Origin of the sequence: Leptospira johnsonii (genome assembly GCF_003112675.1) — a bacterium.
Taxonomy (GTDB): domain Bacteria; phylum Spirochaetota; class Leptospiria; order Leptospirales; family Leptospiraceae; genus Leptospira_B; species Leptospira_B johnsonii.
The window spans coordinates 288,358-345,203 of the sequence record NZ_BFAY01000007.1 but is presented as its reverse complement, the minus strand read 5'-3'; the positions used below and the strand labels follow the sequence as shown (position 1 = coordinate 345,203).

Annotated in this window: 59 protein-coding genes (2 of these 59 only partly in view); 28 read left to right on the top strand and 31 right to left on the bottom strand. The window is 41.5% G+C overall.

Translation table 11 applies throughout. The features are described 5' to 3' along the window. The 4 genes from LPTSP_RS07060 to LPTSP_RS07045 form a co-directional block, all read right to left on the bottom strand. A protein-coding gene (locus LPTSP_RS07060; protein ID WP_108928097.1) for a tetratricopeptide repeat protein crosses the window boundary here: on the bottom strand, positions 1-1,061 show its 5' portion. Its footprint begins 220 nt before the window's first position; the window shows 1,061 of its 1,281 coding nt (coding positions 1-1,061); it begins with the start codon at positions 1,059-1,061; its stop codon lies beyond the left edge, outside the window. 73 nt (positions 1,062-1,134) lie between these two features. Further along, entirely contained in the window at positions 1,135-2,094 is a 960-nt protein-coding gene (locus LPTSP_RS07055; RefSeq protein ID WP_108928096.1) for a tetratricopeptide repeat protein, read from the bottom strand. 105 nt (positions 2,095-2,199) lie between these two features. Further along, on the bottom strand, positions 2,200-2,904 hold the full coding sequence (mtnC, locus tag LPTSP_RS07050; RefSeq protein ID WP_108928095.1) for an acireductone synthase: 705 nt from the start codon (positions 2,902-2,904) through the stop codon (positions 2,200-2,202). Then, a complete protein-coding gene (locus LPTSP_RS07045; RefSeq protein WP_108928094.1) occupies positions 2,905-4,299 on the bottom strand; it encodes an MFS transporter in 1,395 nt (464 codons plus the stop codon). Positions 4,300-4,571: 272 nt separating this feature from the next. Here LPTSP_RS07045 and LPTSP_RS07040 point away from each other — a divergent pair, with 272 nt between their 5' ends. Then, positions 4,572-5,522, top strand: coding sequence for an alpha/beta hydrolase (locus LPTSP_RS07040; RefSeq protein WP_108928093.1), 951 nt, complete (start codon positions 4,572-4,574; stop codon positions 5,520-5,522). A 9-nt stretch (positions 5,523-5,531) separates the two neighbouring features. Here LPTSP_RS07040 and LPTSP_RS07035 read toward each other — a convergent pair whose 3' ends face one another. Next, positions 5,532-6,476, bottom strand: coding sequence for a hypothetical protein (locus LPTSP_RS07035; protein ID WP_108928202.1), 945 nt, complete (start codon positions 6,474-6,476; stop codon positions 5,532-5,534). 231 nt (positions 6,477-6,707) lie between these two features. Between LPTSP_RS07035 and LPTSP_RS07030 the strand changes: the two genes are divergently transcribed. Next, positions 6,708-7,793 carry an endonuclease/exonuclease/phosphatase family protein gene (locus tag LPTSP_RS07030; protein WP_108928092.1) on the top strand — a complete coding sequence of 362 codons (1,086 nt, stop codon included), beginning with the start codon at positions 6,708-6,710 and terminating at the stop codon, positions 7,791-7,793. 70 nt (positions 7,794-7,863) lie between these two features. After that, the gene (locus LPTSP_RS07025) at positions 7,864-8,322 is read left to right on the top strand and encodes a VOC family protein (RefSeq protein ID WP_108928091.1); all 459 of its coding nucleotides are present in this window, start codon (positions 7,864-7,866) and stop codon (positions 8,320-8,322) included. 48 nt (positions 8,323-8,370) lie between these two features. Here the strand turns inward: LPTSP_RS07025 and LPTSP_RS07020 are convergent, their stop codons facing one another. From LPTSP_RS07020 to LPTSP_RS06995, 6 genes are all read right to left on the bottom strand, one after another. Further along, complete coding sequence (locus tag LPTSP_RS07020; protein ID WP_108928090.1) at positions 8,371-9,843, bottom strand: adenylate/guanylate cyclase domain-containing protein; 1,473 nt, start codon at positions 9,841-9,843, stop codon at positions 8,371-8,373. Between the two features lie 28 nt (positions 9,844-9,871). Continuing rightward, positions 9,872-10,246 carry a DUF1987 domain-containing protein gene (locus LPTSP_RS07015; RefSeq protein WP_108928089.1) on the bottom strand — a complete coding sequence of 125 codons (375 nt, stop codon included), beginning with the start codon at positions 10,244-10,246 and terminating at the stop codon, positions 9,872-9,874. Between the two features lie 2 nt (positions 10,247-10,248). After that, positions 10,249-10,803 carry a SiaB family protein kinase gene (locus LPTSP_RS07010; protein WP_108928201.1) on the bottom strand — a complete coding sequence of 185 codons (555 nt, stop codon included), beginning with the start codon at positions 10,801-10,803 and terminating at the stop codon, positions 10,249-10,251. A 29-nt stretch (positions 10,804-10,832) separates the two neighbouring features. Then, positions 10,833-16,208 carry an AAA family ATPase gene (locus LPTSP_RS07005; protein WP_108928088.1) on the bottom strand — a complete coding sequence of 1,792 codons (5,376 nt, stop codon included), beginning with the start codon at positions 16,206-16,208 and terminating at the stop codon, positions 10,833-10,835. Between the two features lie 48 nt (positions 16,209-16,256). Then, on the bottom strand, positions 16,257-17,234 hold the full coding sequence (locus tag LPTSP_RS07000) for a ketoacyl-ACP synthase III (protein WP_108928087.1): 978 nt from the start codon (positions 17,232-17,234) through the stop codon (positions 16,257-16,259). Between the two features lie 72 nt (positions 17,235-17,306). After that, positions 17,307-19,118: a CoA-transferase gene (locus LPTSP_RS06995; RefSeq protein ID WP_108928086.1), complete on the bottom strand. Its 1,812-nt coding sequence runs from the start codon at positions 19,116-19,118 to the stop codon at positions 17,307-17,309. A gap of 329 nt (positions 19,119-19,447) precedes the next feature. On the opposite strand from LPTSP_RS06995, the gene LPTSP_RS06990 reads away from it, so the two are divergent. The 4 genes from LPTSP_RS06990 to LPTSP_RS06975 all read left to right on the top strand — a co-directional run bounded on the left by LPTSP_RS06990 (position 19,448) and on the right by LPTSP_RS06975 (position 22,384). After that, complete coding sequence (locus tag LPTSP_RS06990) at positions 19,448-19,885, top strand: acyl-CoA thioesterase (protein ID WP_108928200.1); 438 nt, start codon at positions 19,448-19,450, stop codon at positions 19,883-19,885. Positions 19,886-19,887: 2 nt separating this feature from the next. Further along, entirely contained in the window at positions 19,888-20,766 is an 879-nt protein-coding gene (locus LPTSP_RS06985; protein WP_108928085.1) for a four helix bundle protein, read from the top strand. Beyond that, a complete protein-coding gene (locus tag LPTSP_RS06980; protein ID WP_108928084.1) occupies positions 20,763-21,524 on the top strand; it encodes an SDR family NAD(P)-dependent oxidoreductase in 762 nt (253 codons plus the stop codon). Before LPTSP_RS06985 ends, LPTSP_RS06980 begins: the two co-directional genes overlap by 4 nt. Before the next feature lie 95 nt (positions 21,525-21,619). Next, positions 21,620-22,384, top strand: coding sequence for a PP2C family protein-serine/threonine phosphatase (locus LPTSP_RS06975; RefSeq protein WP_108928083.1), 765 nt, complete (start codon positions 21,620-21,622; stop codon positions 22,382-22,384). Positions 22,385-22,394: 10 nt separating this feature from the next. Here the strand turns inward: LPTSP_RS06975 and LPTSP_RS06970 are convergent, their stop codons facing one another. Beyond that, on the bottom strand, positions 22,395-22,934 hold the full coding sequence (locus LPTSP_RS06970) for a SiaB family protein kinase (protein WP_108928082.1): 540 nt from the start codon (positions 22,932-22,934) through the stop codon (positions 22,395-22,397). 7 nt (positions 22,935-22,941) lie between these two features. Beyond that, complete coding sequence (locus tag LPTSP_RS06965) at positions 22,942-24,228, bottom strand: beta-ketoacyl-[acyl-carrier-protein] synthase family protein (RefSeq protein ID WP_108928081.1); 1,287 nt, start codon at positions 24,226-24,228, stop codon at positions 22,942-22,944. A gap of 178 nt (positions 24,229-24,406) precedes the next feature. Between LPTSP_RS06965 and LPTSP_RS06960 the strand changes: the two genes are divergently transcribed. Beyond that, entirely contained in the window at positions 24,407-24,835 is a 429-nt protein-coding gene (locus LPTSP_RS06960) for an LA_2478/LA_2722/LA_4182 family protein (RefSeq protein ID WP_108928080.1), read from the top strand. A gap of 23 nt (positions 24,836-24,858) precedes the next feature. On the opposite strand, the gene LPTSP_RS06955 is transcribed toward LPTSP_RS06960, so the two are convergent. From LPTSP_RS06955 to LPTSP_RS06935, 5 genes are read right to left on the bottom strand one after another with little or no spacing between them, the layout of a single operon-like run. Then, the gene (locus tag LPTSP_RS06955) at positions 24,859-25,806 is read right to left on the bottom strand and encodes a lysylphosphatidylglycerol synthase transmembrane domain-containing protein (RefSeq protein WP_108928079.1); all 948 of its coding nucleotides are present in this window, start codon (positions 25,804-25,806) and stop codon (positions 24,859-24,861) included. Between the two features lie 19 nt (positions 25,807-25,825). Further along, positions 25,826-26,173: a histidine triad nucleotide-binding protein gene (locus tag LPTSP_RS06950; RefSeq protein WP_108928078.1), complete on the bottom strand. Its 348-nt coding sequence runs from the start codon at positions 26,171-26,173 to the stop codon at positions 25,826-25,828. Next, positions 26,170-27,075 carry an ROK family protein gene (locus tag LPTSP_RS06945; RefSeq protein WP_108928077.1) on the bottom strand — a complete coding sequence of 302 codons (906 nt, stop codon included), beginning with the start codon at positions 27,073-27,075 and terminating at the stop codon, positions 26,170-26,172. Before LPTSP_RS06945 ends, LPTSP_RS06950 begins: the two co-directional genes overlap by 4 nt. Beyond that, the gene (locus LPTSP_RS06940) at positions 27,072-27,737 is read right to left on the bottom strand and encodes an ABC transporter ATP-binding protein (protein WP_108928076.1); all 666 of its coding nucleotides are present in this window, start codon (positions 27,735-27,737) and stop codon (positions 27,072-27,074) included. Before LPTSP_RS06940 ends, LPTSP_RS06945 begins: the two co-directional genes overlap by 4 nt. After that, a complete protein-coding gene (locus LPTSP_RS06935; RefSeq protein WP_108928075.1) occupies positions 27,734-28,258 on the bottom strand; it encodes an ABC transporter permease in 525 nt (174 codons plus the stop codon). The genes LPTSP_RS06940 and LPTSP_RS06935 overlap by 4 nt, the downstream gene beginning before the upstream one ends. A gap of 70 nt (positions 28,259-28,328) precedes the next feature. On the opposite strand from LPTSP_RS06935, the gene LPTSP_RS06930 reads away from it, so the two are divergent. The 9 genes from LPTSP_RS06930 to pssA all read left to right on the top strand — a co-directional run bounded on the left by LPTSP_RS06930 (position 28,329) and on the right by pssA (position 37,396). After that, positions 28,329-29,888 carry a tetratricopeptide repeat protein gene (locus tag LPTSP_RS06930; protein WP_108928074.1) on the top strand — a complete coding sequence of 520 codons (1,560 nt, stop codon included), beginning with the start codon at positions 28,329-28,331 and terminating at the stop codon, positions 29,886-29,888. A 33-nt stretch (positions 29,889-29,921) separates the two neighbouring features. Further along, the gene (locus LPTSP_RS06925) at positions 29,922-30,515 is read left to right on the top strand and encodes a hypothetical protein (RefSeq protein ID WP_108928073.1); all 594 of its coding nucleotides are present in this window, start codon (positions 29,922-29,924) and stop codon (positions 30,513-30,515) included. Positions 30,516-30,589: 74 nt separating this feature from the next. After that, positions 30,590-32,053, top strand: a complete 1,464-nt coding sequence (locus tag LPTSP_RS06920; protein WP_108928072.1) for a TolC family protein — start codon at positions 30,590-30,592, stop codon at positions 32,051-32,053. A gap of 2 nt (positions 32,054-32,055) precedes the next feature. Beyond that, the gene (locus tag LPTSP_RS06915) at positions 32,056-33,237 is read left to right on the top strand and encodes an efflux RND transporter periplasmic adaptor subunit (protein ID WP_108928071.1); all 1,182 of its coding nucleotides are present in this window, start codon (positions 32,056-32,058) and stop codon (positions 33,235-33,237) included. 55 nt (positions 33,238-33,292) lie between these two features. Beyond that, on the top strand, positions 33,293-33,901 hold the full coding sequence (gene lexA, locus LPTSP_RS06910; RefSeq protein WP_108928199.1) for a transcriptional repressor LexA: 609 nt from the start codon (positions 33,293-33,295) through the stop codon (positions 33,899-33,901). 59 nt (positions 33,902-33,960) lie between these two features. After that, positions 33,961-34,263: an LA_1448 family UV-C exposure upregulated protein gene (locus LPTSP_RS06905; RefSeq protein ID WP_108928070.1), complete on the top strand. Its 303-nt coding sequence runs from the start codon at positions 33,961-33,963 to the stop codon at positions 34,261-34,263. Continuing rightward, on the top strand, positions 34,253-35,620 hold the full coding sequence (locus tag LPTSP_RS06900) for a S41 family peptidase (protein ID WP_108928069.1): 1,368 nt from the start codon (positions 34,253-34,255) through the stop codon (positions 35,618-35,620). Before LPTSP_RS06905 ends, LPTSP_RS06900 begins: the two co-directional genes overlap by 11 nt. A gap of 4 nt (positions 35,621-35,624) precedes the next feature. Then, the gene (gene tsaD / locus LPTSP_RS06895; RefSeq protein ID WP_108928068.1) at positions 35,625-36,641 is read left to right on the top strand and encodes a tRNA (adenosine(37)-N6)-threonylcarbamoyltransferase complex transferase subunit TsaD; all 1,017 of its coding nucleotides are present in this window, start codon (positions 35,625-35,627) and stop codon (positions 36,639-36,641) included. Then, complete coding sequence (gene pssA / locus LPTSP_RS06890; RefSeq protein WP_108928067.1) at positions 36,638-37,396, top strand: CDP-diacylglycerol--serine O-phosphatidyltransferase; 759 nt, start codon at positions 36,638-36,640, stop codon at positions 37,394-37,396. Before tsaD ends, pssA begins: the two co-directional genes overlap by 4 nt. Positions 37,397-37,483: 87 nt before the next feature. Here the strand turns inward: pssA and LPTSP_RS06885 are convergent, their stop codons facing one another. Both LPTSP_RS06885 and LPTSP_RS06880 read right to left on the bottom strand, forming a co-directional pair. Beyond that, a complete protein-coding gene (locus LPTSP_RS06885; protein ID WP_108928066.1) occupies positions 37,484-38,782 on the bottom strand; it encodes a hypothetical protein in 1,299 nt (432 codons plus the stop codon). Then, complete coding sequence (locus LPTSP_RS06880; RefSeq protein WP_108928065.1) at positions 38,783-39,649, bottom strand: hypothetical protein; 867 nt, start codon at positions 39,647-39,649, stop codon at positions 38,783-38,785. A gap of 287 nt (positions 39,650-39,936) precedes the next feature. Between LPTSP_RS06880 and LPTSP_RS06875 the strand changes: the two genes are divergently transcribed. Genes LPTSP_RS06875 through LPTSP_RS06855 form a run of 5 tightly spaced genes read left to right on the top strand, consistent with a single transcriptional unit; the run spans position 39,937 to position 44,197 of the window. Beyond that, the gene (locus LPTSP_RS06875; protein ID WP_086446075.1) at positions 39,937-40,161 is read left to right on the top strand and encodes an LIC12298 family protein; all 225 of its coding nucleotides are present in this window, start codon (positions 39,937-39,939) and stop codon (positions 40,159-40,161) included. A gap of 3 nt (positions 40,162-40,164) precedes the next feature. Beyond that, positions 40,165-40,836: a JAB domain-containing protein gene (locus LPTSP_RS06870; protein ID WP_108928064.1), complete on the top strand. Its 672-nt coding sequence runs from the start codon at positions 40,165-40,167 to the stop codon at positions 40,834-40,836. 38 nt (positions 40,837-40,874) lie between these two features. Next, the gene (locus LPTSP_RS06865) at positions 40,875-41,645 is read left to right on the top strand and encodes an ABC transporter permease (protein WP_108928063.1); all 771 of its coding nucleotides are present in this window, start codon (positions 40,875-40,877) and stop codon (positions 41,643-41,645) included. Then, positions 41,642-42,844, top strand: a complete 1,203-nt coding sequence (locus LPTSP_RS06860) for an ABC transporter ATP-binding protein (protein ID WP_108928062.1) — start codon at positions 41,642-41,644, stop codon at positions 42,842-42,844. The genes LPTSP_RS06865 and LPTSP_RS06860 overlap by 4 nt, the downstream gene beginning before the upstream one ends. A gap of 42 nt (positions 42,845-42,886) precedes the next feature. Next, positions 42,887-44,197: a UDP-glucose dehydrogenase family protein gene (locus tag LPTSP_RS06855; protein ID WP_108928061.1), complete on the top strand. Its 1,311-nt coding sequence runs from the start codon at positions 42,887-42,889 to the stop codon at positions 44,195-44,197. Between the two features lie 4 nt (positions 44,198-44,201). Here LPTSP_RS06855 and LPTSP_RS06850 read toward each other — a convergent pair whose 3' ends face one another. Next, positions 44,202-45,023, bottom strand: coding sequence for a tetratricopeptide repeat protein (locus LPTSP_RS06850; RefSeq protein ID WP_108928060.1), 822 nt, complete (start codon positions 45,021-45,023; stop codon positions 44,202-44,204). A 120-nt stretch (positions 45,024-45,143) separates the two neighbouring features. Between LPTSP_RS06850 and hisE the strand changes: the two genes are divergently transcribed. Beyond that, positions 45,144-45,422, top strand: a complete 279-nt coding sequence (gene hisE, locus LPTSP_RS06845; RefSeq protein WP_008593771.1) for a phosphoribosyl-ATP diphosphatase — start codon at positions 45,144-45,146, stop codon at positions 45,420-45,422. Between the two features lie 6 nt (positions 45,423-45,428). Here the strand turns inward: hisE and LPTSP_RS06840 are convergent, their stop codons facing one another. The 6 genes from LPTSP_RS06840 to LPTSP_RS06815 form a co-directional block, all read right to left on the bottom strand. Then, positions 45,429-45,845: a zinc ribbon domain-containing protein gene (locus LPTSP_RS06840; protein WP_108928059.1), complete on the bottom strand. Its 417-nt coding sequence runs from the start codon at positions 45,843-45,845 to the stop codon at positions 45,429-45,431. Further along, positions 45,845-46,429 carry a cytochrome c-type biogenesis protein CcmH gene (locus LPTSP_RS06835; RefSeq protein WP_108928058.1) on the bottom strand — a complete coding sequence of 195 codons (585 nt, stop codon included), beginning with the start codon at positions 46,427-46,429 and terminating at the stop codon, positions 45,845-45,847. Before LPTSP_RS06835 ends, LPTSP_RS06840 begins: the two co-directional genes overlap by 1 nt. Continuing rightward, positions 46,426-48,609 (bottom strand): heme lyase CcmF/NrfE family subunit, encoded by a 2,184-nt coding sequence (locus tag LPTSP_RS06830; protein WP_108928057.1) that lies wholly within the window; start codon positions 48,607-48,609, stop codon positions 46,426-46,428. The genes LPTSP_RS06835 and LPTSP_RS06830 overlap by 4 nt, the downstream gene beginning before the upstream one ends. An 86-nt stretch (positions 48,610-48,695) precedes the next feature. Next, on the bottom strand, positions 48,696-49,106 hold the full coding sequence (locus tag LPTSP_RS06825) for a cytochrome c maturation protein CcmE domain-containing protein (protein WP_108928056.1): 411 nt from the start codon (positions 49,104-49,106) through the stop codon (positions 48,696-48,698). Positions 49,107-49,114: 8 nt separating this feature from the next. Beyond that, on the bottom strand, positions 49,115-49,939 hold the full coding sequence (locus LPTSP_RS06820; protein WP_108928055.1) for a YdcF family protein: 825 nt from the start codon (positions 49,937-49,939) through the stop codon (positions 49,115-49,117). A 2-nt stretch (positions 49,940-49,941) separates the two neighbouring features. Next, positions 49,942-50,121, bottom strand: a complete 180-nt coding sequence (locus tag LPTSP_RS06815) for a tautomerase family protein (protein ID WP_108928054.1) — start codon at positions 50,119-50,121, stop codon at positions 49,942-49,944. Positions 50,122-50,274: 153 nt separating this feature from the next. Here LPTSP_RS06815 and LPTSP_RS06810 point away from each other — a divergent pair, with 153 nt between their 5' ends. Further along, positions 50,275-50,811, top strand: a complete 537-nt coding sequence (locus tag LPTSP_RS06810) for an Mpo1 family 2-hydroxy fatty acid dioxygenase (protein ID WP_108928053.1) — start codon at positions 50,275-50,277, stop codon at positions 50,809-50,811. A gap of 70 nt (positions 50,812-50,881) precedes the next feature. On the opposite strand, the gene LPTSP_RS06805 is transcribed toward LPTSP_RS06810, so the two are convergent. Both LPTSP_RS06805 and LPTSP_RS06800 read right to left on the bottom strand, forming a co-directional pair. Further along, positions 50,882-51,664, bottom strand: coding sequence for a helix-turn-helix domain-containing protein (locus LPTSP_RS06805; RefSeq protein ID WP_108928052.1), 783 nt, complete (start codon positions 51,662-51,664; stop codon positions 50,882-50,884). A 15-nt stretch (positions 51,665-51,679) separates the two neighbouring features. Further along, entirely contained in the window at positions 51,680-52,507 is an 828-nt protein-coding gene (locus LPTSP_RS06800; RefSeq protein ID WP_108928051.1) for an alpha/beta fold hydrolase, read from the bottom strand. A gap of 144 nt (positions 52,508-52,651) precedes the next feature. Between LPTSP_RS06800 and LPTSP_RS06795 the strand changes: the two genes are divergently transcribed. The 4 genes from LPTSP_RS06795 to LPTSP_RS06780 all read left to right on the top strand — a co-directional run bounded on the left by LPTSP_RS06795 (position 52,652) and on the right by LPTSP_RS06780 (position 56,360). Next, a complete protein-coding gene (locus LPTSP_RS06795; protein WP_108928050.1) occupies positions 52,652-53,029 on the top strand; it encodes a DMT family transporter in 378 nt (125 codons plus the stop codon). 197 nt (positions 53,030-53,226) lie between these two features. Then, the gene (locus LPTSP_RS06790) at positions 53,227-54,093 is read left to right on the top strand and encodes a polysaccharide deacetylase family protein (protein ID WP_108928049.1); all 867 of its coding nucleotides are present in this window, start codon (positions 53,227-53,229) and stop codon (positions 54,091-54,093) included. Positions 54,094-54,180: 87 nt separating this feature from the next. After that, positions 54,181-55,353: a CaiB/BaiF CoA transferase family protein gene (locus LPTSP_RS06785; RefSeq protein WP_108928048.1), complete on the top strand. Its 1,173-nt coding sequence runs from the start codon at positions 54,181-54,183 to the stop codon at positions 55,351-55,353. A gap of 65 nt (positions 55,354-55,418) precedes the next feature. Continuing rightward, complete coding sequence (locus LPTSP_RS06780; RefSeq protein WP_108928047.1) at positions 55,419-56,360, top strand: MBL fold metallo-hydrolase; 942 nt, start codon at positions 55,419-55,421, stop codon at positions 56,358-56,360. Positions 56,361-56,368: 8 nt separating this feature from the next. On the opposite strand, the gene LPTSP_RS06775 is transcribed toward LPTSP_RS06780, so the two are convergent. Together LPTSP_RS06775 and LPTSP_RS06770 are read right to left on the bottom strand one after the other, a co-directional pair. Next, complete coding sequence (locus LPTSP_RS06775) at positions 56,369-56,773, bottom strand: hypothetical protein (protein WP_108928046.1); 405 nt, start codon at positions 56,771-56,773, stop codon at positions 56,369-56,371. After that, positions 56,770-56,846 carry the 3' portion of a DUF1761 family protein gene (locus LPTSP_RS06770; RefSeq protein ID WP_108928045.1) on the bottom strand. Its footprint extends 319 nt past the window's final position, so the window shows 77 of its 396 coding nt (coding positions 320-396); the start codon falls outside the window, past its right edge; the stop codon is at positions 56,770-56,772. The genes LPTSP_RS06775 and LPTSP_RS06770 overlap by 4 nt, the downstream gene beginning before the upstream one ends.

Below are 56,846 nucleotides of genomic sequence, written 5' to 3'. Positions count from 1 at the left end.
TCTAGTCCGGCTTCTTTTAAAAGTTTTTGAGCGATCTCCCAGGATTTTTCCTGACGATTTCTGAGTTTAGGCTCTTCTTCCGGTGAAACACTTCCTTTCGGTCTTTTTCCGGACGAATAAGAAACATATAGCTTATAATAAGTCTCTGCACTTCTGATTAAAAGTTCGTAGTCCGTTTTAGAAAGTCGGAATCCTTCTCTGGCGACTTCTTGAGCTCTTTCTAATTCTTCCGGAACAAAACTGTTCTTGGAAAAGCTGGGGGCCTGGTCCGCTTTACAATTCAAAAAGGAAACATATTCTCTGGAGAATCGGATCAAGTCTTGGTCGGAATCGAATCTGGATCTTTTCTTCCATGCGGAAGAAAATTCCGCTCCTGCACTCATCGGCAGAATACCGGAACATACCGGCTCCTTGGAATCTACTCCAGCCTCGTTCAAATATAATATTCCTAATCTATAATGAGGGACCGGGGACATCGGATCCAAACGGATCGCTTTACGGTAGGATTGGATTGCTTCCGGGATCTCATCTCTGGTAAAATGATAATCCCCAGTTTTACGTTCTACTAATGCAGGTCCGCTCAGTTCGGAAGAGACTGGATAGGCCACAGTTAGGACCTTCTCCTTTGCCATTCCTAAATATCCTACACCTCTTAATTGTTTTCCTGTAAATGCGGTTTGGAAGATGGATTTAACTTCAATTTGCCCTACGATACTTCCGTCTTTGAAAGTTACATGGTCGAAATCTTTTTCGATCAAATAGAGTATTTGTCCCGGACGAATTCCTGGATCGTAATGTACTTTTACTGTGACTATATCCGGTCTGGTATCGTATCCTAATTCGAAACTTTTGTATTTCCCTTCGTATTCGATAGGTTTAACCTTATCGAACATAATTGTCTCCCCGACTAAGACCATTTTTTCTTTTCTGGGCATTCCGTCTTTTCCCGAGTTTTTAGGCATTCCCACATCTCGGAATGCATACACGAATTCTCTGGAGAATGTAGAAGAGGAGAAAACGCAAAGGACAAATAGGATGAGTACAGGTCGGGTTAGGGCCATACTTTTATTTTCGGCCGGATTATCAGCTTTCGCTATGCGGAAATTATCGTTTTCTAAACAAAATCTTCGAAACTTATTGCTTCAAATTGGGATATACCGTGAATTTTCCGATTCTATGGACTATCTGGATCTTATTTAAATCGAACGTGTTTGGATCTACATCTTCTAAATGTATCGATTTCATTATGATCTCATTTGGTCGAATCACGGTCCAAGGCTTAGATAGATCTTTCTTAACAAAATAATATGCTGCGCCAGAATTATTGCCTAACTTTTCCACGAAGTTTTCTTTACGGATTATCGGACTAGGATCTCCACCATTGACCCAAGTGCCAAAAGGAGTCACTGTATCAACTAATCCCAGTTCACGAAATTCTAATCCTATTTCGCTAAGTTTCCATTCTCCGCCTACGTAGGCGCCGTTAAATCCTCCCCCTCCCATTATCGATAAATGCCCTTTTGTTCCGAAAGAAATTCCTCCGGGAGATGGAGTGTCGTATTCATAAAATATAAAGGAATATCCGTTTTCTTTGAGGAAATTCTTAATATCGCTTACATTATTTAATGGTGTACCATTCGGTTTTTCCATTACTTCTAAGAGAAGAGAATAAAAATTCGTATTTCGAAAGGATTTCAAATCAGGGTTTTTTTTGATTCGATCTAAGTTACGCTCACCTTTTAGATAATTAAGAGCAAGTGTTTGCAGCGTAGAATAATAGTCTTTTGAAAGAGAATAAGCACAGGCAATATTGAATAAGGTATCAGTCCGTTTATAATCCAATTGATAGGCTTCAGTATAAGAGGAAATTGCTTCTTGATAATCTTGAAGATTCATCTTCACATTACCACGGTAGTAGAAAGCGATCCCAGTTTTTTCTTTCTTGAGCGATTTTTCTAAATATCCCAAGGCATCGTAGTTTTTCTTTTCTTTATAGAGTTGGATTCCTTTTTCTAGATCCGGGTCTCCAGCAAATAAAAGTGATACGGGAGAACATAAAAGAAAAACGCAAAGAGAAGAAAGGAGAAATTTCATAATCGGAACTACATCTTAAAAGGTTATAGCGAAGAAGAAAGATGTAATTCCGATTCAGTCAAATACTAATTTTTGAATGGAAATTGATTTTTAAGCAAATGATACTTAACTTAGAATTTCTTCAAAATTCTTAATTACTCGATAATCGTGTTCCGCCTGGGGATGATTCCCTGGACGAGAAACTATGATAGACCGGACTCCTGCTTCGGAAGCCGCATCCGCTTCTTCTTTTATGTCTGTGAAGAATAAGATAGAGCCTGGTAGTAAAGAAAGTTTCTCGGCGATCTTAGTGTAACTTGTAGATTCTTTTTTTCCGCCAACGGCTGTGTCGAAATAGCTTTCGAAATATACCGTTAGGTCTCCTGCCTCGCAATATCTATAGATCAGGATCTGAGCTTCTACACTTCCTGAAGAATATACCGCGGCACGTTTGCCTGATTTTCTGATCCTTTCCAGAAAGGGAGGGACATCCGGGAAGATCGTACTTTTCAGTTCTCCTGATTCGTATCCCTTTTTCCAGATCCTTCCTTGGATCTCTTTCAAAATCCCTAATTTACGATCTTTGGATACTAAGTATTTGCAGAATTTGGTAAGTGACTCAGCGGAATCGGAAACTTCTTCCGTATATTCGGTTTCGTTTTTGGAAGCAAGGATGAGTTCCTCGGCGAAGCCTGTTTCCGCCGAGGTTTCGGAGAAGAATGTAATAAAGTTTTGGACCGAGTAGGGGAATAAAACCTTATGCACGAATTCTATCGGCGTAGTTGTCCCTTCTATATCAAATAAATATAACTCGGTGTTTTGTTCTTCCAATTATGCTGTCCTTTTGATCCTGCTTGCTTCGGCAGCCAGTTCTTCATGCATCTTCTGTTCGTCATGTTTGAAATTTTTCAGGATATAGAACCAAGCGAGTCCACAAGGTATCCAGAAAAGGATAGCGATCGTGAAAGCTTGGGTCCTGTCCGGCAATACTGTGAGGATCAGGGCCGCCATTGCGGGTCCCAATCCATTTCCAAGATTGTCCGTTAAATTGTATAAAGCGAACATAGAAGATCTACTTTTTGGCGGATTGACGTTTATGATCAGCGCTCTAACGTTAGGACCAGTTACGGAAATAATAATACCCGCGAGAATATTAATAAAAATGAATGTTGGACTTCCTGCAATATTCTTTGCGTAAAGCAGATATATTGTAGGAATGATCCCTAATAATATAGAACTTCCGCAGAATATGGGCAGGAACTTTTTGTTGGTATCGTAAAGTTTTTGTCCTATGACCCCACCGAAAAATGTACCTGCAAAGATCCCTAATGCAGCGAATATGACCAATGCAGAAGCCTGGTCTTTTGGTAAGCCGTAGCTGAATTCGTAATAGTCGTTCAAAAATACGAAGAATACTCCCCAAGGTACACACCCTGGTATCCCCTGCATAAAGATCCCTACGTTTGTTTTGCTTTGGAATATATTCTTGATATCCTTCCAAGTCAAACGAACAGCTTCCGAGTTTACATCCAGAGAATCTGGGGTTAGGCTTGCCAATTCCTTCTCGCTTCCACCTCGAACAGGCTCTTTACAGAATAATCCGTAAACAAGCATGAATAGGAAAGAAGGGGCAGCCATATAGATAAAACTTTGTCTCCATCCGTTGATCGGATCTGCCGTACCGAAACTTCCTCCCACCAGTTGTCCGAGTCCGACTCCGAGTCCGATGGAAAGAGAAAGATAACCTGCTGCAGTAGAACGGGATTTGTCCGAGAAATAATCTCCTACAAGAGAGAATAGAAGAGGGAAACTTCCCCCTAAACCGAAACCTGTCAGAGTTCTGAGGATTAAAAATTCTTCGTAGTTTCTTGCAAATCCGGAAAGAAGGCAGGGGATCTCTCCCAACAATACCGTTCCGATGACCAAAGGTTTTCTAGGAAATCTTTGGGTAAGATAACCCATGTAAACCGAAACCAATCCTCCTAAAACGAAGAAACAAATCGGGATCAGTCCTCCCAATTTCCAATCGATCTCTTTTTGGTCCGTGATCCCAAAAGAGCCTGCGATATTTCTGAGGTTCGGAGCGATCAGGTTTTGGTCCGCGAATAGAAAGAAAGCCATCCCCATGATCATCCAAAAGGCGAGGATCGCGTTTCCTCCATGGGCAGCGAGTTCACCTAATCCGAAATATCGAAGCAGGCTTTTTTTCGAGGTCGGTTGAGACATCCAATTCTCTCCACTGTGTTTCTGTTTTAAATGTATGTCGGCTTCTCTATAAGAAGCACGTAAAGCGACAGATTGGTGAGGGGAAAAGGAATCGGCAACGAAAATGTGATTTTAGTTTTCGAGCTTTGAGGGAAAGAAGGAGCTGATTTTCGTCCTAGAACATCCTCTTTCTTCCGTTTTGGAATAAATACTTGACCCAACGTTTACTTGTCTATAGCTTCGGTCCGACTACGAGGGATACCGCCCCTAACTTAAGATGGAGCCAAAACAGTATGGCCTACCAACATAAAGAATTCTTCTTTCAATCTTCCAGAGACAATACCAAATTATACGGCCAAGCATGGACGAAATCCGGAGCAAATCGTGTAATTGTTTTTTGTCATGGATTCGGAGAGCATAGCGGTAGGTACTCCAACCTCATCCAATATTTTAAGGATAGTGACGTCAACTTTTACGGTTTGGATCTAAGGGGTCATGGTAAATCGGAAGGAAAAAGAGGTCATGCCTCCAGTTTCGAATCCTTTGTAGACGATCTGGCCGACTTCGTACATGAGGTCCGTAAAAGAGAACATAAGGATAAGATCCTACTTTTAGGTCATTCTATGGGAGGAGTGGTAGTCATACGCTACGCCTTGGAAGGGATCAATCAGGATTATATCTACGGAGTTGTTGCCTGTTCTTCTGCATTAAAAATACCTACTACTGCCTTCCAAAGATTTCAGATCTCTGTGGCCGGTTTTTTACGTAAGATCGCACCTTCTACCACCTTGGACGCAAACCTGGATACAAGTTTAGTCAGCAGAGACCCGGAAGTGGTCCAGGCTTATATTGACGATCCTTTGGTTCACGGTAAAATTTCATTCTCCATGGGTTACGAATTGTTTCAGCAAGGCGCCATCGCGAACAGAAAAGCGGGTATCCTACGGACTCCGATCCTGATCCTGCATGGTTTGGCGGATGGGATCGCTGACCCTGCGGGAAGTTTAGAATTCTATAATCATTTGGTTTATAAGAATAAAAGAATGAAGACCTATAAGGGCTTTTATCATGAACTTATGAACGAACCTGCAGGCGAAAGGGATAAGGTTCTAAAGGACATCAAAGAATTTATGGATTCTCTGGTTCCGGAAAGGGCAAAGCCCTCGGCTGAAAAGCCGAGTGCAAAGAAGGCGGCAAAATCGAAACCTTCTCCCAAAAAGAAAGCAGTCGCCAAGAAGAAGTAATTCCTTCTTTTATTCTTTCCTAAGTCTGTAAGTGATTGTGAACGAAAGGAAGAATAAGAAAGAAAGAATTCCGATCACACCGTAGATCGTTTTTTCGGCAGAAACAAATATACTTCCGTTATTTATCTCTCGTTCCTGGTTTGCAGTCTCATTGATCGGTTCTCCTCCGATCACAGAAAGGGTTATCTCATACTGAGGTCCCGCATAACTTACTATATTCGAATTCACATCAGGCGGGGCGTCCACGGAAACAGGACGCGTTCCCTTCTGCCCAATAAAAGAAACTTGCATGTCTTTAGGCTTGGAGAAGATCACCTTCTCTCCTTCTTGGTTCTCGAATAATAATCGATCCTTGAATTGGGTAGGAGATAGATTGGTAGAAGGGATCACGTAACTCACAAATAACTGAGAAGTTCCCGGAAGGATTGCTCTGTCGATTACCCAACCGTTTTTCCCTTTAGTCAGTTGGATTGGAATGGCCATCTTATTAGTGCTCTGGGTCAATTGGGCGCTTATATCTAAGGCTTCTTCAGGCACGTAAACTTCTAATGGGTCGTTCGGGTTCTGAAAACTTTTAGGCGGAATAGTATTATTTGTAAGAATAGATACTTTAGAAATTACTAATGCATCTTTTTCTCTCACTACTTGAAGCAAGGACTTGGTTTTAACAACGGAACGATCCAGAGTTTTATCATAAACTGTTACCTCTTGTGGTCGGGACCTCATCATCGGTACCGGAGGGATCATCTTATTATAATTTACTCCGTTATAAGTCACTTGCAACAGAATAGGAAGTCCATCCGGTGCATTGATCTTAGGAAGTTTGAAACTTCCTCTCACTGGACCCTGGTCAGGAAGAGGCAAAGGCATCATTTGTCTTTCCAATGCGAAGAGACGAATGCTTTCTGCGGAGCCTGGTCCGCCAGTACTTCCATTTTTGAGGACTATCTGCAGTTCTAGTTCCTCCCCAAACAAGGGAGATAGGCTAAAACATATAAAAAGAGAAAAGAATAGGATTAGAAATTTATTCTGCATGGGACCGATTCCAATGTTTCTTATCCCCTAAAAAAGGGAAAGTCTTTCCGTTCTGATTCTTGTATCCGAAAACTCTAAAATTGTGGACGAATGTGGGGAATTTCGTTAGAAAGGATGCCCAAGAAAAGATACAGATAGAAAGAGGCCGCCTTGAAATTATTCAAAAGAATCCTTCTGGTTTTGCTAAGTGTTTTCGCTTTATTACTTCTGCTGGTTTATTTTTCCACATTCCACCCATCCGACTTGGAATCAGTACAAGTAAAATGTGAAGAAGGTGCTCCAAGTCTAGAATCTTCGGGACCGATCAAGGTATTCTCTTGGAACATACAGTATTTTGCAGGAAGGAATAGAGTATTTTGGTATGATGTTCCGGATGAGACCGGACCGGATATCGGACCTTCCAGAGAAGAGATAGAATCTACTCTCAAAAAAGTGGCGAATGTGATCTTAGAAAGAGATCCTGATTTTGTTTTATTCCAAGAAGTGGATGACGGAGCCAAAAAAACATATTCCGAAGATCAGTCGGAAAGAATTCTACCCTTACTCTCCGATCGATATCCTTGCCAAACGGAAGCGTTCTATTGGAAGGCAGGTTTTGTTCCTCATCCAAAGATCATGGGTTCTGTCGGAATGAAGCTGACTATATTCAGTAAATATAAAATTCTTTCCGCTTCTCGTCACCAGCTTCCTACTCCTCCTGCAGATCCTATCACCAAACAATTACAGTTAAAACGTGCGATCTTAGAAGCTTCCATAGATGTTAAGGATAAAAAACCTTTGGTGCTTTTGAATACACATTTGGATGCTTTCTCCATGGGAACAGATACGATGCAGAAACAAGTGGCTTTTATAGAGAACTTATTGGATAAACTGGATTCTGAAAGATCGGAATGGATCTTAGCGGGAGATTTTAATCTTCTTCCTCCTGGTTTTTCCAGAAAACAATTACATTCTAATGGAGCTTATTATTACAGCGACGACGAAGAAATTGCCCCCTTATTCAAAAAATGGAATTCAACCGCAAGTTTGGAAGAATTGAACGGACCAAATCGGGAAAAATTTTACACTCATGTGCCTAACGATCCTCAGATTGCCAAACCTGATAGAACCATCGACTATATGTTTTATTCTAAGGGCTTAACTAAGAAAGAATACTTAGTGTTAAAACAAGGGGATGCCCTAGAATCCAGCGATCATCTTCCTTTAGAGGCATCCTTCTCCTTGGAATCTCGTTAATCCAATCGGACAAATCCTTGCTCTTTTTTTAAAGGGCAAGAATTTGGAAAAAAAGGAAAGATAGGGCATTATGAGACCGTTTAAAATTTTGGGAGTACAGCAGATCGCAGTTGGCGGAGATAGTAAGGAAAAACTCAAAAAATTTTGGGTGGATACTCTCGGATTGCAAAACATCGGTTCTTTTAGAAGTGAAAAAGAGAACGTAGATGAGGATATCCTACAGATGGGCAAAGGACCTTACGCTGTAGAAGTGGACATCATGGAGCCTGTGGATCCAAACAAGAGTCCAAGAGTCAACGATCCAAAATTGAATCATATCGGTCTTTGGGTAGATGATATCCATAAGGCAGTTGAATGGTTGACCGCACAAGGAGTTCGTTTTACTCCAGGCGGTATCCGCAAAGGGGCGGGAGGTCATGAAGTGACTTTTATCCATCCTAAAGGAAATGAGGAATTTCCACTTTCTGCAGAGGGAGTGCTTGTGGAATTGGTCCAGGCTCCTAAAGAAGTGATCGAAGCCTTAGGTTGAAGATCAAAAAAAAGGATCTCTTTTGAGATCCTTTTTGCTATATTACAATTATTTAACACCCTGAAGGAAGTAAGTGTGCATCGGGCCTTTTCCTTTTACCTCGATCACATTCCTATCTTCGAAATTATATTTATCTTTTAACGCAAGATAAACGGATTCTGAAACATGGATCCTTCCTGTGGCGCCGTGAGATTCCATTCTAGAAGCGGTATTTACCGAATCGCCCCAAAGATCGTAAACGAATTTGTTCTTTCCGATCACTCCTGCGACAACCTCTCCGGTATGAAGACCGATACGAACATTAAACTCGAATTCCAGCTCAGGTTTTAATTCATCCAGGCGATGTAACATGTCCAATGCGGCCTGAGCTGCCTTATGTGCATGGTCTTCGGTAGGGACGGGGATGCCACCCGCGAGCATATAACAGTCGCCTATCGTTTTAATTTTTTCTAATTTATATTTGTCTGCGATCACATCGAATTCGGTAAAAATACGATTTAAGATCTCTACCAGTCTTGTTGGAGTTTGGATCTTAGTTGTGAGTTTGGAAAACCCAACTATATCCGCAAAGAGTACGGTAGAAGAAGGGAAATAATCAGCGATAACACCTTCTCCTCCCTTTAAACGATCTGCAATACTTCTGGGAAGAATGTTTAAAAGTAAGTTTTCGGACTTCTGCCTTTCTTCTTCTATGCTCTTATTCAGGACCTCGATCTTTTCCAAAGAATCTTTTAATTCCTTGTTCCTTTTGGAAAGTGTCCTATAAGCATCCGCGTTATCTACACCAATCGCCACATAGTTCGCCAAGGTCCTCAGGATATTCAACTGGTTGGGCTGAAATGCGTTTTTAGAATAACTGTGAACGGTTAGTATCCCGATCAGACGTTCTTCTACCTTAAGTGGGAAGTATAATGCGGATTGGGAGTTCTCTCCGAAGTGTTTCCTGATATCAGCTAAATAATTCGGAAAATCCTTTTCGATATCCAGAGTGATCAGTTCTTTCTGTTGTTTTACGCAATAAGAAGAAGGATTGTCCTCTTCCAAAGAATCCACTGAAGGCGCAGGGACATATCTCCCGTCTATTACGCAAAACTTATATTTGATCTCTTTTTTTTCTTCGTCGTAAATACCGAAAGCGAGAACATCCATCGGAACGATGGACTTAGTATTCTCATAAACCGATTGTATGATAATTTTAGGTTCAAGGGAAGAAGTGATAATTTTTCCGATCTCTGTTACAAGTTTGAGGTCCATATAGGCGGCCTCTAACATTATATTAGAATCGGTTAATGCTTCTTGCGTTTTGAGAAGTCTATGCTGGGTCGAGTCCCCGATCTTCATGATCTTTGAAGATTGTTTGAGAAGGGCCTCGTAGGATCCTACGATCGTTCTTAACTTTTGCCTAGGATCCTCTTTGGCATTCGAATCTTCTAAAAAAGACTGAACATCCGAGAGAAGTTTAAATTCCTGCTCGAAAAAAGTATTTTGTTCTTTCGAATTCGAAGTTTCGTTCTTTTCCACTTACACTTAATTCCGAACGAATGAAATCTTACTTATAAGATTTCATTTTGAAAGGCAGGGACAAATCGGAAGAGAATTCCTCTCCTGTTTCCTGCATGTCTTCGTCGTCTTCTTTATAAAGCCACTCGACTTCTACCTTTCCGCCTTTGTCATGATACTTCTGGAGATTGTCCAAAATATCCATGATCACTTTGGAAGAGCTAGTGTTAAAATAATCCATTTGAAAACGGAACTGGATCTGCTTTCCTGCAGTTTGGATTGCTGACAACCACTCGAAGACTGGTTTGTAAAACGCCATTGCGTTTTCTGGATAAGATTCTCCGATGATTTCCGCGAGCCCCTTGTCCGATTCTAAGATGATTTCCGGTGAAGTTTTAGTCTGTTGTATATGTAAGGATTCCATGATTAGTTTTCCTTCGTAAAGAATGCGGAGATTGTAAAAAAGGATAGTTTGCCATCCAATTTATCGAAACGAAACACCAGAGGTCCGTCTGACTTCCTGGCAATATCGATTAATCCCACGCCTGCTCCTTTGCTATCTTCCGGCCTCTCCGATCTAAGTTGCTGTTGGTAGAAGGACTTTAATTCGTCCTTATTCATGGAGTTGATTTTTTGGATCCTTTCGGTCAAAAATTCGATCTTCTCGTTTAGTACCAAATTTCCCGAAGCAACATGGTAGCCAATCGAATTTTCCCTAACTATGAGGATCCCTACGCCTGCGTCTTTCTGCTCTTCGTTAATTTTGCGCTCAGCCGAGTAGTGCAGCATATTTTGCGCTAGTTCAATAAATACCGCAAAAATTTTCTTAATTTTGGATTCCGTGCTCAAAGAAGTCCGGATCATAGATCCAAGTTCAGTAAGAACTTCTTGAGACAGCCTCCCCTTAAAGGATACGAGCAGATTGTATTCGCTGGTTTCCTGATAAGTCTTAAATAGATTTATGACTTCATTTTCCATCATCAGCATCTTCCTTTTTCAGAAACATCTCCTTATCTTCCCCCCAGTATCACACCGACTAGTGTTATGTCGTCCCGCTGGGCCTCTCCATTTTGGTGGGCTAACAGGAAGGATTCTAAACGTTCTTTTTGTTCTTCGCAGGAAAGATGTTCTATCCCGCTTAAGAAGTTTAGCAAGCCTTTGGTACCGATTTTTTGTCGGTCCGGATTCGGCTGGTCCATAAAGCCGTCCGTGGTTAAGTAAACACTCGTACGTATTCCTTTTTCCAAGGGAATGGAGTGTGTAGTAAATTTTCGCGTTTCTTCTTTTTGCCTTCCGCCGATCGAGAATCTATCACCTTTAATTTCGGTCAAGACTCCGCCTTTTCCAATAAAAATAGGCCGTTTTGCTCCCGCAAAGTATAAATTGTTTCCTTCAATCTTTAATAAACAAAGGTCCATTCCATCTCTGGAATTTGTTTGGTCCATGTCTTGTTTGAGGGCCTGTCTAACCTTTTTATGCAAATCTTCTAAAATAGAACCCGGATCGGTAATACCAATTTCGTTCACGATCTGATTGAGCAAAGTATTTCCAATCATGGACATAAGAGCTCCAGGAACTCCGTGACCGGTACAATCGACGGATGCGATATATATTGTGTCTTCCTGTTTTGAAAACCAGTAAAAATCTCCGGATACTATATCTTTTGGACGGAATACCACGAAATAATCGGAAAGTGCGTTTCCTAATACTTCAGAAGAAGGTAAAATTGCCTGCTGGATATTCAAAGAATATGTAATACTATCTGTAATATGCTGATTTTTTAATGCCAAATCGTCGTTGGCTTGAGCTAATTCTTTAGTCCTTTCTGCGACCTTGCTTTCCAAATTCGCATAAAGTAATGCGTTATCGATGGAGATCGCTGCCTGAGAAGATAGAATGGAGATTGTCTGCAATCTATCCGAAGTGAATGCCGCCTCGGAAAGATTATTTTCCAAATATAGAATACCGATCAGTTCCCCTTGTTTGATGATCGGAGAACATAGAACGGATTTTGTTTTCCTTTCTCTAATATACGGGTCCTTGTTGAACTTCTCATCCGCAAACGCGTTCCTGAGAACCAGATCTTCTTTTGTCCTCTCTACATAGTAAATAACGCTGATCGGTATATTTTTACTTTCTTGGATCGGAATTCCCTGAAGAACTCTGATCTCGTCATCGGTAGTACTTCCTTCCGCTTCTACGAAAAGTTTTCCATCCCTTCTTAAGATCATTACACCTTTTTCGGCGCCCACGTTCTCTATAGAGATCTGCATCAAAGTATCCAATAGGGACTCTAGTTTGATCTCTCCGGAGATAGCGGTGGAACTTTTCAGAATGGACTGGAAGTCCAGGGTCTGGCCTGAATATACTTCAGTAGCGGAAGCGGTCCTTGTGCTTAAAGTTCCGATGGTGCGTGTAGTTCGGAAAGTATCTCTTCCTTTTTCTCGAATGAATTCCGGGAATTTGGTTTTGAGAAGTTCCTGCTTTTTAATCGCTCCCCATCTTCCGTACTTTTGGTAGGCCTCTGCGATGTACTGGGATCCGATCTTGGCACTCCCTTTGGAGAACCAGAATTTGGATGCGAGTTCCGCGGCTAAGGCTTCGTCGTTATAATATTCGTTTTTGCCTGCAAGTTGTACTGCTTGTTCGTACGTTTTAGCTGCTTTCCAGTTTTTGTATTCTAGTCTTGCAAGTTCAGCTTCTACCAAAAGATATTTGTGCTCGAAGTTTTCCGGAGCGTTTTCGGAAAGAAGTTTGAGTTTCTGTTGGTTCTTCTTGATCCTTTCTAAGAACTTTGCTTTTTGTTCTTGGGTAGAAAGTTTATAGTTCGCAGCCATTGCGAGAGAGTATAAATACCCATGTTCTTCGACTGCTATTTGGCCGGAAATAAACCCGAGCATACTTTCGGATTCTTCTAATTCTTTTAATGCGCTTTCCGCTTCTCCATAGCTGAGAAGTGTCCTTGCCTTCATGATCTTGAAAAGACAAACAGGGAAAGGGCTTTGGTGAGAATTACATAATTCGATATATTCGCTCTCATTCATTTCCTCGATGGAGAATTCCAAATGAGAAGTAGTCTTTCCTCTTAGGTTAGAAACTACTAATGCGGATGCCAGAACAGTATCGATAGCTAAGTTATTTTTTACCTTACGAGTAAATTTTAAAAGACCGTCTATTTTAGGTTTTACTAATTCTAAATTTTTGGATTGTAGAACCACATTGACTGCGTCGTTCATTGCGCAGTAACCACCATGTAGGAATTCCCCGGATTCCAAACTGGCCTGGATCCCTCTATGGTTGATCTCTTCCGAATATTTTAGATGTCTTACGAAAGGAGTGGTATAGTTTGCGAGAATATTCGCTGCCTTAGTGATCCCGCTCGGGTTCTTGTATTTTTCACTCACCTTGACGGCAAGTTCCGCGAATTCATAACCTCTTCTGTACTGCTGGAATCCTGAAGTAAGAAGGATCGCATACATGGAATATCCGTAAGGATCGGAAAGATTTCCGTATTTCAAGAATAGGTTTACCATCTTCAAGGAAACGATCGGGAAAAGGGATAATGCAAAATTGTAAACGGTAGGAATGGCGCTGATCAAAAGATTTACCGCCATGATCTGTTCCTGTTTTTGGATCAGTGGGAGGTCCAACAAGGAATCTACAGTCTTTCCTTCCAGTGCCTTGTTTACGATCTCTATCTCTTCTCCGGTTACTTTTTCATGATCTTTTTCAGGAATATCCACACCCAAAGGTTGGAGCGCTTTAATAATCATAGGAAGAGCAAGGTCGAATTTTCCAAGAGCGGAATATTGAATGATGAGCAAGTTACAAGCATCCGCCTTTTCGATCGGAGATCTTGCATACTTTAAAAGTGTATCTATGGTTTTTTGAGAATCTTCAAAATTCCCTGTTAGATATTGGGTTTCGCCTAATTCCCTGAAGATAGAATAACAAAGTTCGTATTTTGCATTCCAAAGAGCGTCGTCTCCTTGAGAAGCTTCCGGAAGAAGGAAGAGTAATTCTCTGGCTTTTGCGATATAGGAGAGAGCCGGTTTGTATGCTGTGGAATTTTTGGCCTTCTTCCCTGCGATAAGATCCAATTGAGCCAGTTTTAGTTTTTCCGCAGGTTCGGTAATTAGCCCGGAGCCGATATTCATGTGATTTGCAATATCGAAAATATTGTCTTCGATATGTTTTGAGTCCGCCCCTTCTATCAGGAATCTTCCCAATTGTAAACGGATCTTCTTTTTCTTTTCTTCTTCTATAATTTCGTAAGCAGCTTGTTGGACCCTATCGTGTTGGAATCGGAACGTCACTGTTTTCGCAGTCTGGTAATTTTTTTCCTTATTCGCTTGTGTTTCTTCGAAAGATTCCGCGAGACGATAGTTCTCTCCGATCGGGACGATCAATTCTTCCGCGATGGTTTCTTGTAAAGAGCTGAGTGCAGTTTTGTAATCCGTTTCTAAGATCCGGGTCAGAAGTGCTAGATCAAAACTACTTCCGATACACGCGGCCAATTCCAAGGTTTCTTGGATCTTAGGAGAAAGTTTACGGATCCTATTTACTAAAAGTTCTACTACGTTATCCGAAATCTTGGTATTTCTGATCTTGGCGATGTCCCATTTCCAGAGACCTTCTCCCGGTTTTCCGGAGCCCTGATCGAAATAGACAGAGTCCTCTTTGGCGAGTTGTTTTAGAAGTTCCCCGATAAAGAACGGATTTCCTCCCGTTTTGGAATGGATGATCTCCGCCAGTTCTACGGTTTTATCTTCCGGAATATAAAGACTGTCTGAGAGTAATTGTCTTACATCTTTTAATGCCAAAGGCTGGAGCACGATCTTATATGGATCTAATCCTTCTTTTTCCAAAGTATCCAACAATACTTGGAAAGGGTGGGAAGAATCCACTTCGTTGTCTCTGTATGCCAATATGATGAAAAGATAATTTACGGTTACATCTTCCATCAGATTTTTGAGAAGTTCCAAGGAAGCGGTGTCTGCCCATTGCATGTCATCCAGGAAGATCGCAAGGGGATGATCAGGATTTGCAAAAACCTTAATGAAGTTTTGGAATACTATATAAAAACGGTTTGCATTCTCTTGGGGACCAAGTTCCGGAACAGGTTCCTGTTTTCCGATAATGATCTCCAATTCCGGGATCACATCTGTAACCACTTTCCCATTGGCGCCTATCGCTTTTTTGATCTTACTCTTCCAAGCTTCAATTCTTTCTGGAGATTCAGTTAGGATCAATTCCACCAAACTGGAGAATACTTGGATGATAGCGGAGAAGGGCAGGTTCCGATTGTATTGGTCGAACTTTCCCGAGATAAAATAACCTTTGGATTCAGTGAGAGGTTTATTGATCTCCTTCACAAGTGAGGATTTTCCTACACCGGAATAACCTCCGATCAAAACCATTCTGGATCTTCCGTTTGTAGCTACAGATTTGAATTCATCCAGAAGAGTTTTTATATACTCGTCCCTTCCATAGAGTTTCTGAGGGATCTTGAATTCCGTGGAAAAATCGGTTTGGGCAAGAGGGAAAGATGGGAAATCGGTCTTTTCTTTCCAGAGAGCGAATGCCTTTTCCAAATCTCCCTGGAGTCCTCTTGCTGTCTGGTATCTGTCTTCTGCATTTTTTGCCAGAAGCTTCATTATAATTTCTGAAAGTACAGTGGGGATTTCGGATCTTGCTTCTTTTGGAGAGGTCGGGATCTTAGCCAGATGAGAATGTACTAATTGTAAAAGATCGTCCCCGTCGAACGGAAGTTTTCCAAGGAGCATTTCGTAATAGGTGATCCCTAAAGAATAAAAATCGCTTCTGTAATCCACGGAACGGTTCATTCTTCCCGTCTGCTCAGGAGAAACGTAATGGATGGAACCTTCTAAAATATTAGGTGCAGACCAGGAAGTCTCTTCTTTATTTAACCTGGTGGAAATCCCGAAGTCTATGATCCGGACCTGTTTTTCATCCTTATTGAATATTATGTTCTCAGGTTTTAAGTCTTTGTGTATGATCTTTTTGGAATGTATCTCGCTGAGTCTTTCTGCAAGTTGGATGGAGATGGGAAAAAAGTCCGAAAGTGTCATCGGCTTTTTGGAGATAAAATCCTTTAGGGAACCTCCAGGCACGAAATCCATAAAAAGTGCGAACCCGTCTTGGAGTTTTTCGAACTTAATCGGTTTAACAAAATAACCGGAAGAAAGTAAATTTAGGATCTCGAATTCGTTCCTAAGATTAACAACGGAAGGATGTAATTCGTCCAAAACCGGAAGAAATTTGATGATAACGGACTTACTGTCCTCTTTACGGACAGCTTTATAAACTTCGGACGCAGATTCGGCATTCAGTCTTTCTTTTAGTTCGAACCCTGTTACGATCATCCTTCTACTTCACCTTTATTTTTATATTATATTCTAAATATCGAATTTTCAGAGGCGATACAAAAGTCCGCCCCAATAAAATCCGGCTCCTACCGCAGGGGAAAGGATCAAGTCTCCCTTTTTGACGATCCCTTTATAATAATATTCGGATAATGCTACTGGGATGGATGCTGCGGAAGTATTTCCCATTCTTTCAAAATTAAAAAGTATTTTTTCTCTAGGGAATTTTGTTCTTTTGAGAACGTCCTGCACTACCACATCTGTTCCCGGATGAGGGATGACCCAGTCTATGTCTTCTAACTCTAGACCATTCTTTTTTAATAGATCGTCCATAGAAGAAAGTGTGAGATCTGCAGCGTTAGTCACAAGTTCCGGATAACTTTTTATATAAAAATTCGGTCCTGGTCCAATTTCGATGATATTGGAAAGATCTCCGTCATCTTTCAAAAAGGAGTCGATGATACCGAATTCTTTATTTCCGGTATATTCTAAAAGAACTCCTGCAGCCGCATCACCTGCAGTGAATTCTCCATAACCGTTCATTTTGGTCCTAATAGAAAATCTTTCGCTACCGATCACGAGTGCGCTCTTAAATTTACCGCTGCTTAAGAACGCTGATGCCATTTGTACTCCGTGAACAAAACCGGTACAAGCGGTACAAATATCGAATGCTAATGAATTGGAAGTCCCTGCAAGTTTGGAAGCTTGGGGAGCCAGATCCGGAAGATAAAGCCGGTCCGTCCAATTTGCTAGAATGAATAAGTCCACATCTTCTGCTTTTTTTCCTGCGTCTTTCAGGATCATTTTGGAGGTTTCCGCCGCCATGAACTGAGCGGTTTCTTTTTCGTTCGCCCTTCTTCTTTCCGTTACGCCAATATTACCGATGACTGCTCTTTCTGCGGGATGCATTTCAGGATATTTTAATCTAGGGCGAATTTCGTCGTTAGTGACGATCCTTTCCGGGAGATAATGTCCAATCCCGGTGATTCGAACCCCGTTCGAAACTAGGTTTTTAGAATTCGCCATGGATCAATACTCCTTTGGTCCATAATAAATTTCCAGTCATAATTCCAATCTTTTGCTTCATCTTTATCATACTTAAGGCAAACGAGTGTACACCATAAATTGTTCCGTATAAATTCTTTCCGGATCTAATTCTCTGAGAGCAGTCAATTCATCCGAATTGATCTCAGGCTCTTGGGGGATGGAAAGATCTTCGTCGGGGGGAAGCCAAAGTGTATATCTTAGAACGGCTTCTTCTGGTTCCATTTCTTCGTCGGAAGCGGGGGCAAGCCAGGAAGTTAATTCGAAAGGATGGTCCGAAAAAGAAGACCTTTGAAATCTACCGAACTGACATACCGCTTCTACCACTCTTTCGCCGGGAGAAGTGATATGTTTTACTTTTCTCACGAAACGAAAACGGTTGGCCTTTGCTACTACGATCGTGTCCGCTGCGGATACGATATCGTTTGCTCCTCCGGATCCAACTAAGAAGTTCCCTTTTCCATCCAAGACCGAGTTGATATTTCCGAACCAGTCCACTTCTGCGGCGCCGATCACTCCCAAACAGTCATCAGGTACGATTGTTCCCAAGATACTTACTATATCCGACAACATTGAGCAGTGCCGAGTATGAAGTTGACTGAAAAGAAAGACATCACCCGCAAAAGGTTTCATTCCGTAAAATCCAAGCTCCGCAACGATCTTGATATGGATCCCTTCTTTTTCCAGAAGTTTGGCTGCTGTCCAGGCAGCTATATGTGCGGCTCCAATTCCTGCGAGAATGGTTTTATACCCTTTTGTCTTGACCTTCTCTATGATCGCTCTTGCTGCAAGAATGATCATCTGTTCCGAGTCGTTTACTGTTTTTGGATTTTCGGGAGAAGAAAGAGAATGTTCCGGAGGAGTCATTTTTAAACGTCTGAGCCTGACTTCTCCGATCAGATCCAGATAATCTTCATGGCCTCCGGATAACATTACATTTTCTTTATACCATTTTTCGGCCTTGGCGGGAATGCCTGCCGCCTTATTGGCCTCCATTTGGAATTCGTAATCGTCCAGATAAGATTCCACTCCTTCGAATGCGGGGATCTCGGGAAAACCTTGCACTCTCAAGGATTGAGGATGAGCCCCGAATCTTGCAGGAGCAATGCCTAAAACTTTCGTACTCGGTATATGCACTAGTTCAGGAGGAACTGTTCCTCTTGGTACGATCTTCTCCACAGTTGCGATCACACCCTTTGTCGCTGCAAGCGCACCCCAGGCCGCTTCTCCTCCAGGTTGAGAAAGTACTATGTTCCCGTCTTCGTCAGCTACTACTCCGTGGACCAATGTGATCTCGGGGCAGAGTGGAAGAAGAACCACCATGTCCTTTTCTCTGGTTCCTCTGCTTTCGGTAACTAGATGAGGGCTTGCAGCTTCTCCGAAAGGATTTCCTTCGGTAGGCTTATGATATAAGAATGCGGTCTTTCCCAATTTGTCCGTAATCAGGTCAGACCCTACCAAAGAGTTAGAAACAAAGCTCGGAAGTTTCATGGCACCCGCCATCAATCTTTGCACTAAGGTGAGAAGGGACCAAAGTTCCAACTCGAAAGGTTTCCCTCTCATCAAGTCCTTATATAAACTGTTGGGACTTGGTTTAGGATAATTATCTCCGGCAAAACCAGTGATCATCTTTTTCACGATGCCGGAAAGAGCGAGACAATGAGCGCTGGAATGAATACCCGCAACGCTTATAGTGAACTCCGGATTTGTTCCTTCAAAAACTCTGGAGAGAGAATAGATAAGTGCATTCGGCCTAGACATTGTCGTGGCCAAGTGTAAGTACATGCGAGGCTTGACGAATTCCCGCACAAGGGAATCAGGATCGGAAAGAATCTTAGTAGTTTGATGTTTCGATTCTTGTGGCATTCGTTTATTATGTAAAAAAGCCCGGACAAAAAGCCTTTTCACTAAAGGTTAAATTTTTGACGGAAAAAAGGCCGAATTCATACGAAATCTGTATGAAAATACTGTCAAATCGTGCGTTTAAATCCCATGATATTTCGCATAAAAAGACTAACATCGTTTAATGCGAGTGTTTACTAAGTAGGAGGGATTAGGCCTCTCTTTTTTGCCTGACTCGGGTATAAAAAATTTCAGATCTTACATCATTCCCACTCTTAGGAGAGACTTAAGGCTTTAAGATCGGATTTCCAGGCTCCGATACTAAGATGGAACCTTTCGAGAAAGAAAAGCTGATGTCACAAGTCTCCAACCAAGAGTCTTTTATCTTCAAGACAGAATTAATGGTCCGCAGATCCGATACCAGGAGCGCCACTGTGGTAGGTGGACTTTTTGTTTCTCACCTAACATACGAAACTTTCATCCCTCTTGTGAACGAAGTATTTGATGCATTCTTAGAGTCCTACACTTGGTCCAAGGCAAATATTGCGGGAGCAAATATCATCATCCCTAAAATGGAAGTGGAATATAAGTCCGAAGCAAAAGCAGGAGACGTTTTGGAATTTTCCGCTGGAATTTTTAATTTAGGGAAGAAGTCTTGCGAGCTGCATATTTCCGCTTCTCAAAAAGTTTCCAAAGAAGAAGTGGGATTTGCAAAAATTTTCCTAGTCTTTTACGACTATGTTTCTAAAAAAACCTTGGAGATCCCGTCCGAATTCAGGGCGAAATTCTAAGTATGAATTCCAAGGTCCAAACTGCTCAGGTGGAAGCGGAGTTTCCTTCGGAATATTATTTTTCGACGGAGATCCCGATCCGTAAGATCGATCTGAGTTTGGACATACATGTTTCTTTTGCAAGTATCTTGGACCTTGTGATGGAAGCTCATCTTCAATTCTTCCAATACTTAGGTTATTCGGTAACTGATATACATGGAAACAGCATCATATTTGCGAATGCTTCCATACAATATCAGGGAGAATTATTATATAAGGATAAAGTGATCATCGACGTTTCTTTGGACAATTTCGGAGAGAAGTCTTTCGATCTATACTTCCGACTTTCTAAAAGGAATCGAGCGGAGAAGGTATCTGTCGTAAAGATCAGAGTTTTATTCTTTGATTATAAACTTAGAAAAGTAGTTCCGATTCCCTCCGAGTTCAAAAAGAAATTCGATACAGGGAAATACATCAAGATGCAAAGCCCCGAGATCGGAAAAGAGATCTCGAGTGCGGTTGGGCCGGACGGATTCGTATTCGGATTTCGTAAACTGGAAGTTTGGAATCTTGCACATGTGTTCCTTCTTCATTTATACGAACTTTGCGAGACCTGGAAAGGAAAAGTAGAGCCAAGCCTTTTAGAACATATCAGATCCATTTCGTCTTTATTACCTGTTAGGATCGCAGGAGCCTGGGGAACCAGGATCCGTGCCGAAAAAGTAAAAAATATCCTGAGAGCAAAAGTACATTTAGAAGAGTTAAGATATCTTCTGATCTTAGTTGCGGATCTGGGAAAAGTGGATCCTTCTCAAGAGTTGGAAGATCTTCAGACGATCAATTCTCATCTCAAAAAATATCTGAACAAAGTCAGGACCGGAGAAACTAGAAAGATCCGATGAAAGATAAAGTCGCATTAGTCACCGGTGGGAACGCAGGGATCGGAAAAGCAATCGTACTGGAATTTGTTTCCAGAGGTGCAAAAGTCCTATTCTGCGGAAGAAGGGAAGAAGAAGGAAAAAAAACCGAAGAAGAAATTTCCAAACTGGGTGGAAAGGTAAAATTCTTTCGATGCGACGTATCCGACGATTCCCAAGTAAAAGAATTAGTACAAAAAGCAGAGTCGGAATTCGGAGGCCTGGATTACGCAGTGAATAACGCTGCAGTTGGCGGACTAGCAACCGATCTTCACCAATATCCTGAAAAAGTTTGGGACAAAGTGATCGCAGTGGATCTGAAAGGCACCTGGCTTTGTATGAAACATGAGATAGAACTACTATTAAAAAGAGGAGGGGGTTCTATCGTTAATGTATCCTCTATCGCGGGACTCGTCGGTGCCGATTGGAAAGTGGCTCCTTATTCCGCGGCAAAACATGGAGTAGTCGGACTTACAAAATCAGCCGCATTGGAATACGCGGAAAAAAAGATCAGAGTAAACTCAGTTTGTCCCGGATTTATTCGAACAGAAATGTTAGAGGGACTTTTTCATTCTTCTTCTGATCCGAAGGAAGCGGAGAAAAAAATTACCAGATTACATCCGGTCAACCGGCTTTCAGAACCGAGTGAAGTGGCCAAGGCGGCCGTTTGGCTATGTTCCGACGAGGCTTCCTTTATCACCGGTGTGGCGCTTCCGGTCGACGGCGGCTATACTGCTAAATAAAAACGTAATCTTTTTCTTGTAGGAAAGTTCGGATGAGTCAAAATTGCGTAATTCCGTTTATAGAATTGTAAACGGTTTTTCCGGTCAAAAAAAATATGAAACTCCGGTATTATGCAATCACGGACAAAGGAAACTTTCGCTCTCACAACGAGGATTCTTTTTTGGCCGCAGATAGTTTGGTATGCGGCCAAACTCACGGGGAATCTGAAACGGTCCGCACGTTAGACACGGAAGAATTTTCCGGACTATTCGCCTTGGCAGACGGTCTGGGAGGACATGAGGCAGGGGAGATCGCAAGTAGAGTCGCATTAGAAAAACTTGCTTGGATGGAGAAAGCGATCCGTCCTATCGAAGAGTTACCTTCTTCCGGTTGGAAAAACCTGATCCGCAAAATTAATAACGAAGTAAACGCGTACGGAGAATCCATAGGAAAGCCCAAGATGGGAACCACTTTAGTAGGTTGTCTTTTGGGAAAGAGAAAATCCTGGATCTTTAACGTAGGAGACAGCCGCCTCTATCATTTTACTAAGAATGGGCTTAGTAAAGTAACAGTAGATCATAATATTGGAGAAGAGTTGGGCTCCAGTTTCGGCAGAAATCTTTTAACCAGTTGTATCGGCGGCGGAACTAAAAGTATAGAAGTGGATACCTTCGATTATTCCGGAAAACTGTCTCCGGGAGATTTTATACTGATCTGTACCGACGGTCTTACTGAAGTTCTGAACATAGATCAGATAGAAAAGATCCTAAGAGATCATGAGGATCTTAGAGAAACCTGCAGGATCCTTTCGGAAGAAGCGAATCTCAGATTGACCAGAGACAATCATACGATCGTGATCATCAAAATAGATTCGGTTTGAGTTGTTCGTCTTAAAGATTCGAAGAATAAGCGCCTTCTAACAGAAATCGGGCAGTCAATCGGAAGAATAGATCCCCGTTGTCCGCCTCCTCTAACTGATACACCAAAGGCATATCCGATTTTCTTGCGATCTCAAAAAATCCTAAACCTGCGCCCTTACTTTTTTCGGGCCTGTCGGAACGGATCTGTTCGTTGTATTTTTGTTTGAGTTCTTCTTGGGAAAGTTTTTTAGTTTCTTCTAATTTACTTTTTAAGAATGCAGCTTGCTCTGGAGTGACTGCGTTTCCACAATTGAGTTCCCAGTTATGGGCCTTTCTTCTTAATACTAAAATGCCTATACCGCTTTTTTCGTCCCTCTCGACCGAATAGTGAGCAACGTTCTGGGCCATTTCCACGAATACTGTTAGGATTCGGTTCTTTTTCTTTTCATCCTCTAACTTTTCTTTTAGAAGGTCGTTTAAAGAAGAAATGGTGGTCTCTGAAAACGGCCCTTTATAAAGAAGGGCCACTCCGGTCCTTTTAAGAACATTATATTGTTTTGATAACTGCATATACCCCTCAAAACTCCGGAGCAGCCAAACTTACGAATGAAGATTGGCTTCCGATCGCAAACGCCATGGAAATTGCATATCTGATTTTCGCCTTTCTGGCTCCTTCTGCGACATGGTCGTGATCGCATTCAGGATCCGGATTCTCTAGATTGATGGTAGGACATAGGGTCTGATTTTTCAACATAAGAGAAGTCGCAGCCACATTGATAATTCCTGCCGCTCCAAATGTATGGCCGAAGATCGGTTTAATAGAACCGACAGGCGCCCAATGGAATTTAGGGCGACCCTCATATAAATGACCTATAGCGCGACTCTCCGCCAAATCGTTGTTATACGTAGCGGTTCCATGTCCGCAGAAATAATCGATATCTCCCAAACGAAGTCCGCTGATCTTCATTAGATGCCTGAGACCTGTAGTTGCTTTTTTACCGGTTAAGTCCATTCTCATCGCATGGTCTGCTTCATTATAGCTATAAGTTCCTAAAACTTCCGAATAGATCTTGGCGCCTCTTTGAAGAGCCCTGTCTAATCTTTCCATTACGAGGACGACCGCTCCTTCTCCTAATAAAAATCCGTCCCTGTTTTTATCATAAGGCTTCATTCCTTTTTTAGGATTGTCCTTTTCCAAAGACATGACCCTGCTCATTGGATCAGAATACATCATCATCAAAGGTTTTAGAAGAGGAAATTCATGACCTCCGGCATACATTACTTCCGCTCTACCTTTGCGGATGGCTTGGTAACATAAGCTGATCGCATGATGACCTCCGACACAAGCCGCGGATACGGTGGTCACAAAACCTTGGATATTCGCGTTAATCGCCGTTAAGTTTGTCGGATTGGAAGCCATAGAAGTAAGAACGGAATAACGGTCGAACACGTTATCGTCCTTCTCTTCCAAATATTTTCTCCAAGCAAAGTCCCACCAGGCCATAGATGCCCTGGAAGAAGAATCTATAAAACCGACTCTGCTAGGATGTAGATCTCCTTTTGTGATGCCTGCATCTTTATTGGCTTCTTCCATGGCTGCCATTAATGCGAGAGTTTCCGTATTATAATTTTTAGAATATTTATCGCTCAGATCAGGCAGATGTTTCTTCCAATCGAAAGTGTTCATCTCTCCTGCAACCTTGATCGGAAAGTCTTCCGTAGGGAAACGGGTAATAAAATCCAATTGGGATCTTCCTTCTGAAAGATTTGTCCAAAAGTCTTGTACTGAAAAAGTGTTCGGAAGAATGACTCCGATGCCGGTGATGACTACCCGGGAGTTTTTTCCGTTTTTAGATTTATCCATAGAATAGAGGGTTTAGAAATTACCTAGGTGAATTAGATTTGGAAATAAAAAAATCATTTTGAATCATATAAGACGCAAAAAAGGGACAAAATTTTCATAAAACCATAAAATAATAGAAAAAGGATTTTCGAATGAAGCTAGGCGACTAATTTGTTGGAAATTTATTTTGGGGTATCCAATGAAAAAGAATAGAGTTTTAATATTATTTCTTTCCGGAATTGTCCTTATGATTTCCTGCTCGAAATCTCCCGAAGACAAAATTATGGAATTAGCTCCTCGGTTCCAAAAAGCGCTTTGTTCGAAAATGATAGAATGTAGTAAGGACGATATAGCAAAGATACCGGCCCAATATAGAGCTACTCTTCCTATTTTTATGCAATCTGAGGAAGGATGTGTTTCCTATTTTAAGGAAAATTTCGATAAGGCGAGAGAGCAAAGAAAATCTCAAAAGCAAGAATTGACTGCTGAGACCGTTGCTTCTTTCGAAGCTTGTATAGCCGGATTGGAGAATACTACTTGCGAACCTTTTAAAGGACAAAGAGGCCCGAGACTGGGAATACCAGGTTGCGAAAATTTGGAAAAGATCTCAAAACCAGATTCTCCATAATCGCATAACAAGCGGTTACGATCTTACTCGGTTCTTTCTTTTTCAGTGAAAGACCAGTAAACGTAGAGTATAGCCGTTAAAATTCCAAGCGCAACCATCTGCCCTAGATGAACGGTGGTTGCGTATACCAATCCTTCCGAACTTTCTCTCCCTAATAACACGAATCCGGATGTGATGGAAGCGTGATATACTCCAGCTCCGGATGGCGCAGAAGGTACCATCACACCCACGGCTCCACAGAACATGATAAATACTGTTTCTAAAGGACTTAAATGGATACCGACTAAATATTGCAAAAGAGTATAATGAATTGCGTACCCTAAAAGCCATGTGCCGGCGGTTAGAACTCCATAACTGGAAACATTACGAAAAGTTAAAAAACTTCCTAATTCCGCAACTTGTGGAGCAAGTTTTTCCGAGAAAAATTCCTTCTTTCCTATTTTGGAAAATAAAAATTCCCCCAAAGAGATCAGATGCCGGTGAAATAAACGAACGATCACTAACGCGGAAAAAATCCCTAAGATACCTAGTAAAGGAAATAATATCTTTGTTTCGGGTCCGTTAACTCCTAAAATAAAAAGAGCACCGAGTCCTGCGCAGAATATAAAGGAGAAGTCCAATACCTTTTCTAAGAAGATGCCGCTGACTAAACTTCCGTAACCGATACTTTCTCCTTTTTTACAGAGATAGAGACGGAAGATATCTCCTCCTCTTGCTGGCAAAAACTGATTTGCTCCCACTCCTATATAAGCGGAAAGAAGAGCAGTCCTGAACGGGACTTTTTTCCCAAGTAGTAAATACCATCTCCAAGAGAATAAGAGTAATCCCCAAAGTATGGCGATGAAGAATGGAACTAGAAAGATAGGTTTCCATCTTTCTAGAATAGAAGTAAAACCGGAAAGATCCAGATTCCAAAATAGAAAACCAAGAGATAAAACGCTGATCCCGAATCCGAGTAATAATTTTTTCAAAATAGATCCTCGTTACAGATCAGCCTGGGGGCCATTTCATTTGTCTTCCGCCCAGTATATGAAAATGAAGATGGAATACCGTTTGGCCGCCGAGTACACCCATATTATTCACAATTCTGAAACCGTCTTTATTGAGCCCGAGAGACCTTGCGATTTCTGTAGCTCTGAATAAAATTTCTCCAAGGAGGGCTTTGTCTTCTGCTCCGGTTTTGTCTATGTCCACGATATGTTTTTTGGGAATGACCAGAAAATGAGTAGGCGCCTGAGGAGAAATATCATGAAAAGCTAATAGATTCTCGTCCTCGAAAATGATCTTGGATGGGATCTCTTTATTGATAATTTTACAAAATATGCACGAATCTGTCATGTTTTATTATCCAAACATAAACTTGCCGCTCCCAGTGCCCCGGTGACCGATTTTCCTGGAAGGATCTTTACGTATTCTTTGAATATGGGAAATATGATTTCTCTCACCCTCTTTTCAAGTCGTTTTCCGAAAACCGAATAGGACTTGGCTATCCCTCCGGACAATACGATATGCTCAGGATTGAGTAAATGGACTAAATTACGGATGAGTTGCGCTAAACTTTCTATCCCTTCTTCCAAGATCTCGTTTGCTTCCTTATGATGTTTAGAAGCCAGATCGAAAAGTGTTTCTACATCGGAAAGTTTGGAGCCTGTTTTTTCTAAAAATCTAGAAGAGAATCCGCTCGCGCTGAAATAAGCTTCTGCGCAGCCTCTTTGTCCGCAACCGCAAAGTGCTCCGCCAGGATGGATCGTGGTATGGCCCACTTCCATAGAATTTCCAAGATATCCGTCGAATAATTTGCCTTGGAAAACCCATCCTCCACCTAATCCAGTTCCTAGGGTAAGAACAACCAGATTGGAAGAAGCTTTACCTTCTCCAAACCAATACTCACCGAGTGCCGCACAGTTTGCGTCGTTATCGTAATATACCGGAACGTTAAACTTCTTCTTTAAGAAATCTACTAAGGGAACATTTTTTAATAAGGGAAGATTTGCAGAAGAGATCAATATTCCATTTTCTTTATCTATTGGTCCGGGACTTCCGAGTCCGATACCTTTTACCGGATCTTTGGAATCTGCGATGAGTTCCGAGATCTGTTCTTCTAAAGAAGTTAGAAAAAGTTTAGAATCCATTTCCGGTCCGGTCTTTCGATCGGATTGAGAAATTATTTTGCCGGACTCGTTAGTAAGACAGGCTTTGATACTTTGGGCGCCGATATCCACGCCTATAATAGAACTCATTTAACGACTCTGGTAAAACTTCCTTCTCTCATTTCGTAGATCGTCTTAGCATCGAATGCCAGATTCATATCGTGGGTCACGAGTAGGATCGTTAGTCCTCTGGAATTAAAATCGGAGAGAAGTTTACGTACTAGTTCACTATTTTCAGGATCCAAATCTCCGGATGGTTCGTCCGCAAGAAGTATCTCTGGTTCATTGATAAGAGCTCTTGCGATCGCAGTCATCTGGATCTGACCACCTGAAAGACTACTTGGGAGTTGGTCTCGTATCGTATGAAGATGCAGACTGGAAATGAGAAACTCACATTTTTCTCTATATTCCTGTTCCTCGAATTTTCCTACGAGTAATGCGGGCAGAAGAATATTCTCTTCTACAGTTAGGTGAGAAACCAGTTCGGAAAACTGGAAGATCAGTCCTATGTTTTTCGCCCTGAATCGAGCGAGTTCCCCTTTGGTCATGGAGGAAAGTTTTAATGTATCGAAGTAGATCTCTCCAGAACTACTGGACAACATGCCAGTGATCATGGAAAGAAGTGTGGTTTTTCCGGAACCGGAAGGTCCAACTATTGCGACATAGTCGGATTGGTTGATATCGAAGGAGATCCCATTAACAGCCTTGGTAGAACCGTAATGTCTGGAGAGATTATTAATCCTAAGGATCATTTTCCCCTCCTGATAGATCTATAAGGATCAACTAAGGTATACAAATAGGCGACAAGCGCGCTAATTCCTCCGATTAGGATGGCCTCTGCGCCCAAACTGGAGATATAGTCCAGAGGAGAGACTAATTCGGACTTTCCGATCGGGATAAAAACGCTTAAAATTAAAGACAATAAGAACCCGATCCCATGGATAATCCAGAGTTCTACGGTTTGCAGGAGCACGACTCCCTGCCGGTTACCGCCTACTGCCATCATAATTCCGTTATCCCCGGAACGAGTCATGACCCGGACAATGCTCATAAAAATTAAAGCAAGGCTACAAAGAGATAAAACCAGGTACGGAGAATTGAGGAATAGATCGATACTAGAAATGTCCGTGGGTCTTTTTTCCGTACGAAGGGAGAAAAATCCGAATAAAAATCCGTAGGCAAAAAACGTCGAGAATACGACGTGCAATACACTGGTGATCCAGTCCCGGAGGAAGAGGGAAAATGCAAACCTCAGGTAAGTGATTCTTCCCATCGGGAGCAGGATATTGAAAACGTTTGATTTTATCCAACATTTATTTAGTTAATAGCAGAAATTCCGAAAAATGATCTTTGTAATTCTCGTAGCAGCTGGAATCATCCTGATCGTCGCGGCAGGTTCGTTTCTCATTCAATCCAAAAAGGATTCGTTTGAGAAAGCTCTGGCTTTGGCGGCTATGGGAAATTACGTCGACTCTCGTATCCTCATCAGAGACATTCTAGACTCTAATCCATCTAACACCAGGGCTCATTTTATCATGGCGAAAATTTACGCCATGGAGGGCGATTATAATAACGAAGCAAAACATCTAGACAAGATCAAAAAGATAGGGAACTTCGATAAGGAAATTTCGGAAGTTGCGGTTTCCAATCGGATCGCAGATATATATTACCAACAAGATCTATACGAAGAAGCTGTATTCCATTATTCGGATACTCTTTCTGTGGACCCGGATAATCTAGAAGCTTGTATCCGTATCGGTTTTATGGCGATCGGCCAAAAAGAATTCGGGATTGCGGATAAGTTTTTATCCAGGATACCGGATGAGAATATCAAAATGCCTGCCTTACTCTTAGGAAAAGGTGTGATCGCAGGGATCTTACGAAAAGGAGATCCAAGGACTTATTTCCAAAAAGCATTCGAAGAAGATCCAACTTCTTCCGTCGGCGGATTTTTATATGCGATCTCTTTATCCAGAGCGGGAGAACATGACGAGGCGATCCGTGTAGCAAACTCAGTGGTAGATGTTGTCACTGATGAGTATGTTCGTTATACATTATTCCAATTCATCATGTTGGAACTCATACTGAAAGAGAATTGGAACGAAGCATTAAAACACGCCAGACTTTGTATGGAGATCGCAAGGAATAACGGATGGAAACAGGAGACGATAGACTCAGATTTCCATTTCTCCCTGATTGCCGTCAAAATGGGAAGATTAGAAGACGCTAGCGAATATCTGATCGAAGCGGAATCCGAAAGAGTAGATGACGATCGGATCATAGAACTTGCAAATTATAAATACCAAGTAGAGACCAAAAGATTAGAACTCGGAAAAGTTTCCAAAAGTGGATTCAGTCCTGACCAAGAACTTGGGAAATTATTCACGGAACTATTTCCTGTAGACCGTTATTATGAGATCTCCGGTTTAAAATCCTCCAAGTCTTTCCATATCAAAGGGATCATAGACGAAGAAGGGAACAAGATCGTAATCGATGTGAATAAGATCGGGATCAGCGCCATGGATCATTACAGATCTTTAAAGGGTGTGGATTTTAAGAACTTATGTGTGAAGGTAGTTCTTGCACTGAATTATACTGTGAGTAGAGAGATCCCGAACAAAGAAGGGGACGGGGTCAATTTCCAAGGTCTGAACAAAACAGATAAGGAAACGAGGGCTCTTTTCAAATTCAGAAAATGGAAGGACGCCAAAATTTCGGATATTTTCTTAAGAGATACCTTGGGCCAGGTAAAAGATCTGGGACTAGACAAGGCTTTTATCATAGGAGATGCGGAGTTCACAGAAGGCGCCCGCAGATTTTTGGCAGATAATCCGTCCAGACTCTCCGTACTTTACGGAAGAGACTTAGAAGAACTTTTAAAAAAGGCACTGAAATCCCCATAAAGGGAACCTTCAGTCTTATTAGGGGTCTGATTCATGTTCCATCTATCATTCTACGGATCTGTTTTGTTCAGAGGACTATTACTTCTACTATTATTACAAATTTCTTGCGTTACAAGAGGAGAATCTCCTCTTTCTGCTAAGCGAAGTCCTGAAATTCCTCCCAATGTTACTCAAGGGAAAGTTTTCTTAGCGGGACATACCGGAGAACATTCCAAGGATACGGAAGAGATCCTGAAATTAGTACAAAGACTCGTTTCTGGAACAATCGCAAGAGATCTGAATTTTTTACCTGAGCTGGTTTCCAAGAAAGAAGGGATCTATCTGGACATAAAAGGGAATTGGACCAGAGAACAACTCATCCAAGAACTTTCTTCCGCGGATAATTATTTTCGCATATACTTCTTCGATCGAGAACTACTAGAAAAACAGAAAAACTCTAAAGAAGTAAGAACGGTCCGGGATTTGTTACTTTCTTCCGGTGGGATAGAGGTCGATTTTTATTACGAGAGCAAGAGTGCTTGTGAGTTGAAGCTCAAATTTAAAGAGAACCAAAAATTAGAAAGGGAACTGATCAATCCGTATTTCATAAAGCAGGACGGGAAATGGTACTTATTCCGGCTTTTCTAAAATGAAACCTTCTAAAAAGGCAAACGGACTTGCGGTACCAGGGCTTGATATTGAAATAGTCATAAGGAAAGAGGATGCGAGACTTCCAATCGGAACACGAACAAGATTTACTCCATAAAACTTCCTATAATAAGAATAGAAGTTGGATCCTACTTTCCATTTTTGCAGCTTCTGCATTCTTATTCCCCTTTGGGACAGTTGTCTTTCCGGAAACGATTCCTTTCGAAACGACTACTGAAGATAAAAAGGGAAGTCCAGTAAACAAGTCCAACCAAAACATCACGCCGGTAGCTAGCAGTTCTACAAGTACTAATTCCGTAGTCGGCAAGGTTATAGACTGGGATGTGGATCGTATAACCGAATATGCGGTCTCTAATAACCCGCTGTATTTATCCGAAAAACAAAATATGGGGATCGAAAGAGGACGGGTTATCACCGCTTCCTTGTATCGAAATCCAGTCGTTCAATTCCAACAACAATTCATTGGTGGAACTCCAAACTCCCAAGGAGGAAGTCCGGAAACCGCACCCGGAATGTTCCAAGAAGTGGACGTGTACGGAGTTGTGCCTCTTAGGACAAGAGTTGCTAAAAAATCGTTCGAGGCTTCTATCCAAGATTTTAGGAATTTCGATCGTATCTTCCGGATGAGACTTCGCCAAAATTATTGGGCATTCGTATTCCTTACACTTCTTGTAGATACCAACAAAGAATTCTACGAAAACTATAGCGACCTTTTAGAACTCACTAAGTTTAGAGTGCAGAAGGGAGACATCTCTCCTTTGGAATTCGAACGTCTGGAGTTGGAAAGGATTCAGGTAGAAAAATTCTACCGTGACGCAATCGTTCGCAGACAATCCATCGAAAAAGATCTACGCATTCTCACTGGTTTATCGGAAGAGGAAGGTGTATTCGCCTTCAATGTGGACTCTATGAAGTTCAGACCTTTGGAAGAAATGGGACTTCACCTAAAAGAGGACTTTCCTTCTATAGAACGTCCAGACGTAACTGCTTTGGAACAAAGACTCCAAGAGAAGAAGATGAACATAGAACTGCAGAGAAGGGAGTCCTTCGGCTGGTTGCAGTTAGGTGGAGAGTGGAGGGTCAAAGGTGGGGAAAATTACGGGGGCGTATTCGCTACTCTTCCAATTCCTTTGAACGATAGAGGGCAAGGAAAAGTATATTCTGCAAAAGAAGAATATAGAAAATTCGAATTAGCCCTGGATGCAAAAAAAAGGGAAGTGATCGCCGAGATAGAAGCTGCTAAAAAAGAACTGTTGGCGAGAGAAGAACTTTTAACTAAATACGAAAGGATCAACCTTCTCCAAAAGAACAAACAATTGGAAGAGAAGTCCAGGATTGCATATGTCCGCGGCGCCTCCGATCAAGTTACCTTCCTCCAAGCAGAAAAAAACTACCTCACCATCCTTAGAGAATATTACGATTTACTATATTTATATTTTAACGCGGTAGAAAACTACAAGGCCGCAACCGGAAAGATCGCGGAATTTTCTTCGGCGAACAAGGCGAAGGGAGAGTGACAATGAAACTATTATTCCAAAAATATAAGGTTCTGATCGTTTTAGCTTTAGGGATTACGATCGTATTTTTTGGATTCAAATACTTCTCCAAAAAGAAACCTGAAAAAAAGATCACCGAAGAGAACAAAAACGTTTTCACAGTTCCGGAAGACGTAATCAGAAGACATCCTCTCACTTACGTTGGCTTAAAAGAAGTCTCTCAATTCGAAGAACTCGCTTTGCCAGGTAGGATCACCTACGATCCTGAAAGTATGGCAAAGGTAGGCTCTCAAGTAGAAGCCAGGATCAAAAAAGTTTTAGTCAAGGAAGGAGATAGGGTAAGCCAAGGATCTCCATTAGCAATACTTTCATCCATCCAATTGGGAGAAGTAGAAGCGGCTTACGTAAAAGCAAGAGCTTCCCTAGATGCATTGAAGATGCAAGCGGACCGTGCTAAGGAACTTTTCGAAATGAAAGTTACTTCTGCAAAAGAATATGAGTTCGCTACCATGCAATACAAAACTGCAAAAACAGAAGTGGAGACTACTCGTATCAAGTTGGACAATTATGGTCTAACTCCTTCCGAAATAGAAGGAATTGAAAGAGGGATCTATGTTTCTTCTAACCTGATCCTCAGAAGTCCTATTAACGGAGAAGTCACCGAAAGAAAAGCCATCTTAGGGCAACAGGTGACTCGCAACGAAGAATTATTCACGATCGCTAACTTAAGCCATCTTTGGGTCTTACTCGACGTATACGAAAAAGATCTGGGTGGAGTGAGAGAAGGTGCACAGGCTACTATTTATCCTCTGGGAGACGAGCATAGCAGTGTCCAGATCCTAGGAAAAGTCGGTTACGTCGGAACTGTATTAGACAACGTAAAACGTACTGCAAAGCTTAGGATCATGGTTTCCAACAAGGGAAACAAACTTAAGCCAGGCCAAACGGTTACTGCAAAAGTTGCGGGACTTGTGGTGAGCACTGGAGGAGGAAAACGTAAGATGATCCCTGTGGAAGCTGTTCACGAAATAGAAGGAAAATCCTTCGTATTCGTTCCTCATGGAGAAGGTAGTTTCGAAGCGGTGAATGTAGTAGTTGGGGACACGATAGAAGACGATGTCATCATCTTAGGTGGACTTCCTGACGGTGCGGAAGTTGTTTCTAAAGGTTCATTCGTGCTCAAAAGTGAGTTTATGAAGTTTTAGATCTGTTACCAAAAAAGTACTTGCACAACATTTATTCACTAATAACTTGTTAAGCATGAAAGATCTAACGGAAAAGCAACTCGCAGTTTTACATTTTATTACCAATGTGATTAAAGAAAGGGGCTTTCCTCCAACGATCCGAGAGATTGGAGATGAGTTTGGGATCACGGCAAAAGGTGCTTACGATCACCTAAAAGCCATAGAGAAAAAAGGATACCTCAAGACCTCCAAAAACCAATCCAGAGCCATAGAGCTTACCCGCCAAAGCCCATTCGAAAGTTTACCAGTTCCCACCCCAAGTATCCCTCTCTTAGGTAGAGTGGCCGCCGGACTCCCTATCCTGGCCGAAGAAAATATAGAAGCTTATATCCCAGTTCCGGAAGAGATGGCCTCTAAAGGAATTACCTTCGCTCTGAAAGTGCAGGGGGATTCCATGATCGAAGCTGGGATCAACGATGGAGATGTGGCGATTATCCAAAAAAAGGATATAGCTCGAAATGGAGAGATCGTAGTCGCACTGATCGAAGACGAGGCCACTTTAAAAGTCTATTTTAAAGAAGCGGACCATGTTCGTCTGGAAGCTAGAAATCCAAAATACAAACCAATTCGTAGTAAAAAAGTAACGATCGTAGGAAAGTTGATCGGTCTCTACCGTACCTATTGATAAACGCTCCGGATTTCGGAGTTGACACTCCTCCCTGAGAGAGGAAAGATTTTGAAAGAGTGAACTATCTTTCCTTTTTCCGCGTAATTGCGGCCCTCTTCCTTTTACTTCTACTATTCGATTGTGCCTCCCGAAAAAAAGAGATCGGAGACAAGGACTTAAAACTTGTCCTTGAATATCTGACCGAGGCCCGTCTTGCGGAAAGATTGAATTATGCTTCCGAACAAACGATTCGAAAGGACGCCGAAATTTTGGAAGCCGCCTGCGAAAGATACCAACTAGATAAGGATTCCGTAATGGAACAAATTCGAATCAAATATCCGAAGACATACTTCGCATTGGTCGGCAAAAATGAAGAATAAAGAAAGATTCGCTTGGGCCGGTTTGGTTCTGATCCTATTTACCACGCTCGTTTTTCGCCCGGTCCATGCAAAAGCGGTTTCAGAAACTGCCGAAAAGTACCTGCAATTATTTCATGAAGTTTTCGGGCTCATGCAGAACGGCTATGTAGAAACCGTAGACGAAGAGAAAGTATTCTTAGGCGCTATCAAAGGAATGTTAGGATCTTTAGGAGATCCTCATTCTTCTTTCTTGGAAGAAGAAGAATATAGACAGATGCGAGAAGAGACTCGCGGATCTTTTGGCGGAGTAGGAATGGAAGTGGCTTACACCGACGGAGCCATAGTGGTCGTTTCTCCTATCGAAGATACTCCCGCGATGAAAGCGGGAATTTTGCCTCAAGACAGGATTGTCGAGATAGATGGCAAAAGTACCTCGAATTTGGGCTATGTAGAAGGGATCAAACTAATGCGCGGAAAGCCAGGAAGTTCCGTTAGCATCAAGGTAGAGAGAAAAAATATCAAAGAACCTCTGCAATTCACTTTAGTCCGAGAAAACATCAAGATACGTTATGTTCGTTCCTTCTTCTTTGAAAAAGAAAAAGTTGGTTATCTCCGTTTGAATCAGTTCATGGGAGAAAATACATTAGAAGAATTTAAAAAACATCTGAAGTCTCTCGCAGACAAAAAATCGGAAGGACTGATTGTGGATTTAAGAATGAATCCCGGCGGTCTGTTGCCTTTATCAGTCGCATTGTCCGATATTTTTCTTCCGGAAGGATTGGATATAGTTTCCGTAAGAGGAAGAGGCGGTGAACTTGCAGATGTTTCTAAGTCCACAGGCAAGGGAGAAAAATACACTTCCATACCTTTGGTTGTTCTGATCAATGAAGGTTCCGCTTCCGCTTCCGAAATTTTTGCTGGAGCCATCCAGGATCATAAACGAGGAAAAATTGTAGGAGTCACTTCTTTCGGAAAAGGTTCCGTGCAGATCGTTTATCCGCTTTCTTTCGGAATGGCTGTAAAACTTACAGTTCAGAAATATTATACTCCTTCCGGTAAATCACTTCATGGAAAGGGTATACAGCCTGACGTGACTGTGAAAGGAATAGAACCGAATGAAGACGATCGTTTTTATCTCAGAAAGATGAGTGAGAAAAAACTACTCGATCAACTTGTTTCCAAATATCCGGAATATAATGAGCAGAATTTCTTAAATTTCGAAAAGGCACTCAAAGAACAAGGGATCAAACTCAGTTCGGATGTTGCTAGAGCAGTTTATAAAAATAAGACTCAGGCAGAAAAAGAAAGAACTATGACTGATTTGGAATTGGATCCTCAATTGAAAAAAGCAGTGGATCTACTTTCTTCTAAATCTTAAAATTATGATCGGTCTTGGAATAGAGACTAGCTGCGACGAAACCAGTCTAGGAATTGTAAAAGATGGGAAAGAATTACTTTCCCTCAAAATTTTCAGCCAGATAGATCTTCACAAACCTTTTAGAGGGATCGTTCCGGAGATCGCTTCCCGCGCTCATCTGGAAAAGATCAATCCTCTGCTTTCTGAAGTATTGGAAGAATCAGGACTTAAGCTTTCCGATCTGGACTATGTTGCTGTTACCAGATCTCCCGGTTTGACTGGTTCACTTATGATCGGGGCTCAATTGGCTCGGTCCATTCATGCGGTGTATGGAACGCCTATTATTCCACTTTGTCATTTGCAGGCTCATTTTGCAGTATTACATTTAGAAGGAGTGGAGCCAGTTTTTCCTGTATTGGGTTTACTTCTTTCCGGCGGGAACTCCGCAATCTATAGAATTCCCCATTTTGGTAAAATGGAAGTGGTTGGGGATACCATGGACGACGCTTTGGGAGAAGCATTCGATAAGGTGGCTGGTCTATTGACCCTGCCTTATCCAGGCGGCCCTCCTATCGAAAAAGAAGCGTCTAAGTATGTTCCCGGGCCAAAGGAAAAAGATCTTTTGCCTCCGTTGCTTAGGAATTTAGAGCAGGATCGTGTTGCGTTTTCTTTTTCGGGTTTGAAAACTGCGGTTTCTCATTTGATTGCAAAGCAACCTGAACTTTCCACACAGGCTGTATGTTATCATTTCCAAAAGTCAGCATTCGAGCTTGTGGAAAGAAATTTAAAACGTGCGGTTTCCATTACCGGGATCAAAAGGATCCTGGCAGGGGGAGGGGTCTTGGCGAATTCTACACTTCGTAACAGATTATCCCAATTCGCGGAAAAAAATTCCCTGGAATTTTTTTCTCCCCAAAAAAAGATCTACTGCACGGATAACGGCGCGATGGTTGCCGCCCTCGGTTATTATCTATTTAAACAGGGATATTCTAAGAGTTTGGACTTTACAGTAAGTCCGGTAAGGCAGGAGACCTATATATGAATCGCAGGCTACATTGGATTCCAAATACGATCACTCTCGGAAACTTGAGTATGGGATTCGTTTCCATACTGATCGCTTCCGAGGCTACAGGTAACGGACCTCAATCCTATATACTCTCCGGATTTTTTATTTTACTCGCTGCTATCTGCGACGGATTGGACGGGATGGTGGCAAGAGCATTGGATGCAACAAGCGAGCTTGGCGCAGATCTAGACAGTCTCGCTGATCTTACCGCATTCGGAATCGCACCTGGATTCCTTTTTTATAATATGGTTTTGGGAGAATACAAGATAGACGTATTCGGAAAAGAGGATCTTTTTCCGATCGGAATGTTGATCGCAGCGATCTTTCCTGCTTGTGCCGCGTATAGATTGGCAAGATTTAATGTGGCCCACGATCCTTCTTCCTTTACAGGTTTACCGTCTCCTATCGCAGGGATTACCATCGGATTTCTTCCGATCTTTTTAGGGAAGGATCATACTCTTCCTCATTGGTTGGGAATTCCTCTATTTGTTCTGATCGCTTTTTTAATGGTTTCTAATATTCGTTATGGAAAACCTCAGGTGGCAATTCGCTCCAAATTGACCCCATTACGTGCAAGTTTAATGCTCGGGGCCGCTTTGATCGCTCTGTTCTTTGTCGGTTTTGCACGTTGGCCTTGGCTTGTTTATGGTTTGATCTGTCTTTATATTTTCTCCGGGATTTTGACCTTCCTTATCCATATTCTGCAAGAATTGAGAGTCAAACTAGACTAGACGTATTCCTAAAACTTTAGTTTTTTATAAAAGAGAAGCGATCGAAAGGCGCTTCTCTTTTTTATTTCTGATTGGTCATGGTGACTTTTAATCGAAGAGAGGAATATATATCTGAAATCTCATGCTCAAACCGTCTCCTCTCGCTTCCTTCTCTCTTGTGTGGCGTAAATGGATTGCAAAGTAAGGATGAAAGATCCTCAAGAAAGAATAAAAGGACTTATCCGTTACTACCAATCCCGTTTCTTCCGGAGTGATAGATTCTTCTGCGAATGCAGGGAGTAGATTTTTTTCTTCCATATAAATAAGGCTTGAGTAGATCTTCCAATTTTTACCTATAGAGATCTGTAATCCCGCCTCAGTGAGTCTATCTCCGTTCTTTCTCCATTCTTGTCCGATCTCCCATCTCCAAAATTTTTTCTGATATGACAAATAGATTCCTTTTCCCCAAACCCAAGAAGAATGATCAGAAAAATGATAGGCCCTGGCTTGAGCCAAGATCGCGAACCAAGGGAATTCTAAAATTTCCATCCTACCTACAACGGATTGGGCAGAGTAGGTTTCTTTTCCATCGAGAGAATATCGGCTCGATTCTGCGAATTGTAACCTTCTATAAGGTCCCGGTTCCCAAACAAATCTGAATAATTCCGCTTTTTCTTCCGGATCTGTTCTTTCCGAAAGCTGGAATAATTGTCCTGTTCTGCCCCTAAATCCGGAGGCAAATATTCTTTTATCCTTCTCTTTGTCAGACCAAGAAGCGGATACAATTCCTTGTAAATCGGTTTTAGTTCCGAAAATTTCAGTCCTGAACCAGTATGGTTTCTTTTCGGATTTTCTTTCTTCTGAAGAAGGAAATTCTAAGAGAACGAATCCTTCCTTTGTTTGGGGAGAATATGCGAGTTCCAGATAATTTTTATAAGGTTTGAAGAAAAATCCAGGTCGTTTATCCGCAGAGTTTTCTGCATAATAAGTTCCTAATATACTTTCACCAAATTTTAGCCCTAAAAATCCTGTTCTCACAGTTGGTTGTTCTAAAAACCAGAAAGAAGAAAAATCGAATTTTTCTCTTAAAAAGAAAAAATGATTTAACGGTCTAAATCGATTCCCATAAGAAAGATAAATATTCTTATTCTCGAATAGATACGAGGTTAAGTAGGTTTCTCTTCTTTTTTCTAAAAATACTTTGTGTTTGGAACATTCTCCGTCGGGAAAAACCAAAAGAAGATCCTTTAGGCAAACTTCTCCTCTGAACCAAACAATCTCTTGTCTTTTTGTATAATATCTGGAGTCATATCCGGAAAACGATACTCCCATGGAAAAAGGAGAAGGGATACTTTCTGCAGATAGAATATTCGAAAAAAGGAATAGTGCTAAGAGGGATTTTTTCATTCAAAATCCTCTTTTGGTCCGGATCAGTTTTTTAATTTTTCTTTTTTTAGGTTCAGGAAGTGAATCCAGATAAGATTCGAATTTCTCAGCGGGACCTTTGGAAAAAGAAGAAATGGAAATGGATTCTTGTAAGGAAAATCCAAGTCTCAAAAGTTCTTCCATCTCAAGAGAAGGATAGATATTTGTTTTTTCGACTGGCTTCAGGGCTGAAGAAGTGGATTTGGGGCCTTCTTCTTTTTTTAAAAAAGGAGAATATCCGAGACCGACGAGTCCGATCGGATCTCTCTCCGATTCGAATCCTTCTACCTGTCCTAAAAATCCGTCCCAGTTCCAATAGACTCCGATAGAAATCCTATCTTCAAAATCTAAAGAGCCTCTTCTGATCCTTTCAAAACCTAAACCGATCCTAAATTCCGAGTCACGGGAAGAGTTGAGTAATAGTCCTAATGAATTTTCTTCCTGATCTTTTCTTCCAAAAAGGTCCCAACTCAGTTTGGAACCGTAGATTCCAAGAGAGGTAAAATAAGAAGAAGGCTCCGAACCTTCTCTTCCAAATCTAAATCTAAAACCCAGATTATGACTTAACTCTATTTGATAACCTAAAGAAACTGTTTCGAAAAATTTCCCTTCTTTGTTCCGGCCTGTGCGAAGATAGGAGAGTCTAAATTCTTCTTTCGGGCCAAATGAGAATGGGAGTTGGAGAGAAATTCCGGATAGGGAAACTTCTTCTTTTTCGTATATTCCAAAAAAGGATATTTCTCCTCCAGTCCACCAAGGACGGAACCATATCTCTGGCGGTATGTTTCGATCGGATCCAAAAACAAAAGCGCTGGGGAGGAGAAGGATGGCTAAATGTAGGAACCTCATTCCCGAGACGGGTCAAATTCAGTAAGAGGCAAGTGCGATTTTTATGGGATCAGGCCATTTTTTTCCAAAATGAAACCCGATTGAACTCAGGATTTGTCCGGGCCATGGGTAGAATGGATCTTGTGAGTGAGAAAGTGCTGTGCAGAAGCTCGGAAATTTCTCTAAAAAAATACGGTAAACGCTTGACGGTAACTATAAATGCGTATAGTATATTAATAACCGTTTAGTAGATTATTGGTGTGAAAATTTCAATTTATGTCGTCTAACTAGGCGAGGGAGAGAAAGTTATGATGATTCGATCTCTACAAGATTCAGGTGCTTACGAGAGAAGCCGTAAAGGTCTCGCTGGAGCGGGATTCGATTGGAGGGAAAAAGTTCGTTCTTCTGAACCGAACTCTAAGACCTTCGCGGATTATTTGGAAGAATCTTTCCAAGGGGACTTGGTCCAGGATGGAAATTGGTTCTCTGAAACACTTTCCGAGCTGAGCAAGAAGAACCTGAGAAAAATTTAAACCGTGTCTGAGCGCTGGGGCTCAGGCCTGGATCCTAGGTCCCGTATCTTTCACGATGCGGAAAATCTAGAAGACTGGGAACTGATTGCCGTTCTTTTGGGCAAAGGGAGCAGGGGCCTTCCTGTCGAAGATCTCAGTCGAGATATTCTAAAAAGTTCCCGAGGATTGGGAGGACTTCTCTCATCCGATATTCCTAGGAATTTTCATATCAACGGCTTGGGTAGGGCAAAAATTTCTACCTTACTGGCCGCTTTAGAACTCGCAAAAAGACTTAAATACAAATCGATCCGAATGGCGGGTTATAACCCGACTACACTTTCTTCTTATCTACAGGGTCTATTCTCCCCTTTAAAAAGGGAATGTTTTGTTCTAGCGACTATCTCTCCCGCGGGAGATCTTTTAAGAGTGGAGATCGTTTCCAAAGGAAGTTTGGAAGAAGTGGGAGTTCTTCCCAGGGATTTGGTCCGGATTGTACTGAATGACGAGGCTTCTCAAGCAATACTGGCTCATAATCATCCTGGTATGATCTGTTATCCCAGCCAAGAAGATTGGGAAGTCTACTATAACCTAAAGGATCTGCTGGGCAATTTGGACGTAGAGCTCTTGGACCATTGGATTTTTGGAATTGACGGGATCTTTTCCTGCAAACAATCTACTCGACTAGAAGAGAACTGATCTATTTCTCCTCTTAAATTCCAATCTTAGGTTATAGAGTGACCTCTTTCGTTTTTTTGCGTAATCTCAGAATTTTATCGGTTCTTGTCAGAAGGGATTATGCTTTGCAATATGCAGGTTCCGCATTGGGCCTGACATGGATGTTCCTACAAAACGTAAGTCTTATACTCATCTATACCATCGTATTCTATTTTATAGGGATCAGACCTCAGGGTGAAAATTCCATAGAATATTTTTCTAATGTACTCAGTGGACTATTGTTTTGGATACCGCTTCAGGAATATCTGATCAGAGGCACTGGGATCCTCACGGACAATAGGCAATTGATAAAAAGATCTCCTCTTGGTCCCGAAATTTTCCTTTGGATCCCTTTCGTTCAATTTTTACTACATTGGCTTGTGACTTCTATTCCGATCTTTCTATTTTTGGCTTGGGCCGGTAAGCTTGGGATTTGGAGTTTACCTCTTTCTTTTTTGTCCATGTTCTGCACTGGATTATTTTTGGCCTGTCTTCAGAGTTACCTGGCAAGGGTGAATATTATTCTAAGAGATATTTCTCCTTTGGTAAGATTATTGACCCAGTTTTTGTTCTGGGGATTGCCGATCCTTTATGAGTCCAAGGGTATTTTAGGAAAATTGAATGTATTTAATCCATTCTTCTTTCCTTTGGAAATTTTTAGATCTGCATTGCTCGCGGGTTATGAATCGAAGGCCGGGATTTTGGACTTTCTTCCTTTTCTGGGGATTTTCCTGGGGATCTTTCTTTTAAGCCGTACTAAATTAAATCAGATAGTGTTGGATCACCTTTGATCAGGATAGAGAATATTTCCAAGACCTACCAAGGTTATAGTAAACCTTGGAATAGACTCTTAAGCGCGATGACTTTCGGTTATTTCGGCTTGGATGTAAAATACAAGGCACTAGATGGGATCTCTTTTTCTGCGGAGAAGGGTGAAGTGATCGGTATTATCGGTCGTAACGGCGCCGGAAAATCCACTTTACTCAAACTTTTGACCGGAGTCTCCAAAGTAGATTCCGGAAAATTGGAGAAGAAGGGGACTGTTCGTTCTATCTTGGAATTAGGCGTGGGCTTTAATCCGGAACTTTCGGGCGAGGAAAACTTATACTATAACGGTTTGGTTTGGGGATTAGATCCTGAAGAGCTCATCCGATCTTCGGAGGAAATTTTTCGTTTTTCCGGTTTGTCTGAATTCCGCAAAAGCCCTTTAAAAAACTATTCCTCCGGAATGACCATGAGATTGGGATTTGCACTCGCGACTGCAAAACGTCCGGATATCCTGATCGTAGACGAAGCTTTGGCGGTAGGAGACGCAAGCTTCCAACAGAAAAGTTTAAACCGATTCCGCAAGTTTTCGGAAGAAGGAACTCTCACTCTGATCGTGAGTCATGACCTGGAACTTTTAAAATCGGTCTGTACTCGTCTTATAGTTTTAGAAAAAGGAAAATTGGTATTCGACGGAGATCCGATAGACGGCTTTAGAGAATATATGCAGATCATTGCATCTTCTTCTTTGGAAGGAAACACAAAGATCCAAGACAAGGATTCTTTGGTGGAGTCCTTTGATGTGGAGATCCAGTACGCGGGTAAGTCGAATCCTTCTATTCTTCCTGTGGGCGCAGAAGTTCTTTTAAGAGTCGTGGCGTCCTTTCGTTCTTCTTTAGAAGATCTGACAGTTGGTTTTCATATTGATGATCATAGAGGGATCCGTGTTTTCGGAACGAATACATTTCATATAGGCGGACGCCAAAAAGATCTGAAACCCAAGGAACCTGTTCGGATCGATTTTCGTTTTCCGCTGAATCTTTCCCCGGGGAAATACTCCTTAGGGATTGCATTACATTCAGGTGAAAGCCATGCAGAGGGTTCTTATCTTTGGAAGGATGGGGTTCTGCAATTCGAGCTGGAAAGATTGGATGTTCCTAAGTTTGAAGGGGCAGCCTGGATCCCGGTCAAAGTAGAGGCGAAAAAAGGGGATTTTTCCGGATAAATTCCTTCCCAGCCTTCCCTTTGAAAGGATTCTGGTTTCCGTATGAAAGTTTGCGTAATTGGAAGCGGCTATGTGGGCCTTGTGGCCGGGGCTTGCTTTGCAGAATATGGGAATCATGTGATCTGCGTGGATAAGGACTCTAAAAAAATAGAGGACTTGAAAAAAGGAATCATACCTATTTATGAACCTGGTTTATCCGAATTGGTTTTGAGCAACCATAAGGAGAATCGACTGGGTTTCAGTACTTCTATCCAAGAAGGAGTAGAAGGCTCGGAAATCATTTTTATTGCTGTTGGAACTCCAACATCCGAAGACGGATCCGCGGATTTAAGCGCTGTATTTGCAGTAGCAGAACAAATCGGAAAATCCATCAACGGTTATAAGGTAATTGTGGATAAGTCCACTGTTCCAGTAGGAACCGCCGCTAAAGTAAAAGAAATTGTTTCCAAAAATACCAAACACGAATTCGACGTGGTATCCAATCCTGAGTTCTTGAAAGAAGGTGCCGCAATCGACGACTTCATGAAACCTGAAAGGGTTGTGATCGGGGCTGACAGCGAGAGAGCAGGGGAACTTGTAGCGCAATTATACGCTCCATTCGTACTAAACGGAAATCCTATCATAAGAATGGGAACCGTTTCTGCGGAGCTGACTAAATACGCATGTAACGCTTTCTTGGCTACTAAGATCTCTTTTGCAAACGAGATTGCAAATTTATGTGAGACTGTAGGTGCTGATTACGAAGACGTAAGAAAAGGAATGGGGACCGACTCCAGGATCGGCCGCCAATTCTTGTATGCAGGTATCGGTTACGGTGGTTCTTGTTTTCCTAAGGACGTTCGCGCATTGATCCGTACTTCTGAAAAATTTTCCTCTTCCTTGAGAATTATCAGAGAAGTGGAGAGAGTGAACGAAGATCAGAAAGTTCGTTTGTTTACTAAGATAGAGAACTTTTTCGGAAAAGGGCAGATCAAAGGAAAAACCTTTGCAGTCTGGGGTCTCTCGTTCAAGCCGGGCACAGACGACATGAGAGAAGCACCTTCGATTCCTTTATTATTAAAATTGCATGAAGAAGGCGCTAAGATCAAAGCATTCGATCCTGTTGCGAAAGAAACTTCCGAATACTATTTCAAAGACAAGATAGAATACGCTAAAGATGCATATGATGCGTTAGAAGGTGCGGATGCACTCCTTCTTCTTACCGAATGGAGAGAATTCAGAGAACCTGATTTCTCCAGAATTAAAAAATTAATGAAAGGTCATGTGATCTTTGACGGAAGAAACCAATATCGCCCGGATCATATGAAAAAAGAAGGATTCCAATACTTCTCCATAGGTAAACAAGCGGTTTAACCGACTAAAGCCGATTTAATAAGTCCTGGATCTCTTTCTTTTCCTCCGGATCGGAGCTGAGTTCCAGGGCTTTTTTCAGATCTTCTTTCGCTTCTGTTTTTTTGCCGAGAGAAGTATAAGCCCCCCCTCTATAATAAAATGCTTCCTTGGAATGTCCCGTCGGGAATTTATCCAAATATAATGAAAACGTTGTGATCGCTTTTTCCCAGTTTTTTAATTCTGAAAAACTGAGTCCTAAATTGAACAGTGCCTTATGTTTGTTCTCTGGCATTCTTGGATCTTCGGAAGCGAAAGATTTATAAAAGTAGTCCGCTGCCTTTTTGTATTCTTTGGCTTCGAAATAATATTCTCCCGTTTTTAAAAGAAGAAGATTATTATGCGGATCTTTTTCCAAATCCGTAAGGAGATTCACTTCTTTGTCTCTCTTTGAATAAGCGGATCTTAAAGTTTTGATCACCATTTTATGATCCGGCATTCCAGCGATCTTTTCCGTGAGACTTCCGTTCTTATCTAAAAACAAAAGTGTAGGATAGCCTGTGACTCCGTATTTTTTCTTTAAGTTCGGAAATCTATCCCCATCCAGGGAAAGTAGTACAAACTTGGACATTTCATTTCGTACCTCTTTTTTAGGATAGATTTCCTTTTTGAGGGTCTTGCAGTACCCGCACCAATCTGCGTATACATCTATAAAAATGGGTCTTCCTTCCTTCTTCGCCTTGTTAAAAGCGGTCTCAACGGAAGTTTCCCAAACCTCTGAGCTTATCTCGGAGGTGAATACCAGACAGATCAATAACAGGATGGATCGGATTTTTGAAAAAGGGAGCATTGGTCTCATCTCTTCGACCTTTTTTTCTTCGTTTCGTTTTTAAGGAAACGCAGAAATACGGAATTTTTTGTTTACCGTCAAGAACAGGCCCGGATATTCGAAGTATCTCCGGTGGTAACGATGGACTTCCTGCTTCAGTTAGAGCAAATCCTTAAAAAAAGAAAAGAAGAACTTCCCGAAAAATCCTATACTGCGGACCTCTTCCGAGGCGGCGTAGATCGTATCCTTAAAAAAGTAGGAGAAGAAGCAGGAGAAGTGATTATCGCGGCAAAAAACGCGGATAAAAAAGAGCTCACTCACGAATCCGCGGATTTACTCTTTCATTTGCAGGTTCTTCTTGTGGAAAGAGGACTTTCTCTTTCCGACATAGTCGAAGAACTTAAAAAAAGACATTCTTAGTCGATTTTAAATCTGCAATTTTGTCCCGCATTCAGGACAAAACTTCGCTCCGAAAATTTCTATTTTAAATCCACAGTTATGACAGAACTTTCCGCCAAGTTGAGATTTGGCGGACGCTTCGGTTTTGGAAGAAGTGAGAGTCGCCGTTACCTTTCCCTGGCTGATCCTTTCGTCTTGCTCTTCTAATTCTTTTACTAAACCGGAAGAGATGGATTTGAATTCAATCTCGGTTAATTTTCCGGTATCGAATTCTATTTTTAGATCTTTCAAATTATCGAGAAGAACGTCCCTTCTATCGAATAACTCGGAACTTTTAGGATCTGTCTCGTACGGGATATGTTTTGCGAACACGCTCACGTAAACGAAAGGAGCTGCGACGATCGCGACTAAAACTATATAAAAGAAAATTAATAAAAAATCCATTATTTCTGTTTCTCCTCTATTTCGGAGATGTATTTATCGAACGAGGAATGATTTTCCGATTCCGTTGCAATCGCCGCCTTAGGAGCCGTTCTTCTTTTTAAATACAAATAGATCAGAAGTATCCCGAATGCGGCCGCGGCCGCGATACTAAAGTCAATCCAAGAAGAATCGGGTTTTGCAAGAATGTCCGGACCAAAACCCATGATGACTCCTTGCGCCATTCCCTGGTTTCCGGTTTCGATAAACTTTGCAATGATCGGATCAGAAACCACATCTTGGCCGAAACCATGGATCATTTTGTCCACGATCACATCCGCAGATTCTCCCGCTCTAATCCTGTTCTCTATGAACAATTTCAGTTTTGCGGAAACGGTGCAGTTATTGAAAGAGCAACTTTTGATCGCGATAGAAGGGATGCAGATACATCGGATCCTTTCTGTCACATTATGGAATGTGCGTATCTGTTCTTGATCCGTCAGATTCGTAAAAGTAGAATCCGCGTGGGAAGAGCCGGTCCAAATCAGAAGCCCAAGAAGTAAAATTAAGATTTTCTTATGTAATTTAGAAGAGATCAAAAGTTTCATTTTTTATCTTCTCCTATCGGTAATAGGATCAATAGCCCGGATAAGAAGAACATCAAGGAGCCTGCCCAAATAAATTTTACCATAGGATTGATCCAGACTTCCAAATTTGCTACGATCTGGTTCGGGAATTTCAGATATTTTACTGCCTTGATCGCCGGATCTCTAGTAAAGAAGAAGTCCAAGAACATTCCCGGCAGATCCGGATTTTCGTCCGAAAGATCCGCATGTTCTATCGCTCCCAATTGGATGTAAAGGTCCTCTTTAGGGGTAGATGAGATAGAAGGTTCACTGGTAGGAATATGTGTCTCGAAGTCACCGCTCAAATGAGAGATCTGAGGATAGTATCTTCTCTCGGTCACCATAGTATCGAAATCCTTCAGTTGTTTTTTGACTTCGAAGGTTGCTTCGTGAGAAACGATTACGTTCCTATGATTGACCCCAGCCTCCGGATCTCCGTTGATGATCGGTTTGATCTTAAGAGTGGTCGCACCTATCGTATAATCTCCTAAGATCGCTGTATCATCACTTGTATAGATGAGTTCATTTGTAGGAGAAAATCTCAGGAAATAGAAAAACTTAACGGAAGTGTTCTGTTTGAAAGCGTTCCCTGCAAGGCCGATGAACAATATCACCATGGACAGGTGAACTAAATACCCGCCGTATCTTCTTTTATTTTTAAGAAGCATTCTGAATCCGGCTTGGAGATAATTTTCTCCGTGGATAGCGGCCCTTCTCGCTTTAATACCGTTATGATATTCTTGCGCGATCCCGGCTATCGTGAATATTCCGAGTCCTACAGTGAGGACGCTGTAAACTTCTCCCAGAACATCGCCTAGGCTATAATCGCTGATAGAAAAATTACTTCTGTAATATAGGATATAGAGTCCCGCTCCAATGGCTCCTGCGATCAGAGGTTTTAATAATGTGGTAAAAAATATTTGGTCGGCACCTTTTCTCCATGCGAGTAATGGCGCTGCACCCATGAGTAGGATCAGAAGAATTCCCGCAGGAACTCCCCAGGAGTTAAACCAAGGAGCCTTGTATTCTACTCCGGATAATAAAGGAGAGAATACTCCCAATAGAATGGAAAGTGTTGCGATCACCAAAAGGAAATTGTTCAGTAAAAAACTTCCTTCTTTGGAAGTGATTGCTTCTAAATTCCTTTCCGGTTTGAGTTTGTCTTTTCTATATATTAGAATTCCTAGATAGAATAGAAAGCTTACTCCAATAAATACTATAAACGGAGTTCCGATAGTGGACTTGGAGAAAGAGTGAGGCCCTTCTAAAACACCGCTTCGAGTTATCCAGGTCCCGAGCAAGCAGAAATGGAATGCCAGGATGATCAGAAGCATATTCCAAAATTTTAACATTCCTCTTCTTTCTTGGATGATCATGGAATGTAAGAATGCTGTGGATAAAAGCCAAGGCATCAAACTTGCGTTTTCTACAGGGTCCCAAGCCCAATAACCGCCCCAGCCTAATTCTTCATAAGCCCATTTGGAACCTAAGAGTATTCCTGTTCCTAAGAAAAACCAGGAGAAGATACTCCATCTTCTTACGAATCTGAACCAATTCTCTGATAATTGTCCCGTGATCAACGCGGAAGAGGCGATTGCGAAAGGAATAGCGAAGCTTACATAGCCTATGTATAAGATGGGAGGATGGATGATCATCGCCCAGTGTTGTAATAAAGGGTTTAATCCTCTACCTGCGACTGCAGCAGGTTGGAATTCACGGAACGGTTGTGCATCCGGAAAGAAGATCGCCAAAAAGGAAAAGAAACAAGTGATCACCGCTAAAGAAAGGTGCATTACCGGGATTCTTTCGTTCAAAAGATCTTTTGTTTGCCAAAGAACTATGAATGTAAATCCGGAGAGCAACAAATTCCAGAAGAGAAGTGAACCGGAAGATCCGGACCAAACGGATGTGATCTTATAAAATAACGGAAGATGTTCACTGGAATGCATCGCAACGTAATAGTTGGATAGATCCGTTCTCATGAGTTGGACAACCAACACTATAAAGGCCAGAAGAATGACGGCAAAATTTGCCATCAAAGTGTAACGGCCTAATTCCAAAGCTCTGGAATCGTTCTTAAAAATTCCGTAACTGGTTTGGATAATGGAAAATAATAGGATGGAGAAGGAGGATATGAGACAAACTGCGCCTAAATCGTTCATTGTTCTACTTTCTTAAAAATTTGGGACTTTGACTAAACTTGGAACGAAATGGATCAAACAGATCTTTTCGTTATGAAAATATAATATTAGTATTCTTTATCTTCGCCTTCTCCCTTATAACCGGCTTCATATTTGGAGGCACATTTTGCTTCCACCTTATCTGCGACTATAACTCCGTTTTTCCAAACTCCGTCCACTCTGGCTCTAGTGCCTTCTTTAAATGCGTCCGGTAATAATGTAGCCCCTGTAAAAAAAACAGGCACTTCTTTTTCGTTTAGTTGGAGAACAAACTTGGCAGTTTTTCCTTCTCGGATCAGTGAACCTAATTTTACGAATCCTCTTACTCTTAAGAGATCGTCCGGCTCGTATTTAGCAGGATTTGCGGCCAGATCGGACGCATCCAATAGAGTATAAGAAGTTTCTTTAGAAGAGAAGAATGCGATTGTACCTAAGGAAAGTGCTATGATACTCGCAAGCACGGTAAATTTCACGTTCATATATATGTTTAATTCCAGTCCTTAGACCAAGGATATCGGATACGGAGGGGAAGAAAAGTGGAAATACTCTCTCTGAACCCGTAAACGAATAGCCCGATCCTCTCTTTCCAGGCAATACTTGTGTTCTCCAAACTTTGGGAAGAAGGTATAAAATCGTCTATGGTCAGTATTTTGACCCTGGACCTATAGTCCGTAGGCCAAGGATGGATCTTGATCCCGGTATTTGCAAATACCAACAAGGATCTTTCCATATGAAATGCGGAAGTGATCAAGATTGCGGACTTCCATTTATTTTTGCGAAAAAGTTCTGCCGTTTTTTCCGCATTCTCTTTGGTGTTTCTGCTTTCAGTCTCCAGAAAAACAGCCTTGTTAGGAACTCCTAAAGATTGAAAAAATTGGAGAGCAAAGTCGGATTCTTTTTTAGTTTGGAAGAATAAATTCCCTGAGCCTCCGGTAAAAACGATACGAGGAGCTTTTCTTTTTTGGAATAATAATAGAGCGTCAGTCATTCGTTCTGCGGCGGAAGTCAACTGCACCTGTTGTTCATATAAGGCAAGATTGTCTACCGCTCCGCCTAAAACTAAAATTGCATCCGAGTTTTCTAAAGTTTCCAAACGAATTGGAGGATGTTTTTCTTCCAGGCCTTTAACCAACCATTGGGAAAAACTATCTGTGGAAGCAACCCAGATAACGAGTGTAGGAAATAAAACCCAGACCTTATATTTGAATTTAGGAAGTCTGAGTCCTAAAAATAATAAAGCGAGTAGCGAAGCAGGTAAGGGAAATAAGAAGGCCCCCGCGAGTTTGGAGGCCGCGAAAAAGATCGTATCCATTTTTATTCTAGGAGTTTTCCGCCTACAGCCCAATTCTCTCTTGCGACTTCGTCGATCACGATATAGGTGGATTCCGGAGGTCTTGCGGCAACTTTTGTGAGAGTTTCCGTGAATTCTTTCGTTATCTGCTGTTTTTGCTCTTTAGTGAGTGGTCCTGCAACTTTTAGATTGATATAAGGCATAAATCCCTGGTTTAAAGTGTATTAAGGTGACTCAATGGTTTATTTCGAACGGGTATTACGCAACGGATTTTTTTCTAAAAATGGCAGGTTCGTTCAAGCCGAAACCTAGGGATTGGGTATATACTGGACCTGAAATTGTGAGGAGTTTTATCCATGAAATTCGCTAAGGAAATGGCCTTCTATTCTGCGTACCACCAAGAAAAAAGAAACGTGTGGATCCACGTATTAGGAGTTCCTACCATCACCTTCACCTTATTTTTGGTGCTTAATAGATTAGAGTTAATCAATGTTTTCGGTTACACAGTAACCGCTGCTACCGTATTCGGGATCGTAGTACTTGCCTACTATTTCACCTTGGATTTTATTTTTGCTCTGGCAACCACAGTTGTGTTCGGCTCTTTGATGTTCTTGGCTCAGTACATTACTCTGTCTTTAACTGCCACCACTGCATGGAGCATCTTTGCGGTCGCTCAGTTAATAGGTTGGGGAGCACAATTCTACGGACATTTTATTTTTGAAAAGAGCCGTCCAGCGTTGTTCGACAATTTGTTCCAAGCGATTGTATCTGCTCCTATTTTCGTAATTGCAGATGTGTTCTTCGAATTGGGATACAGAAAAGATGTGCAAGAAGCAGTTCGTAAAGAATTAGCTGCACAAGGCAAACTCAAAGACTTCAGTACTGCTCATTAACATTCTCTCTTGCTTCAGGCGAACGCCCGCGATCTAGCGGGCGCTTTTCTTTTTTAGAATATTCTTTAACTTACACACAAAAATGGACTGCGACATTCGTGTTTGCGCCTAAGAATTTAGAAGGTTGCACACCGAACATTCTTTTAAAGGTCCGACTTAAATGTGCTTGGTCCGCAAAACCGGCAGCATGAGAAGCTTCGGTAAGATTCCCGCCTTCTTTCAAAAGTTTTGCCGCCTCATGTAGTCTCAACCAAAGTTGATACTGTCTGACGGGTAGACCCATCTGTAATTTGAAAACATGCATAAACCTTGTTTCGGAAAACCCCGCTTCTTTTGCAAGTTCCGGAACGGAGATAGAACCGGGAAGGGCGGATTTCATCCTCAGAGTTGCGGATAAAACCCTGGGATCCAAAGAAACCCTGGAAGGTTTTTCGGTTCCTACACAGGCAAGAATATCTTCGAAAAGTTCTTTAGCAGTTTGGCAATTTACTTTTTCATGAAATAGATTTTTGCATCTGGAGAGAACGGGTTCTAAATTTTCAAAAGGGATCTCGGAGATTCCCTTTCTTCCAAATCTGGAAGCAACGGAAGCATAGTCGATACCATAAGGATCGATCTGCAAAACGATCATATCCGAATTTTCCGCAGAAAGAGTATGATAAGTATTGGGAGCCAGAACAACAGCTTGGAACTCCAACACGTTGCCCGATTCTTCGATCACTTTGAACTTAGAAGTTAAAGAGATCAGAATGGAAACCGCATAGTGAGAGTGAGGATCTGTGGTCAGTCCTTTCTGGGCCAAGAATACCCTGGCTCCGAAATAAAATAAGGTTCCGATTTGAGATTCTTCCATTTCCCGAATACCGGATTATAATTTTTGAATGATTCTTTCCAGGGTTTTTTCGGGACGCTCAAACGGAAAAAAATGGGAAATATCATCCCATAACTCTAAGCTTGAGTTCGGATTTCCCTTGATAATCCTTTTAGCTGCTGAAGGAGAGCATACTTCGTATTTTCTGGGGATAGTGATATGAGTTTCCGTCTTGATATTTCCATATTGGAATAAACTTAAAAAACTGACCGAGTTGAAAATTTTGGCCTCTAATTCAGGAGGACAACATAAGACCCATTTCTCTCCTTCTTTTTTAAAACATGACTTCAAATAATCTTCGAAGACCTCGTCAGACCAATTCGCAAATGTAGGAGTCTTTCTATACGCTTTTTTTACAAGAGTTAGGTCCTTAAATTCTTTTCTTCTCTTGAGAGCTCCTTTTGCTAAAGGAGTATCGAAAGCTAAACCGAGAAGAATGTAAGCAAGATTTAATATTACAGGATCCATCGCGAAAATTTTATGAAAGTAGTCCGGTCTTTGATAAGAAGCAAGAAGTAGGCTTGCTCCTCCTAAAGAATGTCCTAGTCCCACAACATTCTTCAAATCTTCCGTTTCGATCAGAGCCAAAATTTGGTCTCGAAAGAAAAACCAATCCTTCCATTCCATGTTTGCTTCTGATTCGCCGTGTCCGCAAAAATCCAAGGCAATCACTCTGTGAGTTTCAGAAAGTTTCTGGATGAAGAATGAATAACAACCTGCAGAAAATCCATTAGCATGAGCGATCAATATAGGATTAGAAGATTTGTTACCGGAATCTATATAAGAAAGTTTGATCCCGCGGAAGTTAAATGTTTTTCTATCCATTCAAGATTTGCCCTTGCTATTTCTTTCCCTTTGCTTTCGATGGACAGGAATTCGGAGTTTCGACCGATCCCCAAAAGAGGGATAATACACTCTTCCTAAGGGGAGATTACAAGAAAACAATAATCGAATTCTTGAGAGAGATAGATGAAATTAACGGTGATAATCATTTTCGTAGTCGCATTATTCTTCAATGCCTTAGCAAACATTTTGATCAAGGCAAGTTCTTTAGGAGATAAAACAAGTACGGCTTCCGGAATAGAAGGATTGATCAAATCATTTTTACATCCAGTGTTCTTCGCGGGACTTGTTTCTTTCGGGATCGCATTATTAGGTTATAAATGGGTACTAGGTAACGGATTAAAATTATCCTTGGCTTATCCACTCTTTACATCTGCAGGATTTATCATCGTGCTCGTAGCTTCCGCAATGTTCTTTAAGGAAGAACTGAACTGGACCCAATGGACAGGGATCGGTTTGATACTTGCAGGAGTTTGGCTGACCTCCGCGGAAATGTTCGCTTAAGTAATAAAGTTATTAAATATTAACCCGAAGAGAGTAGTGATCTCAAACTCAAAATGTGGCTGAGATCGTTACTCCTGGAGTCTAATCACAGGAGGATAGTCGCTACGCTCCTGAAGCCCGGGAGCCGGACTATAAGCTAAAAATTCAAACCGATCCAAGCTTAAAGTTTTTTAACTTTATAGGATGGTATGAGTTTTATGAAGACTGCCATATCCTTATCTTTAGTATTTCTAATCTACTGCTCAAGTTCCGAAACTTCCACATATATCCAGACAGATCATAAAAAAGGTCCCATCGGATATTATGAAGGAGATCCTCTTCCTCCCAAAACTGCCTTCTTAACATTCGATGACGGACCTTCTGACTGGACTTCCGACGTATTGGATGTACTCAAAAAGGAAAATATAAAAGCTACGTTTTTTGTATGTGGTGCTTGGCTTCCTAAAGCTAGCACAAGAGGGAACAGTTTCCGAAAATACAAAACCGTCTTGATCAGAATGAAAGAAGAAGGTCATACGATCGGAAATCACACACTTGGCCACCAGAACTTCGCAAGTATTTCCGAAAAAAGAATAGAAAGTCAATTGGACGAAAATCAAAAATTATACCAGAACGAATTAGGAGAATATTCTGGAAAGCTAATATGGATACGTCCCCCTTTCGGATCTCCTTATATCAGTACCAAGAACGAGACCACTCGAAAAAGAGTAAGTTCCGCACTTCAAGGAAAAGGTCTGGTATTCATGTGGACTAAAGAATTCGATTCTACAGATTCCAAAGAATGGGTGAAAGGAGAATGGTATGAAAAAGGGCCTAGGATAGATCCAGACAATGAAAAGTTCAGAAGGAAAATGGATCGGATCTATAACTCCTTGGTGTCCAAAACGGAAGGACAAGGAGTAGTGATCTTATTCCACGATACACATCCTACCACCAAAGAAGTTCTACCATTCATCATTGAAAAATTGAAAGCAGAAGGGTATACTTTCGCTACTGCGGAAGATTATACCAGATGGCGTTGGGGAAAAACTAGCGAAGAATTAAGTGAAGAAGACCCAGATTGAACGCCGTTTTTTAAAAACAAAAAACACTTTTCATCCCACATTCTGGATCTAAACAGGTCCGAAGTTTATATTCAGGAAATCATAAAAATGAACAAAGGTCCACTTTCAGGAGTTAAGGTAGTAGATTTGAGCTTATTACTGCCAGGTCCTTTATGCTCCATGTATTTAGGAGATATGGGAGCAGAGATCATCAAGGTAGAAAATCCAAGAGCAATGGATGCTACTAGAGTGATGTTCAAAAAAGAGAATGGTGCGCCTTCCTTATATTTGATGTTGAACAGAAATAAAAAAGCGATCACACTCAATCTCAAAAGAGAAAAATCCAAAGAGATCTTATTCAAACTATTAGAAGATGCTGATATATTGCTGGAAGGATTTCGTCCCGACGGTCTTTCCAAAATGGGACTCGGCTACGATGACCTAAAAGAAAAATTCCCAAGACTGATCTATTGTGGGATCTATGGTTACGGAGATTCCGGAGCTTACAAAGATTTTGCAGGACATGATTTGAATTACCTTTCTCTTTCCGGAGTATTGGACCAAACCGGAAAAAATCCACAGGCACCAGGATTTCAATTGGCCGATATAGGCGGAGGAACATTAACCGCTCTTTCTTCCATCCTAGCTGCATTGTATTATCGGGAAAAAACGGGCCGCGGCCAAAAGATTGCGGTCTCCATGATGGAAGCGTCTCTGCAGTTCATCTCCTTGTATGGAGGGATCTATTCCGCGACAGGAAAAAATCCGGAAGGAGGAAACGAATTATTATCGGGGAAATTGCCTAACTATTCGACCTACAAAACCAAAGAAGGAAGATGGGTTGCATTAGGCGCATTGGAAGAAATGTTTTTCAAAACATTCTTAAGGCAGTCCGGTCTCGATACACATTTGGAAAAAGTTCCGATTGCAGAAACACATTTTGCGGAATGGAAAAAGATCCTGACGGAATACTTCTCCTCTAAAACCCTCTCGGACTTGGAGCCTATATTCCAAAATCCTGATTCTTGTCTCACTCCGGTCAAAACCATGGAAGAAGTTTCTAAAGACCCAGTGCTAAGAGAGAAGGGAATGATCCTGGATCGCACCCATAAACAGTACGGAGATTATATACAATTCGGTTCCCCTTTTCCTTTTTCGGAAAGTAAGGTGACTTATAGGACAGATCCTCCTGATCATGGCGAACATAATCAAGAGATCTTAAAGTCTTTAGGCTATTCCGAAGCAGAAATAGAAGAATTGAAGAAAGATAAAGTAATTTAATTGAAAGATAATTCGGAATTCAAAATTCTTTTCGAACTATCGTAAATGTATAAGGTCTATCTCTCGTGAAAATCCAACGAATCATTTTTTCATTTATCTCAATCGGGATCCTAACCGCTTGCGCAGTTACTTCTAATCGCTCCGTTCTGGTGAATAAAGGAACTCCAGTGGATATCCAAGATATAAATTCTTCTGACAAAGGGCCGATTGTCCTTAAAAAAATTGTCGCAGCGGATTGGTTGGCGGAACGCGCGGGTTTGATCAATTTAAAGGATCCAAAGGCCGTCGCAGCGGGTTTGCAATCCGGCGAGGAACCGATCCAAATTTATTTTTATGTAATTGATCATCCTAAGTTCGGCAGATATGTAATAGATACCGGGCTTGGCGATATATTTCGCAAAGATAAAAAAGAATGGCCCGTTTCAGGCATAGTTGCTTCTCAAATGAAACTAGGTAAGCTCAAGATTCATACTACGATTAAGGAGTGGCTGCAAAAAGAACCGAAAAAAGTAGAAGGTATTTTCCTTACTCATCTGCATTTAGATCATATTCTGGGAACGCATGATTTTCCAGCGGGGACTTCAGTGTATACTGGACAGAACGAACCGGGAGATTCTCGTTTTCTACACCTTTTCGTACAAGGAAGTACGGATACATTACTTGGACGTGATACTTCCCTTTCTGAATTGAACTTCTTAGGAAGAGAAGGTGCTCCAATTAGATTTTTAGATTTCTTCGGCGATCAATCTCTTTATATAATTTCCGTTCCGGGACATACAGAGGGTAGTATCGCATTTTTAATAAAATCCACTAATGGGGCCCAACTAATTACAGGAGATACTTGTCATACTAGCTGGGGTTGGCTGAATAACGTGACTCCCGGAGATTTTACCAAGGATTTGGAAAGGAACAAAACGAGCCTAAATTTGTTGCAGACGGTAGCCGCTAAGTTCCCGAAAATTCAGATCCATCCAGGACATCAAAGTATTCCTACTCCTGTTAAATAGATTTTTACTTACGCTACTTGAGACGAGTTGGAAACGCCCTGAGGTAAAACAAACCTAACTTCAAAAAAAGCTAATATCAATAGATAAATACCTTCGAGTAATAATACTGCGGTACCGATATAGGTGGCTTCTTCTTGTAATCTCCATGCTTGGGCAAAACATTGCAAACCCCAAAGGGAATTTGCAATGATCAAGATCAAAACAAAAATACGATGAAGTTGACCTCTTCTGAAAAGCAATAGTAGAATTCCGGAATAAGAGCCATATATCAAATTCACAAAACCTTCAATGTGAATGAAACTTTCGTCCCATCCATTTAAGGTCGAAATAAAAGAGGAGAAAAGAAAGATGAATACTCCTACGATTAATGCTCCGGTAGAATCAAGTGTAAGAAGAAAACGGGCTTGTTTCATTTATAAAATAGTAATAGAACAAACATTAAAACTTGGATTGTGATTAAAGAAGATATAGATTCAAAAATCCATA

Excerpts from the sequence above, each read along its gene's own strand:
- LPTSP_RS06990 (WP_108928200.1), top strand. The coding sequence starts at position 19,448 with ATGTCACAAGTCTCCAACCAAGAGTCTTTTATCTTCAAGACAGAATTA.
- LPTSP_RS06855 (WP_108928061.1), top strand. The coding sequence starts at position 42,887 with ATGAAAGTTTGCGTAATTGGAAGCGGCTATGTGGGCCTTGTGGCCGGG.
- LPTSP_RS06840 (WP_108928059.1), bottom strand. The coding sequence starts at position 45,845 with ATGGATTTTTTATTAATTTTCTTTTATATAGTTTTAGTCGCGATCGTC.
- LPTSP_RS06800 (WP_108928051.1), bottom strand. The coding sequence starts at position 52,507 with ATGGATAGAAAAACATTTAACTTCCGCGGGATCAAACTTTCTTATATA.
- LPTSP_RS06900 (WP_108928069.1), top strand. The coding sequence starts at position 34,253 with ATGAAGAATAAAGAAAGATTCGCTTGGGCCGGTTTGGTTCTGATCCTA.
- LPTSP_RS06920 (WP_108928072.1), top strand. The coding sequence starts at position 30,590 with ATGCGAGACTTCCAATCGGAACACGAACAAGATTTACTCCATAAAACT.
- LPTSP_RS06850 (WP_108928060.1), bottom strand. The coding sequence starts at position 45,023 with ATGCTCCCTTTTTCAAAAATCCGATCCATCCTGTTATTGATCTGTCTG.
- LPTSP_RS06970 (WP_108928082.1), bottom strand. The coding sequence starts at position 22,934 with ATGCAGTTATCAAAACAATATAATGTTCTTAAAAGGACCGGAGTGGCC.
- LPTSP_RS07000 (WP_108928087.1), bottom strand. The coding sequence starts at position 17,234 with ATGGCGAATTCTAAAAACCTAGTTTCGAACGGGGTTCGAATCACCGGG.
- LPTSP_RS06785 (WP_108928048.1), top strand. The coding sequence starts at position 54,181 with ATGAACAAAGGTCCACTTTCAGGAGTTAAGGTAGTAGATTTGAGCTTA.
- LPTSP_RS06925 (WP_108928073.1), top strand. The coding sequence starts at position 29,922 with ATGTTCCATCTATCATTCTACGGATCTGTTTTGTTCAGAGGACTATTA.
- LPTSP_RS06825 (WP_108928056.1), bottom strand. The coding sequence starts at position 49,106 with ATGAACGTGAAATTTACCGTGCTTGCGAGTATCATAGCACTTTCCTTA.
- LPTSP_RS07025 (WP_108928091.1), top strand. The coding sequence starts at position 7,864 with ATGAGACCGTTTAAAATTTTGGGAGTACAGCAGATCGCAGTTGGCGGA.
- LPTSP_RS07040 (WP_108928093.1), top strand. The coding sequence starts at position 4,572 with ATGGCCTACCAACATAAAGAATTCTTCTTTCAATCTTCCAGAGACAAT.
- LPTSP_RS06935 (WP_108928075.1), bottom strand. The coding sequence starts at position 28,258 with ATGGGAAGAATCACTTACCTGAGGTTTGCATTTTCCCTCTTCCTCCGG.
- LPTSP_RS07045 (WP_108928094.1), bottom strand. The coding sequence starts at position 4,299 with ATGTCTCAACCGACCTCGAAAAAAAGCCTGCTTCGATATTTCGGATTA.
- LPTSP_RS06950 (WP_108928078.1), bottom strand. The coding sequence starts at position 26,173 with ATGACAGATTCGTGCATATTTTGTAAAATTATCAATAAAGAGATCCCA.
- LPTSP_RS06945 (WP_108928077.1), bottom strand. The coding sequence starts at position 27,075 with ATGAGTTCTATTATAGGCGTGGATATCGGCGCCCAAAGTATCAAAGCC.
- LPTSP_RS06915 (WP_108928071.1), top strand. The coding sequence starts at position 32,056 with ATGAAACTATTATTCCAAAAATATAAGGTTCTGATCGTTTTAGCTTTA.
- LPTSP_RS06985 (WP_108928085.1), top strand. The coding sequence starts at position 19,888 with ATGAATTCCAAGGTCCAAACTGCTCAGGTGGAAGCGGAGTTTCCTTCG.
- LPTSP_RS06885 (WP_108928066.1), bottom strand. The coding sequence starts at position 38,782 with ATGAAAAAATCCCTCTTAGCACTATTCCTTTTTTCGAATATTCTATCT.
- LPTSP_RS06960 (WP_108928080.1), top strand. The coding sequence starts at position 24,407 with ATGAAAAAGAATAGAGTTTTAATATTATTTCTTTCCGGAATTGTCCTT.
- LPTSP_RS06940 (WP_108928076.1), bottom strand. The coding sequence starts at position 27,737 with ATGATCCTTAGGATTAATAATCTCTCCAGACATTACGGTTCTACCAAG.
- LPTSP_RS07015 (WP_108928089.1), bottom strand. The coding sequence starts at position 10,246 with ATGGAATCCTTACATATACAACAGACTAAAACTTCACCGGAAATCATC.
- LPTSP_RS06995 (WP_108928086.1), bottom strand. The coding sequence starts at position 19,118 with ATGCCACAAGAATCGAAACATCAAACTACTAAGATTCTTTCCGATCCT.
- LPTSP_RS06965 (WP_108928081.1), bottom strand. The coding sequence starts at position 24,228 with ATGGATAAATCTAAAAACGGAAAAAACTCCCGGGTAGTCATCACCGGC.
- LPTSP_RS06835 (WP_108928058.1), bottom strand. The coding sequence starts at position 46,429 with ATGAAACTTTTGATCTCTTCTAAATTACATAAGAAAATCTTAATTTTA.
- LPTSP_RS07005 (WP_108928088.1), bottom strand. The coding sequence starts at position 16,208 with ATGATCGTAACAGGGTTCGAACTAAAAGAAAGACTGAATGCCGAATCT.
- lexA (WP_108928199.1), top strand. The coding sequence starts at position 33,293 with ATGAAAGATCTAACGGAAAAGCAACTCGCAGTTTTACATTTTATTACC.
- tsaD (WP_108928068.1), top strand. The coding sequence starts at position 35,625 with ATGATCGGTCTTGGAATAGAGACTAGCTGCGACGAAACCAGTCTAGGA.
- LPTSP_RS06930 (WP_108928074.1), top strand. The coding sequence starts at position 28,329 with ATGATCTTTGTAATTCTCGTAGCAGCTGGAATCATCCTGATCGTCGCG.
- LPTSP_RS06980 (WP_108928084.1), top strand. The coding sequence starts at position 20,763 with ATGAAAGATAAAGTCGCATTAGTCACCGGTGGGAACGCAGGGATCGGA.
- pssA (WP_108928067.1), top strand. The coding sequence starts at position 36,638 with ATGAATCGCAGGCTACATTGGATTCCAAATACGATCACTCTCGGAAAC.
- LPTSP_RS06875 (WP_086446075.1), top strand. The coding sequence starts at position 39,937 with ATGATGATTCGATCTCTACAAGATTCAGGTGCTTACGAGAGAAGCCGT.
- LPTSP_RS06775 (WP_108928046.1), bottom strand. The coding sequence starts at position 56,773 with ATGAAACAAGCCCGTTTTCTTCTTACACTTGATTCTACCGGAGCATTA.
- hisE (WP_008593771.1), top strand. The coding sequence starts at position 45,144 with ATGGACTTCCTGCTTCAGTTAGAGCAAATCCTTAAAAAAAGAAAAGAA.
- LPTSP_RS06795 (WP_108928050.1), top strand. The coding sequence starts at position 52,652 with ATGAAATTAACGGTGATAATCATTTTCGTAGTCGCATTATTCTTCAAT.
- LPTSP_RS06880 (WP_108928065.1), bottom strand. The coding sequence starts at position 39,649 with ATGAGGTTCCTACATTTAGCCATCCTTCTCCTCCCCAGCGCTTTTGTT.
- LPTSP_RS06975 (WP_108928083.1), top strand. The coding sequence starts at position 21,620 with ATGAAACTCCGGTATTATGCAATCACGGACAAAGGAAACTTTCGCTCT.
- LPTSP_RS06790 (WP_108928049.1), top strand. The coding sequence starts at position 53,227 with ATGAAGACTGCCATATCCTTATCTTTAGTATTTCTAATCTACTGCTCA.
- LPTSP_RS06810 (WP_108928053.1), top strand. The coding sequence starts at position 50,275 with ATGAAATTCGCTAAGGAAATGGCCTTCTATTCTGCGTACCACCAAGAA.
- LPTSP_RS06805 (WP_108928052.1), bottom strand. The coding sequence starts at position 51,664 with ATGGAAGAATCTCAAATCGGAACCTTATTTTATTTCGGAGCCAGGGTA.
- LPTSP_RS06820 (WP_108928055.1), bottom strand. The coding sequence starts at position 49,939 with ATGGATACGATCTTTTTCGCGGCCTCCAAACTCGCGGGGGCCTTCTTA.
- LPTSP_RS07055 (WP_108928096.1), bottom strand. The coding sequence starts at position 2,094 with ATGAAATTTCTCCTTTCTTCTCTTTGCGTTTTTCTTTTATGTTCTCCC.
- LPTSP_RS06815 (WP_108928054.1), bottom strand. The coding sequence starts at position 50,121 with ATGCCTTATATCAATCTAAAAGTTGCAGGACCACTCACTAAAGAGCAA.
- LPTSP_RS07010 (WP_108928201.1), bottom strand. The coding sequence starts at position 10,803 with ATGATGGAAAATGAAGTCATAAATCTATTTAAGACTTATCAGGAAACC.
- LPTSP_RS06830 (WP_108928057.1), bottom strand. The coding sequence starts at position 48,609 with ATGAACGATTTAGGCGCAGTTTGTCTCATATCCTCCTTCTCCATCCTA.